Source organism: Oerskovia douganii (assembly GCF_015142735.1).
GTDB classification, from domain to species: Bacteria; Actinomycetota; Actinomycetes; order Actinomycetales; family Cellulomonadaceae; genus Oerskovia; species Oerskovia douganii.
Window position 1 is genome coordinate 1 of sequence record NZ_JACSPN010000006.1, and the last position, 57,671, is coordinate 57,671.

The 57,671-nt window shown below is 72.6% G+C and carries 51 protein-coding genes (1 of these 51 running past the window's edge); 24 read left to right on the forward strand and 27 right to left on the reverse strand.

What is annotated here, in order from left to right:
• Window positions 1–87 precede the first annotated feature (87 nt).
• On the forward strand, window positions 88–2,010 hold the full coding sequence (locus tag H9623_RS06245) for a helicase HerA-like domain-containing protein (protein ID WP_193719210.1): 1,923 nt from the start codon (window positions 88–90) through the stop codon (window positions 2,008–2,010).
• A gap of 77 nt (window positions 2,011–2,087) precedes the next feature.
• Here the strand turns inward: H9623_RS06245 and H9623_RS06250 are convergent, their stop codons facing one another.
• The 11 genes from H9623_RS06250 to H9623_RS06300 all read right to left on the reverse strand — a co-directional run bounded on the left by H9623_RS06250 (window position 2,088) and on the right by H9623_RS06300 (window position 16,439).
• Window positions 2,088–2,999 carry an endonuclease domain-containing protein gene (locus H9623_RS06250; protein WP_193719211.1) on the reverse strand — a complete coding sequence of 304 codons (912 nt, stop codon included), beginning with the start codon at window positions 2,997–2,999 and terminating at the stop codon, window positions 2,088–2,090.
• A 136-nt stretch (window positions 3,000–3,135) separates the two neighbouring features.
• Window positions 3,136–6,093, reverse strand: coding sequence for a leucine--tRNA ligase (gene leuS, locus H9623_RS06255; protein ID WP_407671852.1), 2,958 nt, complete (start codon window positions 6,091–6,093; stop codon window positions 3,136–3,138).
• Between the two features lie 150 nt (window positions 6,094–6,243).
• Window positions 6,244–6,945: a vitamin K epoxide reductase family protein gene (locus H9623_RS06260; protein ID WP_193719212.1), complete on the reverse strand. Its 702-nt coding sequence runs from the start codon at window positions 6,943–6,945 to the stop codon at window positions 6,244–6,246.
• Between the two features lie 214 nt (window positions 6,946–7,159).
• Window positions 7,160–8,335 carry an MFS transporter gene (locus H9623_RS06265; RefSeq protein WP_227748280.1) on the reverse strand — a complete coding sequence of 392 codons (1,176 nt, stop codon included), beginning with the start codon at window positions 8,333–8,335 and terminating at the stop codon, window positions 7,160–7,162.
• 213 nt (window positions 8,336–8,548) lie between these two features.
• Window positions 8,549–9,253, reverse strand: a complete 705-nt coding sequence (locus H9623_RS06270; protein WP_321575314.1) for a metal-dependent transcriptional regulator — start codon at window positions 9,251–9,253, stop codon at window positions 8,549–8,551.
• Between the two features lie 112 nt (window positions 9,254–9,365).
• Window positions 9,366–10,268 carry a metal ABC transporter permease gene (locus tag H9623_RS06275; RefSeq protein ID WP_193719214.1) on the reverse strand — a complete coding sequence of 301 codons (903 nt, stop codon included), beginning with the start codon at window positions 10,266–10,268 and terminating at the stop codon, window positions 9,366–9,368.
• Entirely contained in the window at window positions 10,265–11,137 is an 873-nt protein-coding gene (locus H9623_RS06280; protein ID WP_193719215.1) for a metal ABC transporter ATP-binding protein, read from the reverse strand. The genes H9623_RS06275 and H9623_RS06280 overlap by 4 nt, the downstream gene beginning before the upstream one ends.
• A complete protein-coding gene (locus tag H9623_RS06285) occupies window positions 11,134–12,099 on the reverse strand; it encodes a metal ABC transporter substrate-binding protein (protein WP_193719216.1) in 966 nt (321 codons plus the stop codon). Before H9623_RS06285 ends, H9623_RS06280 begins: the two co-directional genes overlap by 4 nt.
• Before the next feature lie 71 nt (window positions 12,100–12,170).
• Window positions 12,171–12,884 carry a YceI family protein gene (locus tag H9623_RS06290; RefSeq protein WP_193719217.1) on the reverse strand — a complete coding sequence of 238 codons (714 nt, stop codon included), beginning with the start codon at window positions 12,882–12,884 and terminating at the stop codon, window positions 12,171–12,173.
• A gap of 85 nt (window positions 12,885–12,969) precedes the next feature.
• Window positions 12,970–14,883 carry a metallophosphoesterase family protein gene (locus H9623_RS06295; protein ID WP_227748271.1) on the reverse strand — a complete coding sequence of 638 codons (1,914 nt, stop codon included), beginning with the start codon at window positions 14,881–14,883 and terminating at the stop codon, window positions 12,970–12,972.
• A gap of 68 nt (window positions 14,884–14,951) precedes the next feature.
• Window positions 14,952–16,439, reverse strand: coding sequence for an MFS transporter (locus H9623_RS06300; protein WP_227748282.1), 1,488 nt, complete (start codon window positions 16,437–16,439; stop codon window positions 14,952–14,954).
• Between the two features lie 196 nt (window positions 16,440–16,635).
• Between H9623_RS06300 and H9623_RS19970 the strand changes: the two genes are divergently transcribed.
• A complete protein-coding gene (locus H9623_RS19970) occupies window positions 16,636–17,205 on the forward strand; it encodes a TetR/AcrR family transcriptional regulator (RefSeq protein ID WP_193719218.1) in 570 nt (189 codons plus the stop codon).
• 339 nt (window positions 17,206–17,544) lie between these two features.
• On the opposite strand, the gene H9623_RS06310 is transcribed toward H9623_RS19970, so the two are convergent.
• Entirely contained in the window at window positions 17,545–18,177 is a 633-nt protein-coding gene (locus H9623_RS06310) for an SGNH/GDSL hydrolase family protein (RefSeq protein WP_321575315.1), read from the reverse strand.
• Window positions 18,174–18,983 carry a FadR/GntR family transcriptional regulator gene (locus tag H9623_RS06315; RefSeq protein ID WP_193719219.1) on the reverse strand — a complete coding sequence of 270 codons (810 nt, stop codon included), beginning with the start codon at window positions 18,981–18,983 and terminating at the stop codon, window positions 18,174–18,176. The genes H9623_RS06310 and H9623_RS06315 overlap by 4 nt, the downstream gene beginning before the upstream one ends.
• Before the next feature lie 94 nt (window positions 18,984–19,077).
• Between H9623_RS06315 and H9623_RS06320 the strand changes: the two genes are divergently transcribed.
• From H9623_RS06320 to H9623_RS06355, 8 genes are all read left to right on the forward strand, one after another.
• Window positions 19,078–20,703 (forward strand): ABC transporter substrate-binding protein, encoded by a 1,626-nt coding sequence (locus tag H9623_RS06320; protein ID WP_227748272.1) that lies wholly within the window; start codon window positions 19,078–19,080, stop codon window positions 20,701–20,703.
• 73 nt (window positions 20,704–20,776) lie between these two features.
• Entirely contained in the window at window positions 20,777–21,730 is a 954-nt protein-coding gene (locus H9623_RS06325) for an ABC transporter permease (protein WP_193719221.1), read from the forward strand.
• A 1-nt stretch (window position 21,731) separates the two neighbouring features.
• On the forward strand, window positions 21,732–23,855 hold the full coding sequence (locus H9623_RS06330) for a dipeptide/oligopeptide/nickel ABC transporter permease/ATP-binding protein (protein WP_193719222.1): 2,124 nt from the start codon (window positions 21,732–21,734) through the stop codon (window positions 23,853–23,855).
• A complete protein-coding gene (locus H9623_RS06335) occupies window positions 23,852–24,646 on the forward strand; it encodes an ATP-binding cassette domain-containing protein (protein WP_193719223.1) in 795 nt (264 codons plus the stop codon). Before H9623_RS06330 ends, H9623_RS06335 begins: the two co-directional genes overlap by 4 nt.
• A 71-nt stretch (window positions 24,647–24,717) precedes the next feature.
• Window positions 24,718–25,641 carry a dihydrodipicolinate synthase family protein gene (locus H9623_RS06340; RefSeq protein ID WP_193719224.1) on the forward strand — a complete coding sequence of 308 codons (924 nt, stop codon included), beginning with the start codon at window positions 24,718–24,720 and terminating at the stop codon, window positions 25,639–25,641.
• Window positions 25,638–26,696 (forward strand): ROK family protein, encoded by a 1,059-nt coding sequence (locus H9623_RS06345; RefSeq protein ID WP_321575316.1) that lies wholly within the window; start codon window positions 25,638–25,640, stop codon window positions 26,694–26,696. The genes H9623_RS06340 and H9623_RS06345 overlap by 4 nt, the downstream gene beginning before the upstream one ends.
• 53 nt (window positions 26,697–26,749) lie before the next feature.
• Window positions 26,750–27,481 carry an N-acetylmannosamine-6-phosphate 2-epimerase gene (locus H9623_RS06350; RefSeq protein ID WP_193719225.1) on the forward strand — a complete coding sequence of 244 codons (732 nt, stop codon included), beginning with the start codon at window positions 26,750–26,752 and terminating at the stop codon, window positions 27,479–27,481.
• Between the two features lie 305 nt (window positions 27,482–27,786).
• Window positions 27,787–30,324, forward strand: a complete 2,538-nt coding sequence (locus H9623_RS06355; protein WP_193719226.1) for a sialidase family protein — start codon at window positions 27,787–27,789, stop codon at window positions 30,322–30,324.
• Between the two features lie 114 nt (window positions 30,325–30,438).
• Here H9623_RS06355 and H9623_RS06360 read toward each other — a convergent pair whose 3' ends face one another.
• The 4 genes from H9623_RS06360 to ku all read right to left on the reverse strand — a co-directional run bounded on the left by H9623_RS06360 (window position 30,439) and on the right by ku (window position 32,895).
• Entirely contained in the window at window positions 30,439–30,780 is a 342-nt protein-coding gene (locus tag H9623_RS06360; RefSeq protein WP_193719227.1) for a YciI family protein, read from the reverse strand.
• Between the two features lie 27 nt (window positions 30,781–30,807).
• Window positions 30,808–31,272, reverse strand: coding sequence for a VOC family protein (locus H9623_RS06365; protein ID WP_193719228.1), 465 nt, complete (start codon window positions 31,270–31,272; stop codon window positions 30,808–30,810).
• 120 nt (window positions 31,273–31,392) lie between these two features.
• Complete coding sequence (locus tag H9623_RS06370; RefSeq protein ID WP_193719229.1) at window positions 31,393–31,890, reverse strand: heme-degrading domain-containing protein; 498 nt, start codon at window positions 31,888–31,890, stop codon at window positions 31,393–31,395.
• Between the two features lie 27 nt (window positions 31,891–31,917).
• Window positions 31,918–32,895 carry a non-homologous end joining protein Ku gene (ku, locus tag H9623_RS06375; protein ID WP_193719230.1) on the reverse strand — a complete coding sequence of 326 codons (978 nt, stop codon included), beginning with the start codon at window positions 32,893–32,895 and terminating at the stop codon, window positions 31,918–31,920.
• A 101-nt stretch (window positions 32,896–32,996) separates the two neighbouring features.
• Here ku and H9623_RS06380 point away from each other — a divergent pair, with 101 nt between their 5' ends.
• Complete coding sequence (locus tag H9623_RS06380) at window positions 32,997–33,299, forward strand: DUF1905 domain-containing protein (protein WP_193719231.1); 303 nt, start codon at window positions 32,997–32,999, stop codon at window positions 33,297–33,299.
• Here H9623_RS06380 and H9623_RS06385 read toward each other — a convergent pair.
• Complete coding sequence (locus H9623_RS06385) at window positions 33,296–34,051, reverse strand: GTP pyrophosphokinase (RefSeq protein ID WP_193719232.1); 756 nt, start codon at window positions 34,049–34,051, stop codon at window positions 33,296–33,298. The two genes, H9623_RS06380 and H9623_RS06385, sit on opposite strands and share 4 nt — an antisense overlap.
• A gap of 271 nt (window positions 34,052–34,322) precedes the next feature.
• On the opposite strand from H9623_RS06385, the gene H9623_RS06390 reads away from it, so the two are divergent.
• Window positions 34,323–34,925 carry a TetR/AcrR family transcriptional regulator gene (locus tag H9623_RS06390; protein ID WP_193719233.1) on the forward strand — a complete coding sequence of 201 codons (603 nt, stop codon included), beginning with the start codon at window positions 34,323–34,325 and terminating at the stop codon, window positions 34,923–34,925.
• Between the two features lie 113 nt (window positions 34,926–35,038).
• A complete protein-coding gene (locus H9623_RS06395) occupies window positions 35,039–35,992 on the forward strand; it encodes a DUF5692 family protein (RefSeq protein WP_193719234.1) in 954 nt (317 codons plus the stop codon).
• Window positions 35,993–36,067: 75 nt separating this feature from the next.
• Here the strand turns inward: H9623_RS06395 and H9623_RS06400 are convergent, their stop codons facing one another.
• Window positions 36,068–37,777 (reverse strand): MDR family MFS transporter, encoded by a 1,710-nt coding sequence (locus H9623_RS06400; RefSeq protein ID WP_193719235.1) that lies wholly within the window; start codon window positions 37,775–37,777, stop codon window positions 36,068–36,070.
• Window positions 37,774–38,415, reverse strand: coding sequence for a TetR/AcrR family transcriptional regulator (locus H9623_RS19355; RefSeq protein WP_227748274.1), 642 nt, complete (start codon window positions 38,413–38,415; stop codon window positions 37,774–37,776). The genes H9623_RS06400 and H9623_RS19355 overlap by 4 nt, the downstream gene beginning before the upstream one ends.
• Window positions 38,416–38,516: 101 nt before the next feature.
• Here H9623_RS19355 and H9623_RS06410 point away from each other — a divergent pair, with 101 nt between their 5' ends.
• Complete coding sequence (locus tag H9623_RS06410) at window positions 38,517–41,099, forward strand: ATP-dependent DNA ligase (protein ID WP_193719236.1); 2,583 nt, start codon at window positions 38,517–38,519, stop codon at window positions 41,097–41,099.
• Window positions 41,100–41,103: 4 nt separating this feature from the next.
• Here H9623_RS06410 and H9623_RS06415 read toward each other — a convergent pair whose 3' ends face one another.
• Window positions 41,104–41,760, reverse strand: a complete 657-nt coding sequence (locus H9623_RS06415) for a GntR family transcriptional regulator (RefSeq protein WP_193719237.1) — start codon at window positions 41,758–41,760, stop codon at window positions 41,104–41,106.
• Between the two features lie 118 nt (window positions 41,761–41,878).
• On the opposite strand from H9623_RS06415, the gene H9623_RS06420 reads away from it, so the two are divergent.
• The 6 genes from H9623_RS06420 (at window position 41,879) to H9623_RS06445 (ending at window position 47,499) form a co-directional block, all read left to right on the forward strand.
• On the forward strand, window positions 41,879–43,117 hold the full coding sequence (locus H9623_RS06420) for an amidohydrolase (protein WP_193719238.1): 1,239 nt from the start codon (window positions 41,879–41,881) through the stop codon (window positions 43,115–43,117).
• Window positions 43,118–43,217: 100 nt separating this feature from the next.
• Window positions 43,218–43,625 carry a VOC family protein gene (locus H9623_RS06425; protein WP_193719239.1) on the forward strand — a complete coding sequence of 136 codons (408 nt, stop codon included), beginning with the start codon at window positions 43,218–43,220 and terminating at the stop codon, window positions 43,623–43,625.
• 67 nt (window positions 43,626–43,692) lie between these two features.
• Window positions 43,693–44,616 (forward strand): NADP-dependent oxidoreductase, encoded by a 924-nt coding sequence (locus H9623_RS06430; protein WP_193719240.1) that lies wholly within the window; start codon window positions 43,693–43,695, stop codon window positions 44,614–44,616.
• Window positions 44,617–44,707: 91 nt separating this feature from the next.
• A complete protein-coding gene (locus H9623_RS06435) occupies window positions 44,708–45,280 on the forward strand; it encodes a hypothetical protein (RefSeq protein ID WP_193719241.1) in 573 nt (190 codons plus the stop codon).
• 106 nt (window positions 45,281–45,386) lie between these two features.
• Entirely contained in the window at window positions 45,387–46,217 is an 831-nt protein-coding gene (locus H9623_RS06440) for a helix-turn-helix domain-containing protein (protein ID WP_193719242.1), read from the forward strand.
• Window positions 46,218–46,371: 154 nt separating this feature from the next.
• Entirely contained in the window at window positions 46,372–47,499 is a 1,128-nt protein-coding gene (locus H9623_RS06445) for an aminopeptidase P family protein (protein ID WP_193719243.1), read from the forward strand.
• An 11-nt stretch (window positions 47,500–47,510) separates the two neighbouring features.
• Here the strand turns inward: H9623_RS06445 and H9623_RS06450 are convergent, their stop codons facing one another.
• The 4 genes from H9623_RS06450 to bioB form a co-directional block, all read right to left on the reverse strand.
• Complete coding sequence (locus tag H9623_RS06450; RefSeq protein WP_193719244.1) at window positions 47,511–48,899, reverse strand: MFS transporter; 1,389 nt, start codon at window positions 48,897–48,899, stop codon at window positions 47,511–47,513.
• Window positions 48,896–49,501, reverse strand: coding sequence for a pyridoxamine 5'-phosphate oxidase family protein (locus H9623_RS06455; protein ID WP_193719245.1), 606 nt, complete (start codon window positions 49,499–49,501; stop codon window positions 48,896–48,898). The genes H9623_RS06450 and H9623_RS06455 overlap by 4 nt, the downstream gene beginning before the upstream one ends.
• A 70-nt stretch (window positions 49,502–49,571) precedes the next feature.
• Complete coding sequence (locus H9623_RS06460; protein ID WP_193719246.1) at window positions 49,572–49,994, reverse strand: hypothetical protein; 423 nt, start codon at window positions 49,992–49,994, stop codon at window positions 49,572–49,574.
• Window positions 49,995–50,072: 78 nt separating this feature from the next.
• The gene (bioB, locus tag H9623_RS06465; RefSeq protein WP_227748290.1) at window positions 50,073–51,182 is read right to left on the reverse strand and encodes a biotin synthase BioB; all 1,110 of its coding nucleotides are present in this window, start codon (window positions 51,180–51,182) and stop codon (window positions 50,073–50,075) included.
• A gap of 235 nt (window positions 51,183–51,417) precedes the next feature.
• Here bioB and H9623_RS06470 point away from each other — a divergent pair, with 235 nt between their 5' ends.
• The 3 genes from H9623_RS06470 to H9623_RS06480 are packed head-to-tail and all read left to right on the forward strand — an operon-like array spanning window position 51,418 to window position 53,596.
• On the forward strand, window positions 51,418–52,005 hold the full coding sequence (locus H9623_RS06470) for a TetR/AcrR family transcriptional regulator (protein WP_193719248.1): 588 nt from the start codon (window positions 51,418–51,420) through the stop codon (window positions 52,003–52,005).
• Window positions 52,002–52,736, forward strand: a complete 735-nt coding sequence (locus H9623_RS06475) for a pyridoxine/pyridoxamine 5'-phosphate oxidase (RefSeq protein WP_193719249.1) — start codon at window positions 52,002–52,004, stop codon at window positions 52,734–52,736. The genes H9623_RS06470 and H9623_RS06475 overlap by 4 nt, the downstream gene beginning before the upstream one ends.
• 17 nt (window positions 52,737–52,753) lie before the next feature.
• Window positions 52,754–53,596, forward strand: coding sequence for a maleylpyruvate isomerase family mycothiol-dependent enzyme (locus H9623_RS06480; protein WP_193719250.1), 843 nt, complete (start codon window positions 52,754–52,756; stop codon window positions 53,594–53,596).
• A 7-nt stretch (window positions 53,597–53,603) separates the two neighbouring features.
• Here H9623_RS06480 and nirD read toward each other — a convergent pair whose 3' ends face one another.
• The gene (gene nirD, locus H9623_RS06485) at window positions 53,604–53,942 is read right to left on the reverse strand and encodes a nitrite reductase small subunit NirD (RefSeq protein WP_193719251.1); all 339 of its coding nucleotides are present in this window, start codon (window positions 53,940–53,942) and stop codon (window positions 53,604–53,606) included.
• The gene (gene nirB / locus H9623_RS06490) at window positions 53,939–56,512 is read right to left on the reverse strand and encodes a nitrite reductase large subunit NirB (RefSeq protein ID WP_193719252.1); all 2,574 of its coding nucleotides are present in this window, start codon (window positions 56,510–56,512) and stop codon (window positions 53,939–53,941) included. Before nirB ends, nirD begins: the two co-directional genes overlap by 4 nt.
• A gap of 236 nt (window positions 56,513–56,748) precedes the next feature.
• On the opposite strand from nirB, the gene H9623_RS06495 reads away from it, so the two are divergent.
• Window positions 56,749–57,671, forward strand: the 5' portion of a protein-coding gene (locus H9623_RS06495) for a malate:quinone oxidoreductase (protein WP_193719253.1). Its footprint extends 583 nt past the window's final position; only the first 923 of its 1,506 coding nucleotides appear in the window; it begins with the start codon at window positions 56,749–56,751; its stop codon lies beyond the right edge, outside the window.

Genomic DNA, 57,671 nt, shown 5'->3' on the forward strand with positions numbered 1-57,671 from the left:
TGGAACGACCCCACCTCGGCATCGGCGGCCTACGACCCATCGACCGAATCAACAACGCAACGGGTCAGTACACCTAGGATCCGAGACATGCCCGACGACGCAGCCCCGTCCCCCGCAGAGCTCGCCGCCCTGAAGGCCGCCGCCGCACAGGCAGCCGCCGAGGCGGCCGAGGCGAAGGCCGCCGCGGCACAGGCCGCGCTCGAGGCGGCCGAGGCCGCAGCGGTCGGCACCGCCGGAACCGTCGACACCTCCCCCGCACCGGAGCCCCCCGTGCGTGACGCACCCGCAGACGCTCCGCCGTCGGGCGTGCCCAGCCCGGTCGACGGCCCACCCGAGGCCGCACCGCCGACGCAGGCTCCGCCGTCGGGCGTCCTGGACGGTTACGCCGCCGAGGTCGCCGCGGGCTACGCCTACCAGGGCGGGACGCTCGCGCTCGGGGCGCTGCTCGAAGCCACCGGGAGCGGTGACCCCGTGCCCCGTGCCGACGTCCAGGTCGGGTTCTCGCTCGCGATGCTCAACCGGCACGGGCTCGTCGCCGGGGCCACCGGGACGGGCAAGACCAAGACCCTGCAGGGCATGGCCGAAGGGCTGTCCGACGCCGGGGTGCCGACGTTCGTCGCGGACGTCAAGGGCGACCTGTCGGGGCTCGCGGTGCCCGGGGTGAGCGGCGAGAAGATCCTGGACCGGACCGCGAGCATCGGGCAGGACTGGGAGCCGACCACCTACCCGGTCGAGTTCTACTCGCTCGGCGGGCTCGGCAAGGGCATCCCGATCCGGACGACCGTGAGCGACTTCGGGCCCCTGCTCCTCTCCAAGGTGCTGGGGCTCAACGACACGCAGGAGTCGAGCCTGGGCCTGATCTTCCACTGGGCCGACACGCAGGGCCTCGCGCTGCTCGACCTCAAGGACCTGCAGGCGACCATCGCCTACCTCACCTCGGACGACGGCAAGGCCGAGCTCAAGGGCATCGGCGGGCTCTCCGCGGCCACGGCCGGGGTCGTCCTGCGCGAGATCGTGACGCTCCAGGCCCAGGGCGCGGACGTGTTCTTCGGGGAGCCCGCGTTCGACACGACCGAGCTGCTGCGCGTCGCGGCCGACGGGCGCGGCACCGTCTCGGCGCTCGAGCTGCCTGCCGTCCAGGACCGGCCCGCGCTGTTCTCGACCTTCCTCATGTGGCTGCTCGCCGACCTGTACCAGGACCTGCCCGAGGTCGGCGACCTCGACAAGCCCAAGCTCGTGTTCTTCTTCGACGAGGCGCACCTGCTGTTCACGGGCGCGTCCAAGGAGTTCGTGGCGCAGGTCGTGCAGACCGTGCGGCTCATCCGGTCCAAGGGCGTGGGCGTGTTCTTCGTGACGCAGAGCCCCCAGGACGTCCCGCGCGACGTCCTGGCCCAGCTCGGCAACCGGGTCCAGCACGCGCTGCGCGCCTTCACGCCCGACGACGCCGCGGCGCTGCGAGCAGCCGTGCGGACCTTCCCCACATCGCCCTACGACCTGGAGCAGCTGCTGCAGTCGCTCGGGACGGGCGAGGCCGTCGTCACGGTGCTGACCGAGAAGGGTGCCCCGACGCCGGTCGCGTGGACACGGGTGCGCGCACCCCGGTCCTCGATGGAGCCCGCGCCCGAGGCCGTGATCGACGGGATCGTGGCGGGCTCCCCGCTCGCCGCCCGGTACGCCGTCGCGGTCGACAACGAGTCGGCGTACGAGCTGCTCACGGCACGCATCGCCGCACAGCAGGCCGCGGCCGAGCAGGCCGAGCTCGCCGAGCAGCTCGCCAAGGAGCAGGAGGCCGCCCGGAAGGAGGCCGACCGCGCGGCGAAGAAGGAGTCCGCCGAGCTCGAGAAGATGCGCGCCAAGCTCGAACGGGACGCGGCGCGCTCCGGGGGCGGGTCCCGGACGGCGCCCCGGAAGTCGACCGCGTCGTCGGGGCTCGACAAGTTCCTGGGGTCGATGGCGACGCAGCTCGGCCGGGAGATCACGCGGACGGTGTTCGGGACGCGGAGGCGGTAGGACGCAGACTTCCCGGCTGCCGTCGAGTGCGTGATTCGGCTGCGACTCGCCGGGCGTGTCGCAGCCGAATCATGCACTCAACGAGCCAGGGCCGCCCGCACCCGTCGGATCAGGCGCCCGGGGTGTCGCATCACGTCGTCGGCCGTGACGGTGATGATCAACCAGCCCGCCTCCTCCAGCCGCTGCCGGCGCTCGACGTCACGTCGCCAGGTCCCCGGATCGGTGCGGTGGACGTCCCCGTCGTACTCGATCGCGATCCGGAGCGCCGGGTAGGACATGTCCGGGAGCGCGAGGAAGGATCCTGCCCGGTCCAGGGCGGGCACGTTGACCTCAGGGCGTGGCAGCCCTGCGTCGACGAGGATCATCCGGGTCCGCGACTCCATCGAGGAGTCCGTCCCGGCGACGACGTGACCGATCGCCGCCCGTGCCGCGGCAAGCCCTCTCATCCTGTGGGTGCTCTCGAGGAGCCCGCGCAGCTCGACGATCGAGGCCGCAGGCCCCTTCCGGCGTGTCATGGCGTCTCCGAGGACGACCAGCTCGTTCACGCTCAGCCCGTGCGAGAGGTGCAGCCACGTCTGCGCCGGAGTGGTGACCGGTATCCCGTGCCACGTCGTGACGGCGAGAGCAGGTTGCGTGCAGGTGTGAGCCACCAGGTCCTCACGCTGCGGCCGCAGCTCTCGGCGCGGCACGACGACGTGCAGCCGCTCTCCCGGTCCACCACCCGGCCCGGCGATCGACCGGTCCACCCGCCAGGGCACCTCGATCCCGAGCAGCCGCAGCGCCGTGACGTGGCTGAACGCCGCGGCGGCCGGCAGGATCTCGAGCGCGGCCCGGCACCGAGCGGCGATGCCGTCGATGCTGCCTACCGGCACGCGGACGCCGCGGGTCGGGGCCTCCCACCAGGGCCTGCTGAGGTCGTGGCGTGTCAGTCCGTGGCTCGCGGCGTCCCGTGAGCGGAGCACGACGGCCGGCACCTGAGGGTTCGACATGACGCCACGATGCCGCCTCCCGCGCGCCCACGGGTGAGTCCTGCGGTCATCTGTGGACAACCAGCCGTCGAGTGCGTGATTCGGCTGCGACTCGCCGGGCGTGTCGCAGCCGAATCATGCACTCGAGCGAGCAACGTCAGGCCGGGACCACGTTCACCAGCTTGGGCGCCCGCACGATCACCGTGCGGATCCCCCGCCCGTCGAGCGTGCGCTGCACGTTCGCGTCGGCCAGGGCCAGCTCGCGCAGCGCGTCCTCGCCGATCGAGGGCGAGACCTCGAGCCGGCTGCGGACCTTGCCCTGGACCTGCACGACGCACGTGACGGTGTCCTCGACCAGGTACTCGTCGAGCGCGACCGGGAAGGGCTCGTGAGCCAGCGACCGCGGGTGTCCCAGGCGCGACCACAGCTCTTCCGCGATGTGCGGGGCGATGGGCGCGACCATGAGGATCAGGGGCTCGACCGCCTCGCGCGGCACACGGTCCAGGCCCGTGAGGTGGTTGTTGAGCGTGATGAGCTTGGCGATCGCCGTGTTGGAGCGCATGTGCTCGAGCTCGACGCGCACCTCCGCGATGGTCCGGTGGACCAGGCGCAGGGTCGCGACGTCGGCGGGCTCGTCCGAGACGGTCGTCTCACCGGTGCTCTCGCTGACGACGTTGCGCCACAGCCGCTGGAGGAAGCGCTGCGAGCCGACGACGGCACGCGTCTCCCAGGGGCGCGACAGGTCGAGCGGTCCCATGGACATCTCGTACACGCGGAACGTGTCGGCGCCGTAGGCCTCGTACATGTCGTCGGGCGTCACGACGTTCTTGAGCGACTTGCCCATCTTCCCGTACTCACGGGTCACGGGCTTGCCCTGCCAGGTGTAGACCGTCTCGCCGTCGGGTCCCTGGTGCTCCTCGACCTCGTCGGCCGGGACGGGCTGCTCGCGCTCGTCGCGGAACGCGTAGGCCTGCACGTACCCCTGGTTGAAGAGCTTGTGGAAGGGCTCGGTGCTGGTCACGTGCCCCAGGTCCAGGAGCACCTTGTGCCAGAACCGCGCGTAGAGCAGGTGCAGCACGGCGTGCTCGACGCCGCCCACGTACAGGTCGACGCCGCCCGCGGGGCCGGCCGTGGCGTTGTGCCCGGGGCCGGTCCAGTACTTCTCGAGCTCCGGGGCTGCCATGTGCTCGGTGTCCGCGGGGTCGAGGTAGCGCAGGTAGTACCAGCAGGACCCGGCCCAGTTGGGCATGGTGTTGGTGTCGCGGCGGTAGGTCTTGGGGCCGTCGCCCAGGTCGAGCGTGACGTTGACCCAGTCCTCGTTGCGGCCGAGCGGGGGCTCGGGCGAGGAGTCGGCGTCGTCCGGCTCGTAGGTGCGCGGCGAGTAGTCGGGGACCTCGGGGAGGTTGACGGGCAGCATCGAGTCCGGCAGCGCGATGGGCTGGTCGTTCTCGTCGTAGACGATGGGGAACGGCTCGCCCCAGTAGCGCTGGCGGCTGAAGAGCCAGTCGCGCAGGCGGTAGGTGACCGTGCCGGTGCCGATGCCCTTGGCCTCGAGCCACTCGATCATGGCGCGCTTGGCGTCGGGCACGCTCAGGCCGTCGAGCGAGATCTCGTCGTTGGACGAGTTGATGATCCGGCCGTCGCCGGTCCAGGCGCCCTCGTGGTCGTCGGGGGCCGCGACGGTGCGGATCACGGGCAGCTCGAAGGCCTCGGCGAACGCGTGGTCGCGCTCGTCGCCGCCGGGGACGGCCATGATGGCGCCCGTGCCGTAGCCCATGAGGACGTAGTCGGCGGTGAACACCGGGATGAGGGTGCCGTTGACGGGGTTCACGGCGAGGTGGCCCGTGAAGACGCCGGTCTTCTTGCCCGCGTCGGCCTGGCGCTCGACCGCGGTCTTGGCAGCGGCCTCCTTGCGGTACGCCGCGACGGCGTCGATCGGGGTCGCGTGCCCGCCGGTCCAGGCGTCGCGCGTGCCGTCGGGCCACTCGGCCGGGACCTCGTCGAGCAGGGGGTGCTCGGGCGAGACGACCAGGAACGTCGCACCGAACAGGGTGTCCGGGCGCGTCGTGAAGACCTCGACGTCCTGGCTGGCCGCGGCACCGATGCCCTCGATCGCGAAGCGCACGTTCGCGCCCTCGCTGCGACCGATCCAGTTGCGCTGCATCGACTTGACCTTCTCCGGCCAGTCGATGAGGTCCAGGTCGTCGGCCAGGCGGTCGGCGTACGCGGTGATGCGCATGTTCCACTGGCGCAGGCTGCGCTGGAACACGGGGAAGTTGCCGCGCTCGGAGCGGCCGTCCGAGGTGACCTCCTCGTTGGCGAGCACGGTGCCCAGGCCGGGGGCCCAGTTCACGGGCGACTCGGACACGTAGGCCAGGCGCTGGGGGTCGATCACGGCGCGCTGCGCGACGCGGTCGAGGTCCTCCCAGCGCGTGCCCTCGGGGTGGCCGGGGACGGCCCGCGTGCCCGCGGCGTACTCGGCCTCGAGCTCGGTGATGGGGCGCGCGCGGCCCGTGCCGCCGTCGGGGCGCACGGCGTCCTCGTCGTACCAGGCCTCGAAGATCTGCAGGAAGATCCACTGGGTCCAGCGGATGTACTCGGGGTCGATCGTCGCGAACGAGCGGCGCGGGTCGTGGCCCAGGCCCAGACGGCGCAGCTGACGGCGCATGTTGGCGATGTTCGCCTCGGTCGTCACGCGGGGGTGCTGGCCCGTCTGGACGGCGTACTGCTCGGCGGGCAGCCCGAACGCGTCGTAGCCGAGCGCGTGCAGGACGTTGTCGCCGCACATGCGGCGGAAGCGCCCGACGACGTCGGTCGCGATGTACCCGAGCGGGTGGCCCACGTGCAGCCCCGCGCCCGAGGGGTACGGGAACATGTCCATGATGAAGTACGGCGAGCGGCCGTCGGCGTGCCGGCCGTCACCGTCGGTGAGGTGACCCGAGGGGTTGGCCGCCCAGAAGGTGCCCCGCTCCTCCCACGTGTCCTGCCACTTGAGCTCGATGTCCTGCGCGAGGGCGGGCGTGTAGCGGTGGGAGGTCGTCTCGAGCGAGGCCGCGGGGGCGTCGGGCACGGACTCGGCGGGGTTCTCGGGGGCGGGGTTCTCAGGCGTGCTCACCCCGCGAGTTTACCGTTCGGCGCGGCGTCGCCGGGCAGGCGCGTGCCCGGCTGGACGGCCGCGTTCCTCCCCGGCCCGACGGCGCCGCCCACCGGCGCCGGGAGGGTCGCCGCCCGCACCGGTCGTGCGGGGCGGCAGGACCCCCGCGGGTCAGACCGTCTGGAGGTACTCGACGATCGTGGGGCCCATCTCGAGGAAGACCCAGGCGACGAGGAGCACGTACAGGACCGCGAGCAGCGTGCCCTTGTTGTCGACGACGAGTCGTCGCAGCCCCTCGGGGGCCGGGAGGTACCTCTCCTGGACCGCGTGCACGAGCTGGTACCAGAAGATCGGCAGCATCGCGGCCCACACGACCATGCAGAACGGGCAGAGCACGACGAGCACGTAGAGGCTCGTCCACACGAGGAACAGGATGAGTCCCATGGCGACCGTCGTGACGGCCAGCATCGTGAGCCAGAACCATCGCGGCAGACGGGCGCCGGTCAGGAGCACGACGCCGACGGTCATGACCACGGGGAAGGCGGCGACGCCCAGGAACGGGTTGGGGAACCCGAGGATCGCGCCCTGCCAGGACGCCATCGCGGGGCCGCAGTCGAGGAACGGGTTGAGCGTGCAGGCCGCGACGCGGTCCGGGTCGATGAGCTTGAGGTAGCGCTCGATCGCGAGCCAGCCGGCGCCGACCAGCCCGACGGCGCCCGCGACGAGGAGCACCCACCCGAGGGTCCGGGACGTGAGGTTCTTGGCGTCGGCGTCGGGCAGCACCGGGGCGTGGCGGGCGTCGCTGACGCCGGTGTCGGCCGTGGTGCCCGGGGTGCGCCCGGTGCGGGAAGGACGGGTGGGGCTCTCGCTCACGAACCGCTCCTGAAGGTCTGCGCGTGCACTTCCGGCACACAGGTGCGCCCACGGTACCGGCGATGTCTGAGGCTTGCCTGAAAACGCCCGTACGTACCCGCGCACGACGCCCGGGCGAGGGGCGCCGTCGGGCCGCACGCTGGACCTGCGCGCCGACCGCGCGCCCCGGGGCCGCTCGGACCACGGCCCACCTCGGGGCGAGCGGGCGACGGGCTCAGTGGGCGCGAACAGGCTCCGGTGCGGGCGCGTCGTCGCGGACGTGCGCCACACGCTTGCGCCCGAACAGCACGATGATGACGAGGCCCGCGAGCGTGAGCGCGAGGCCCGTCCAGGCGAGGTCGAGGTAGCCCCAGCCCGCGGCGATGACGAGCCCGCCGAGGAACGCGCCGTTGGCGTTGCCGACGTTGAGCGCCGAGTGGCACAGCGCCGCCCCGAGCGACGGCGCGCCCGGTGAGAGGTCCATGAGCCGGGTCTGGAGGGCCAGGCCGAGGATCTGCGAGGTCACGCCCAGCAGGAACAGGGACGCGACGGCCGGGACGGGGCTCTGGCCCGTGAGCGCGAACGCCACGAGGGCCGCGGCCGTCGAGCCGAAGCCGATCCACACGGTCCGCAGGACGTCCTTGTCGGCGAGGCGCCCGCCGACGATCGTCCCGAGCGTCATGCCGAGGCCGAAGACCGCGAGGACGACGGGCACGACGCCCTCGGAGAGGCCCGTGACCCCGGTCATGGTGGGTGCGACGTAGGAGTAGACGGCGAACATGCCGCCGAACCCGACCGCGCCTCCCACGAAGCTGATCCACAGCGGGCCGTTCTTCAGCGCCGCGACCTCCTGGCTCACGCTCGACCCGGTGTCGCCCGCGCCCGCGGGGACCCAGCGCAGCAGGGCGGCGAGCGTGACGGCGCCCAGGACGCCGATGAGCACGAACGCCGCACGCCAGCCGAGCTGCTGCCCCGCGAACGTCGACAGCGGGACGCCCACGACGTTGGCCACCGTGAGCCCGGTCATCATCATGGCCACGGCGTGCCCGCGGCGGCCGGGTCCCGCGACGGCCGCGCCGACCGCTGCCCCGACCCCGAAGAAGGCGCCGTGCGGCAGGCCCGCGAGGAAGCGCCCGGCGATGAGCCACTCGATGCTGGGAGCCGCGGCCGAGAGCACGTTGCCGAGCGTGTAGGCGAGCATGAGCGCGACGAGGAGCCGCTTGCGCGAGACTCGCGCGGCGAGCACCGTCAGCAGCGGCGCCCCGACGACGACGCCGACCGCGTAGGCCGTGATGGCGTGCCCCGTGACGGGGATGCTCGCGTCGAGCGCGGCCGCGATGTCGGGCAGCAGTCCCATGGTCGCGAACTCGGTCGTGCCGATCGTGAAGCCGCCCACGGCGAGCGCGAGCAGCGCGAGGCGGCCGGTCCGCTGCGCGTCCGGTCGGCCGTCGCAGCCGGTCCCCCGGCGGCCCCGCGGGGCGGACGCGTCGGTGCGGGTGTCGGTCGTCCCGGGCAGGCCGGTGCTGTCGACGGTCAAGGCGCCCCCTTCGAGGGTGAGGAGTTGTCGAATCGATTCGAGCGCATCGCCGACGTCGTCGGCAGCAGGTGCGGGAAGACCGCCAGTCTAGACCGGCGTCGGGTCCTCGACGAGCGCCTGCGGTACGACCCACACGCGCGAGGCCGCAGGCAGCCCCAGGAGGACCGGGCTCTCGTCGCTCCCCCACGTGATGGCCATGGTGCCCGCGTACTCGCGCCGCTCGTGCACCCGGACCTCGGCGTCGAGGCCCAGCCCCAGCTCGGCGAGGTAGCGCAGCACGTCCGGGTCCGCGTCCGAGATCCGCGCGACCACCGCGCACGCCCCCGCGTCGAGCTCCGAGAGCCGGATCGCCGCCGGGCGCGGGACGTGGCCAGAGGCCGTCGGGATCGGGTCGCCGTGCGGGTCACGCGTCGGGTGGCCCAGGAGCGCGTCGATGCGGTCGAGCATGAGGTCCGAGACCGCGTGCTCCAGGATCTCCGCCTCGTCGTGCACCTCGTCCCACGAGTACCCCAGCTCCGAGACCAGGTACGTCTCGAGGATGCGGTGCCGCCGGACCATCGCGACCGCGTGCGACCGCCCCAGGTCCGTGAGCTCGATCGCACCGTAGCGCGCGTGCACCAGGAGCCCCTGCGACGACAGGCGGCGCACGGTCTCCGAGACGGTCGAGGCCCCCACGCCGAGCCGGTCCGCGAGGAGCTTGGTGGTCACCGGCTCGTCGGACCACTCCTGCGCCGACCACACCACCTTGAGGTAGTCCTGGGCGACGGAGGTCAGGTCGAGGGGATGGTCCACGGCGCTCACTCTATTTCACGGGCCCCGCCCGGCCCCGGAGGGACCGAGGTGCGGACCGGCGTCCGAGCGGCGCGCACCGCACCGCTCGCCCCGTCCGCCTCGCCGGCCCGGGTCACCCCGCGACGAGGTCCGCGGGCGCTCGCTCCGCCGTCGGGCCCGCGACCTGTCCGACGCGCGGGCGGCGCGCCAGGTGCACGACGTACGCGACCGCGAACACCACGCCCTGCGCCACGACGATCGTCGCGGCGCTCGCCGTGTCCAGGTAGTAGCTCGCGTAGATCCCGACGACGGCGCACCCCACCGCGACGACCGGCGCGACCACGAGCATGCGGGACATGCGGTCGACCAGGAGGTAGGCCGTCGCGCCCGGCGTGATGACCAGGGCCACCACGAGCACGACCCCGACCGCCTGGAGCGCGACCACCACGGTCAGCGCGAGAGAGCCCAGGAGCAGCGCGGACAGCCGGCGCGGCGAGATCCCGACGGCGTGCGCGTGCACGGGGTCGAACGCGAACAGCGTCAGGTCGCGCCGCTTGAGCACGAGCACCACGGTCGTCAGCGCGCCGAGCACCACGACCTGCCACAGGTCCGCGTCCGTGATGCCGAGCATGTTGCCGAACAGGATGTGCCCCAGGTCGATCTGGCTCGGCGTGACCGAGATGAGCACGATCCCGACCGCGAAGAGGGTCGTGAAGACCACGCCGATCGCCGCGTCCTCCTTGAGCCGGCTCGTGTCCCGGACCGTCCCGATCAGCGCGACCGCCCCGATCCCGAACACGAGCGCCCCCAGCGCGAACGGCACGCCCACGATGTAGGACAGCACGACCCCGGGCAGGACCGCGTGCGAGACCGCGTCCCCGAGCAGCGACCAGCCGATCATGATGAGCCAGCAGCTCAGGAGCGCGCACACGACGCTCGCGACGACCGCGACGAGCAGCGCCCGCTGCACGAACTCGTACTCGAGGGGCGCGGCGAGCCACGCGCCCGCGGCGGCGAGCAGGTCGAACGGGTTCATCGGGTGGCTCCCTCGGTCGTGGCGGAGCCGTGCGGCGTCCGGGCTGCTCCTGCGCCGTCCTCGCCCCGGCTCGCGGCGAGCGGGTCGATCCCGAACGTGCGGGCGAGGTTCTCGGGGCGCAGCACCACGTCGGGCGGCCCGGTCAGGATGACGCGGCGCTGGAGCAGGATCGCGTCGTCGACCAGGTCCGGCAGGGACGTGAGGTCGTGCGTCGAGACCAGGACGGCGCAGCCCGATGCCGCGAGCCCTCGCAGGACCGCGGTGATCTGCGCCTCGGAGACCTTGTCGACCCCCGCGAACGGCTCGTCGAGGAGCAGCAGCCGGGCGCCCTGCGCGATGGCGCGCGCGACGAAGACCCGCTTGCGCTGCCCGCCGGACAGCCGGCCGATCTGGCGGTGCGCGAGATCCGCGAGCCCCACCCGGTCCAGGGCGTCCGCCACGGCACGGCGGTCCTGGGCACGGACACGACGCGTGGGCCCCATGCCGCCGTAGCGCCCCATGGTCACGACGTCGCGCACGTCGACCGGGAACGCCCAGTCCACGTCCTCGGACTGCGGGACGTACCCCACGAGCCCGTCCTTGCGGGCGGCGTCCGCGTCCCGGCCGTAGACGCGCACGTCTCCGGTCCACGTCACGCCCGTGCCGCGCGTCATGCCCATGACGGACCGGAACAGCGTCGACTTCCCCGAGCCGTTGGCTCCGATCAGCCCCGTCACGGTGCCCGGGGCGAGCGTCAGGGCGACGTCCTCGAGCGCGAGCACCTCGCGGTAGCGGACCGTGAGCCCGGAGACGTGGAGCGCGGGTGCCGCGACCGCCGCAGCCGGGGTGCCGGCCGCAGGCGCGCCCGGGACCGCGCGACCGCCGCTCACGGCTCGCCCCGCAGGCCCGCGCTGATGACGCGGGCGTCGTGGGCGAGCAGGTCGAGGTAGGTGGGGACGTCGCCGTCGGGCCGCGAGAGCGAGTCGACGTAGAGCGTGCCCGCGTACGTCGCACCCGTCTCCGCGGCGACCTGGCGCTGCGCGGAGTCCGAGACGGTCGTCTCGCAGAACACCGCGCGCACGTCGTTGTCGCGGACGTGGTCGATGACGCGGGCGACCTGCTGGGGCGTGCCCTGCTGGTCGGCGTTGACGGGCCACAGGAACTTCTCGTCGAGGCCGACGTCCCGGGCCAGGTAGGAGAACGCCCCCTCGCACGTCACGAGGACGCGCGACCCGGCCGGGACCTGGTCGACCTCCGCCGCGAGCTCGCGCCCCACGGCCTCGATCCGCTCGGCGTAGCCGGCGGCGTTCGCACGGTAGTCCGCGGCGTGGGCCGGGTCCGCCTCCGCGAAGGCCTCGCCGATGTTGCGGGCGTAGATCGCACCGTTGACGGGAGACATCCAGGCGTGCGGGTTGGGCCGTCCGTCGTACGCGCCTGAGCCGATCTCGATCACGTCGACGCCGTCGGAGACCGTGACGTGCGGGGCGTCGAGCCGCGCGACGAAGGGCTCGAACCACTTCTCGAGCCCGAGCCCGTTGTCGAGCACCAGGTCCGCGCTCGCGGCGCGGCGCAGGTCGGCGGGCGTGGGCTCGTAGCCGTGGATCTCGGCGCCGACCTTGGTGAGCGAGGAGACCTCGACGTGCTCTCCCCCGACCTCGCGGGCCATGTCGGCCAGGACGGTGAAGGTCGTCAGGACCTCCAGGCGCCCGACGGCGGCGCTCACCTCGGCGACGCCACCCGCCGGGGGCGCGGGGTCGCCCTGGGCGGCGTCGACCGCGCAGCCCGTCAGGAGGAGGAGGGCGGCGCCCGCGAGGAGTCCTTTGACCCCTGCACGAAGTCGAAAGTTCGGCATACCGAACTTTAGCGCGCCGAGTGTCGCCGGGTCGAGTCCACCCACCGTGCCGTACCCGCGGCCCGCGGGCCTCAGGGTGAGGGGGTCAGGACCTGCGGTCCCCGCGCCAGCTCGAGCAGCATCTCGACCGTCCCGGTCGGTTCGACCGTGACGAACGGCAGCTCCGGCACGCTCACGCCGTAGTCGGCGAACGTCACCGGGATCGCACCGCTCACCTGGACCCCGTCACCGGACCGCCGGGCCTCGAGCGCCACGGTCACGGGCTCCGTGACGTCCCGGATCGTGAGCGTGCCGCGCGCCTCGACCGTCAGGGGCTCGTCCCCCTCGATCCCGGAGAGGTCGACCGGCGTCGTGAGGACGAACACCGCGTTGGGGTAGACGTCGGTCTCGAGCAGACGCCGGAACGCATCGTCACGCACCACGCTGTCGCTCGCGATGGACCCCGTCCCCACCGTGACCTCGGCCCGGGCGAGCTCCCCGTCCTCGACCACGAGCGAGCCCCCGACCTCCTCCGTGCGTCCGACGACCGTCCCCTTCTCCCCGCTCAGGACCTCGTCGACCCGGTACCCCGCCTGGGACCCCGCGCCGACGATCCACGCACCGTCCGGGTCGAAGGGCCCCGGGGCCGGGGACTGCGACGGAGCGGCGCTCTCGCCGGGGGTCTGCAGGCCCAACGGTGGCGGCGCGTTCCCGACCGAGATGCGCGCCACGAGGTACGGCCCGGCGAGCACGATCACCAGCGCCGCGACGACCGCGACGAGGATCCACCGGGCGCCTCTGCTCATGCCCCGTATTCTGCCGTGCCGCACGACCTCCCCCGGACCCTCGGGGTCCGGTTCACCCGCTCCGTCGGGTTCGCTCACGAGTCCCTCACCCCTCCCCTGCGGCCGCCGGCCCGACCCCGACCGGGGTGGCCCCGGCCGCACCGGCCGGAGCCGGACCGGCAGGCTCGTCCGCGCCCCCGTCACCGGCACCCTCCGGAGCGCCCTCCGGGACCGTCGTGGTCTCCGGCAGGACCGTGCCGTCGGGGACCGTCGTGCCGTCGGGCAGGACCTCCTCGTCGACGGGCACGGGGAACGGCTCGCGCGCCGAGACCTGGGCCGAGCCGTCCGGGAAGACCTGCACGAGCTGCCAGTCCACGAACTCCCGGTACACCGGGTCGAACCGCAGGACGGTCATCTCCGCGACGCCCCGGAGCGGCCCCACGGTGGGTTCGCCCGTCTCCGCGCCGGCGGTGCTCCCGTTCACGTAGCGGATGCCGAGCCCGAACTGCGCCGGACCGCTCCGGCGGTGGTTGTGGCCCGATACCTGGACGGGCACGCACCCGGACTCGAGGGCCTCGTTCCCGGCCCGCGGCGTGTGGACCAGGAGCAGGTCGACCCCGTCCTGCGCGTCGCACGCGGTCTGCGCGAGCCGCTCGGCCTGCTCGGAGGGCGTCTCGGGGCGAGCCGTCTTGGAACCGGCCCCGATCCTCGTCTCGAGCGCGTCCCGGTCGCCGAGGATGCGGACGCCGTCGACCTCGACCACGTCGCCGTCGAGGATCTTGACGCCTCGCCTGCGCTCCTGCGCCGAGGTCTCGACGCTGTCGTGGTTCCCGTCCGCGACGACCATCGTGGCGCCGTCGGGCACCGCGGAGATGAACGAGTTGACGCAGAACTGCTCGACGCTCGTCCCGTTCATCGTGGTGTCGCCCGCGTTGAGGACGATGTCCGCGCCGGAGCGCAGGCCCGCGGTCCGGATGAGCGGTGTCATGCCGGTGTTGCAGTGCAGGTCGGAGATCACCAGCATCGTGACGAGATCGTCCTCGGGCGTCGCCGTCGGCTCCTCGGTGGGGCTCGCGCCGTCCCGGGCGTCGCCCGCCTCCGTGTCCGGCGACGCCGTCGCCCCGGCGGGGCCCTCGGGACCTGCCGTCCCGTCGAGGGGCGCACCCGTCGCGCCGGTCGGGTCCTGCGTGCCGGCCCCGTCCGTGCCGTTCCCGGCGTCATCGGCGGCGTCGAGCTCGGCGGCGGCGGCCGCCTCGAGCGCGTCCCGCTCGTCCCACGCGGCCTCGAGCGCGTCGTCGGCCGCCGCGTAGAACGCCTCGTTGTCCTTGTAGGCGGTCATGAGCATGCCGCCGTAGGTGTCCACGACGCCCGCGAGCCGACCCGTGATCCTGGCCCCCTCGAGAGCGGTGCCGGCGAACACCGCGGAGGCCGGGCGGGAGCTCGTGTCCTCGGGCTCCTCGCCGGACGCCGAGACCACGCCGAAGACGAGCGAGACCACGACGACGCCCGCGGTGATCTCCCAGGTCCGCGGAGCGAGCGCCGCGGAGAGCTCGGCGCGTCGACCGCGGCCCAGCAGGAGGTAGAGCGCCGCGCCGCCCGCCGCGACCACGAGGATCGCGAGCCCCGTGCGTCGCAGCGCGTCGACGACGAGGGCACGCGCGACCTGGTCGATCGTGTCCTGCGGACCGCTGAAGAACTGGAGGTAGCCCTGGAGGTCCTGGGTGAGCGCGGCGATCGTGGTGGCCTGGTCGAACGCCGTGAGGTCCGCGGGGATCTCCTCGACCGTGATCCTGGCGCCGAGCCCGGCGGGCAGCGGCGAGTCGATCTCGAGCGTGCCGAGCGGACCCAGGTCGACCACGACGAGGCTGTCGTTCGTCACCTCGTAGCGAGCCTCGTGGGGGCCGAGGCTCAGGTCCGCGGTCGCGGTGGTGACGCCGAAGACGAGGCAGGGGATGAGGAGGGCGAGCCCGACCAGCGTGCGTCGGACCCAGCGGGGCGGGGTGTGACGGGGGCGATTCATCACCTCTCACCCTTCCTGATCCATCACCCGGATGCCAGCGGGCTCGCTCGCCGGCATCCGGGTGAATGTCACGAACGTGCCGTGCGCAGCGCGACGAGCGCGATCCCGGTCGCCACGAGCATGAGCGCGAACCCGATCCACGACGTGGTCCCGACCCCGCTGCCGAAGGCCTCGTGAGCCGAGGCGAGCAGCGCCTGCGCCTGGTCGGCGGGCAGGGTCTGCGCGACCTGGGTCGCTCCGCCGAGGGTCTCGGCGGCCGCCGTGGCGTCCGCCGCCGCCACGCCGTCGGGCACGACGACGTTGCGGTGGTACGACGCCGTGAGGATGCTCCCGAGGACAGCCGTGCCGAGCACGGCGCCGACCTCGTACGCGGTCTCCGAGATGGCCGAGGCGGCTCCCGCCTTGTCGGCCGGCACCGCGGACACGATCAGGTCGTTCGACACCGTCTCGGCGGCACCGATCCCGATCGCGAGGATCACGAACGCCCCGACGAGGCCCATGAGGGTGCTCGCGCCCGCGCTCAGGGCGACGGCCGCGTACCCCGCGGCGGCGAACAGGAGCGCACCGGCGACGACGAGCGCGGGACGGACGCGGCGGACCACCCGGACCACGAGGAGCCCTGCGACGATCATCGCGACGAGCCCCGGCAGGAGCGCATAGCCGGCCTCCATGGGGCTCAGGCCCAGCACGAGCTGGACGTCCTGCGACACGAAGAACAGGAAACCGACGAGGGAGAACACGGACAGCAGGTTGATGACGACCGCGCCCGAGAACTCTCCGCGCCGGAACAGGCGCACGTCGATCATGGGGTCGGGACGCCCGAGCTGGCGGCGCACGAACGCCCACCCGGCGACCAGGCCGAGGGCGAGGGCGCCGACCGCGAGCACGCTCGGGCCGGACTTCGCGAGGGTCTTGATGCCGAGCACGATCGGGGCCATGGTCGCCATGGAGAGCACGATCGAGACGACGTCGACCCGGCCCGGGTTCGCGTCCTTCGACTCGGGCACGAAGATCGGCGCGAGCACCAGGAGCAGCACGAGCACCGGGACGGCGAGCAGGAAGACCGAGCCCCACCACGAGTGCTCGAGCAGGAACCCGCCCGCGATGGGTCCGATCGCGTTGCCGGCCGCGAAGCCGGCCGCCCACACGGCGATCGCGAGCCGCCGCTCCTCGCGGTCGGTGAAGATGTTGCGCAGCAGCGAGAGCGTCGGGGGCATGATCATGGCGCCGAAGAACCCGAGCCCGGCCCGCGAGGCCACGAGGGCCTCGGCGCTCGGCGCGTAGGCGGCGACGACCGAGACGGCGGCGAACCCGACCGCGCCGGTCAGGAGCAGCCTGCGGCGACCGATGCGGTCGGCGAACGAGCCCATCGAGACGAGCAGGCCCGCGAGCACGAGCGGGTAGACGTCGATCATCCACAGCAGCTGGGTGCCGGTGGGTCGCAGCGCCTCGGAGATCTGGGGCAGCGCGAAGGTGAGCACCGTGTTGTCGATCGAGACGAGCAGCACGGGAAGCATGAGCACGGCGAGCGCGACCCAGCGGCGGTTGCGGGTCAGGGGCGAACCGGGGGTGCTGGTCGCGACGCCCTGCGAGGCGCCCGGGGTGCCGTGGGGGTCCCGGGGCGTCCGGAGGTCCTGGACGAGAGTCACGGGAGTGTCCTTTCACGTACGAGGACGGCTGGGGCGACGCTGTGGCGTCGGACTTCCAACCGTCCAGACGGTATAGTAACCGTCCGGACGGTACACTTTCAAGATGCCGCCGCCCCCTGCTGCCCGCGCCAAGGTCCTCGAGGCGTTCGCCACGCTGCTCGTGACCCAGGGCGAACGTGCCGCCACGCTCGACGCGGTCGCCGCCGAGGCCGGGGTCTCCAAGGGAGGCCTGCTCTACCACTTCGGCTCCAAGGCAGCCCTCGCCGAGGGGCTCATGGAGCTCCTGCGCGAGCTGACCGCCGCCGACGTCGAGGCCATGCGCACGGCCCCCGCAGGCCCGGTCGACTACTTCATCCGGACCTCGGCCGACTCCGACAGCGGCTTCGAGCTCGTCTACGTCGCCGTCTCCCGGCTCGCCCAGGGCAGCTACCCGCAGGCCCGCGCCGCGCTCGACGACGCCCACGACGCATGGTCCGGAGCCGTGCTCGAGGTCGTCGGCGACCCGGTCCTGACGCGCGCGATCATGCTCATCGGCGACGGTCTCTACGCCCAGGCGAGCGACCACATCGCGAGCGGCTCCTCGCCCTCCGCGACAGAGGCGGACCGAGCGGGCTCGATCGACGACCTCCTCGACCTGATCGACGAGATGGTCGCGCTCCGCACCCACGGCTGACGCCACGGGCGGGCGCCCCGGGCTCGACCTGCGCGGCGCCGTCGGGCGTCCGCACCCAGCCTGGACGTGCGGGAGGCGTCGGCCGCCCCCAGTGGCAACCGACGCCCCGTCCTCCCGCACACCTCATGCGGTCCCCCGCCCTGCACGCAGAGCAGGGAGATCCCGTACCCCACCCCGGTCCCACGGTCCGTAGCGTGGAAACCCCCGGGGCGACGCCGGTCAGGGAGTGCCCAAGGGACACCCAAGGACCAGTGTCACCCCTCGCGCCCCCGTTCGCCAGACCACGTGCCCCGGCAGTTGCGCGATGCACACCGCGCCGGAGGTCGACGCACGCCGTCCTCAGCCCAGTCGCACCGCTGCGAGCCAGGCCTCGGCGAGGAGGTCGTGCCCCGCGGGCGTGGGGTGCACGCCGTCGTACGCCCAGGCCTGCGGGCCGAGCCCGCTCGTCGCCACGGCCTGCGCGAACGGGCCGTCGGTCGCGACAAGGGCGAGCCCCTGCTCCGCAGCGAGCCGCCGCACGACCTGGATCTTGGGGTCGAGGTCCTCGCGCCACGCCCACTGCTCGGCGCGGACGGGCACCAGGAAGGGCTCGACCAGGACGATCGCGGCCTGCGGAGCCCCCGCGCGGGTACGGTCCAGCAGGTCGCGGTACCCGGCCTCGAACGCCTCGGTGCTCGTCGCGTCCTCCCGGTCGTAGCGTCGCCAGGTGTCGTTGATGCCGATCTTGATCGACACGAGGTCCGGCTCGAGGGCGAGGACGTCGTCGTCCCACCGAGCCTGCAGGTCAACGACCCGGTGACCGCTCACGCCACGGTTGAGCACCTCGACCCCGTGCCGGCCGCACACGCCCGCGACCCGGGCCGCGTACCCGTGCCCCAGCCCGAACTCCCCCTCGGCGAGCCGCCCCGCGTCCGTGATCGAGTCGCCGACCAGCACCGCGCGCGAGCCCGCCACCAGCACCGGGCGGTTCACGCCGTCCCCTCCGCGGCGCCCGCCGGACGCGCGCCGCCGCGCACCGGGGCCGCGGCCGTCCGGGAGGCCTCGACCGTCGCGGCGACCTGGTGCAGCGCGTCCTGGAGCGGGGCGTAGTGCGCGATGACCGCCTCCCGGTAGGCGTCGGCGTCCCCCGCCTCGGCCGCACGGAGCATGGCCCCGTGCGCCTTCGCGGTGAGGTCGATCTGTTCGGGGGCGGGCAGCCCCAGCTTGGGCGAGACCACCTGGTGCACGTCCCAGAAGGCCGTGCCGAGCTGGGCGACGAGGAAGTTGTCGAGGTGGGCGAGCAGGTGCGAGTGGAACTCGCGGTCCTCCTCGAAGAAGTCCTCGCCCTTCTGGGCCTTGCGCTCCATCGCGGCGACGAGGCTCTCCAGGTCGGGGTTGGAGGTGCCGGCCATCTCGGTCACGATCTGCTCGGCCATCGACAGGTCGAGCGCCTGGCGCACCTCGACGACCTCCCGCAGCGCCGAGAAGTCGTCGCCCGGGATGAGGACCCCGCGGAAGACGAGCCCCTCGACGAGCGGCTTGAGCGAGAGCTGCCCCACGTAGGTGCCGTAGCCGTGCCGCACCTCGACGATGTCGAGCGCGGCGAGCGTCCTGATCGCCTCGCGGACGTTCGACCTGCTGACGCCGAGGAGCGAGCAGAGCTCGGCCTCGGTCGGCAGCAGGTCGCCGGGCCGCAGGTGGGCTCGCAGGATGTAGTCCTTGATCTGTTCGGTAGTCGTCGGGGGACGCACCCCCTGACCTCCGAAGCCCAGATGTGACACGGGCTCGGTAGCTGTCATGCGCCTTGACCTCCTCAGAAATTGCCTCTACGGTTCAACCCTACCAGCGTCAGACATCAGACGTCCTATATCTGGAGAGTTCATGGCTACCTCGATGGCGAATAGCACGAACGCGACCGACACCTCCCGCCGGAGCTTCCTCAAGCTCGCCGGCGTGATCGGCGCCGGAGCGGTGATCGCAGGCACGATCGCCGCCTGTGGCGGACCCGCGTCCACCTCGTCCGACCCGCAGACCACCCCCGCCGGCGGCGGGGCCAAGCCCAACCTCGACGGCACGATCGAGGCGGGCATCTCCTACGCCCTCTCGACCGGCTTCGACCCCATGACGACGTCCGGCGCCGTGACCATGGCCGCCAACTGGCACGTCCTCGAGGGCCTCGTCGAGCTCGACCCGGCGGCTCGCACGCCCTACGCCGCGCTCGGCAAGGAGCTGCCCAAGAAGATCGACGAGACCACGTGGGAGGTCACGCTGCGCGACGGCGCCACCTTCCACGACGGCTCCCCCGTCACGACCGACGACGTGGTGTTCAGCTTCAACCGCGTCCTCGACCCGGCGAACGCCTCGCTCTACTCCCAGTTCCTGCCGTTCCTCGCCTCGGTCACGGCCAAGGACGACAAGACGGTCACGTTCACGCTCAACTACCCGTTCGGGCTGTTCGTCGACCGCGTCTCGGTCGTCAAGATCGTCCCGAAGGCCATCGTCGAGGCCGACCCCCAGGCCTACGACTCGCTGCCCGTCGGCTCGGGCCCCTACAAGCTCACGAGCGCGACGGTCGACGACAAGATCACGTTCGAGCGCTTCGACGCGTACAACGGCGCACGCCCGGCGCTCGCCAAGACCATGACCTGGAACCTGCTGTCCGACGCCGCGGCCCGCGTGACGGCCGTCGAGTCGGGCCGCGTCCAGGCCATCGAGGACGTGCCCTACCTCGACGCCGACCGCCTCGCGAACGCCGTCACGGTCGAGTCCGTCCAGTCGTTCGGCCTGCTGTTCATGATGTTCGACTGCTCCAAGGCGCCGTTCACGGACAAGCGCGTGCGCCAGGCGTTCTTCCACGCGCTCGACATGGACAAGATCATCAGCACGGGCCTGCTCGGCAACGCGACCGCGGCGACGAGCTTCCTGCACAAGGAGCACCCGTCCTACGTCAAGGCGAGCACGGTCTACTCGCACGACCCCGCCAAGGCCAAGAAGCTCCTCGCCGACGCGGGCGTGAGCAGCCTCGCGATCACCCTCCTGACGACCGACACGAGCTGGGTCAAGGACATCGCCCCGCTCATCAAGGAGGACCTGGACGCGGTCGGGATCGCCACGACCCTCGACATCGGCCAGTCCGGCGGGCAGTACAAGAAGGTCGACGACGGCACGCTCGACGTCATGGTCGCCCCCGGTGACCCGTCGGTCTTCGGCAACGACCCCGACCTCCTGCTGCGCTGGTGGTACTCGGGCTCGGTGTGGCCGGTCAAGCGCTACCGCTGGGCCAGCACCCCCGAGTTCGCCGAGGTCACGCGCCTGCTCGACCAGGGCGCCGCCGAGCAGGACGCGGCCAAGCAGAAGAAGACCTGGGGCGAGGTGTTCGACATCCTCTCCGACGAGGTCCCGCTGTACCCGCTGCTGCACCGCAAGCTCCCGAGCGCGTGGGAGGACTCCGCGCTCGACGGGTTCAAGCCCCTGCCCGTCACGGGCCTGTCCTTCCTGGACGTCTCCCGCACCGCCTGACGTCCGTGTCCCGGGTGGCGGTGGCGCTCCCCTGCGCGCCGCCGCCACCCACCCCGACCCCGAGGAGTACCGCGTGACCGCGCTCCTACGACTGACCGGACGACGGCTGGTCGCCCTGCCCGTCATGATCCTGGGCATCACCCTGCTCGTCTTCGTCGTCATGCAGTTCGCGCCCAGCGACCCGGCGACCAACGCCCTCGGCGAGTCCGCGACCGACGCGGCCAAGGAGGCCTACCGGGCGGCCAACGGGCTCAACGACCCGATGCTCGTGCAGTACGGCAACTTCCTGGCCGGCCTCGTGCGCGGCGACCTGGGCATGACCGTCCCGCCCAGCCAGCCCGTGAACGAGCTCATCGCGAACGCGTTCCCGCTCACGCTCCAGCTCACGTTCATGGGCCTGATCATCGCCGTGGTGCTCGCGCTCGTGCTCGGCGTGACGGCGGCGCTCTACCGCGACCGCTGGCCCGACCAGGCCATCCGCGTCCTGTCGATCGCCGGCGTCGCGACGCCGTCGTTCTGGCTCGCGATCCTCCTCATCCAGCAGTTCTCGCTGCGCCTCGACTGGTTCCCCTCGGGCGGCTACACCAACCCCGCGGACGACTTCGGGAAGTTCCTCGCCTCGATGTTCCTGCCTGCGCTCTCGCTCGCGATCCCCGTCGCCGCGTCGCTGACCCGGGTGGTCCGCACCGCGATGGTCGAGGAGCTCGACCGCGACTACGTGCGCACCGCGATCGGCTCGGGCCTGCCCCGCGGCGTGGTCGTGGGTCGCAACGTGCTGCGCAACGCCCTCATCACGCCCATCACGGTGCTCGGCCTGCGCGTCGGCTACCTCATGGGTGGCGCGGTCATCATCGAGGTCATCTTCGACCTGCCCGGCATGGGCAAGCTCATCCTCAACGGGGTCACCGCGAGCGACACCGCGCTGGTGCAGGGAGTGACGCTGACCGTCGCCCTGACCTTCGTGATCGTCAACATCCTGGTCGACCTCCTGTACCTCGTCGTCAACCCTCGAATCCGGACGGTGTGACATGCGTCGGAAGCTGACAGAACGACTGTCCCGCCCGGGTATGCGCCTCGCCGCTCTCCCCCTGGGCTCCAAGATCGCCCTCGCGTTCGTGCTCCTGGTCGCGGTCCTCGCGATCTGCGCCCCGCTCGTCGCGGCGTACGACCCGCTGCAGTCCGGCACGCCGGCCCAGCCGCCGTCGGGCGAGCACTGGTTCGGCACGGACCGCATGGGACGCGACATCTTCTCCCGCATCGTCTACGGTGCCCGCTACTCGCTCGTGATCGGCCTGGGGGCCACCGCGGTCGCCCTGGTCGCCGGTGCGATCCTCGGCTCGATCGCCGCGACGGCCCACAAGGCCGTGAGCGAGACCCTGATGCGTGTCCTCGACATCATCATGGCCTTCCCGGGCATCGCCCTGGCCGTGGTCTTCGTCGCCGTGTGGGGCAAGTCCCTGCCCGTGCTCATCTTCACGATCGCGTTCCTCTACACCCCGCAGATCGCCCGGATCGTCCGGGCCAACGTGCTGAGCCAGTTCGGCGAGGACTACGTGTCCGCCGAGAAGGTCATCGGTGCGCGGACCTCGCTGATCCTCGTCAAGCACGTGGCCCGCAACTGCATCGCCCCGATCATGGTCTTCGCGACCGTGCTGGTCGCCGACGCGATCGTGTTCGAGGCGAGCCTGTCGTTCATCGGCGCGGGCGTGCAGGACCCCGAGCCCTCGTGGGGCAACGTCATCGCGTACGGCCGCAACCTGCTGCTCAACGGCGGCTGGTGGGCCACGTTCTTCCCCGGCATGGCGATCCTGCTCACGGTCCTCTCGCTCAACGTCCTGTCCGAGGGCCTGACCGACGCGATGGTCCGCCCCGCGGCCCGCAAGCCGGCCGAGGCACGCGGCGCGGCAGCCGTCGCCGCCACGTCCGCCGCCGCCGAGGACGCCGCGCACGCCACGGACCCCCTCACGGAGCACGACGCCGACGCTCCCCTCGAGTACACGGGCGCGGCCGACCTGCGCGAGCCGCGCGTGCTCGACGAGCTGGTCGCGGACACCTCGGTGATCCCCGACCCGCAGATCGCGGTCGCGGCCGCCGCCGCCCAGCGCGAGGCGCTCGCGGTCCAGCTCGACCGCCTGCGGGTCGCCGAGCAGAACCGGACGGACCGGCTGGTCTACACGGGCGACGCCGCTCCCCTGCTCGAGGTCAAGAACCTCTCGATCCGCTTCCCGGAGCGCCACGGCGACGTGGCGGTCGTGGACGACATCAGCTTCTCGGTGCGTCCCGGCGAGACCATGGCCCTGGTCGGCGAGTCCGGCTGCGGCAAGTCGCTCACGAGCCTCGCCGTCATGGGCCTGCTGCCCTCGTCGGCGCAGGTCACGGGCGAGATCCTCCTCGACGGCGTCGACCTGCTCACCACGCCACCTGCACGCCGCAACGCTCTGCGCGGCCACGAGATGGCCATGGTCTACCAGGACGCCCTGAGCTCGCTCAACCCGTCGATGCTGATCCGCTCGCAGATGGCGCAGCTGATCAAGCGGGGCGGGACGCGCACCGCGGTCGAGCTCCTCGAGCTCGTGGGCCTCGACGCGGACCGCACGCTCAAGAGCTACCCGCACGAGCTCTCGGGCGGGCAGCGCCAGCGCGTGCTCATCGCGATGGCCCTGACGCGCGACCCGCGTCTGGTCGTGGCCGACGAGCCGACCACGGCCCTCGACGTCACGGTGCAGAAGCAGGTCGTGGACCTGCTCAACGAGCTCCGTGAGGAGCTCGGGTTCGCGATGGTCTTCGTGAGCCACGACCTGGCGCTCGTCGCCTCGCTGGCCCACCGCGTCACGGTCATGTACGCGGGCCAGGTCGTCGAGTCGGCCCCCGTGCCGAGCCTGCTCATGAACCCGCAGCACGAGTACACGCGCGGCCTGCTCGGGGCGGTCCTGTCGATCGAGTCGGGCGCGGAGCGCCTGCACCAGATCCCGGGCACGGTCCCCTCGCCGCGCGACTTCGCGACGGGCGACCGCTTCGCTCCCCGGTCCTCGCGGCCGCAGGACGCGTTCGTGCCCCGGCCCCCGCTGCGCACGCTGCCGGGGACCGACCACCGCTACGCGAGCCACACCGAGACCGACAGCGGTCTCCTGGTCCAGGAAGGTGCCCGATGAGCGACGACACTCCTGTCCTAGAGCTCAAGGACGTGCACGTGGTGCACAAGGCCCGCACGGGCAAGCTCTTCCGCCCGGACCGCGTCCACGCGGTCGCCGGGGTCGACATGGCCGTGCGGCGCGGCGAGACCATCGGGATCGTGGGTGAGTCGGGCTGCGGCAAGTCGACCCTCGCCAAGGTCATGGTGGGCCTCCAGGCCCCCACGAGCGGCGACGTCGTGTTCAACGGCCGCAGCGTCCTGCGGCGCAACGCCCGGACCCGCAAGGAGTTCGGTCGCGCGATCTCGATCGTGTTCCAGGACCCGTCGACGGCCCTCAACGGACGCATGCTGGTGCGTGACATCCTGCGCGACCCGCTCGACGTGCACGGGATCGGGTCGCCGCGCGACCGCGAGAAGCGCGTGAGCGAGCTGCTCGACCTCGTGGGTCTGCCCCAGTCGGCGCTCGACGTGCTGCCGAGCCAGGTCTCGGGCGGTCAGCGTCAGCGCGTGGCGATCGCCCGTGCGCTGGCCCTCGACCCGGACGTGATCGTCGCGGACGAGCCCACGTCGGCTCTCGACGTCTCGGTGCGTGCCCAGGTGCTGAACCTCCTGACGGACCTCAAGGCCCGCCTGAACCTCGGCCTGGTGTTCATCTCGCACGACATCCAGACCGTCCGGTACGTCTCCGACCGCATCGCGGTCATGTACTTCGGGAAGGTCGTCGAGGAGGGCACGGCCGAGGAGGTCTTCGACCGTCCCACGAACGACTACACCCGGACCCTGCTCGGCGCCGCGCCGACGCTGCTCTGACGGTCCCCCATCCACCCGGCGCCGGGCGAGGCATCCCGCCCAGCGCCACCGCACCATCCTTGGAGTCCGCTGTGCCCACCACGACCACCTTCTCCGGTGTCATCCCTCCCGTCGTCACCCCGCTCACGGCGGACGGCGAGCTCGACCGCGCGTCGTTCGAGCGCCTCATCACGAGCCAGCTCGACGCGGGCGTGCACGGCCTGTTCGTGCTCGGTTCCTCGGGCGAGGTCGCGTACCTCGACGACGCCCGCCGCTCCCAGGTCATGGAGGCCGCGGTCGAGATCACGGCCGGCCGCGTGCCCGTCATGGCGGGCGTGATCGACATCTCGACGCGCCGCGTCGAGGACCAGGTCCGCCGCGCGGCCGACGCGGGCGTGGACGCCGTCGTCGCGACCGCCCCGCTGTACATCCGCACGAACGACGACGAGATCGAGCGCCACTTCCGCGGCGTGGCCGCGGCGAGCGACCTGCCGCTGTTCGCGTACGACGTGCCCGTGTGCGTGCACTCGAAGCTCGACCTGGGCATGCTGGTCCGCCTGGGCTCCGAGGGCGTCATCGCGGGCGTCAAGGACTCGAGCGGCGACGACGTCGGCTTCCGTCGCCTCGTCGCGGCGAACCGTGCCGCCGGCAGCCCGCTGCGCCTGTTCACGGGGCACGAGGTCGTGGTGGACGGCATGCTGCTGCTCGGCGCCGACGGCGTCGTGCCCGGCCTCGGCAACGTCGACCCGGCCGGCTACGTGCGCCTGTGGGACGCGGCGCAGGCGGGCGACTGGGCCGCGGCCCGCGACGAGCAGGACCGTCTCGCGGCTCTGTTCGAGATCGTCTTCCAGCCCCGCGGCTACAGCGGCGGCGCGAGCGGCCTGGGCGCGTTCAAGACGTCGCTCCAGCTCCTCGGCGTGATCGGGTCCAACGTCATGACGACCCCGGCCCCCGCCCTGGAGGGCGAGGTCGTGGACCAGATCAAGGTGATCCTCGCGGAGGCCGGGCTGCTGTGACGAGCTCCCCGATCAGCCACCGCACCGCCGTCGGGATCGACCTGGGCGGTACCAAGATCGCCGCAGGTCTCGTCCGCGACGACGGCACGGTCCTCGCCCGGGCCGGGGTCCCCACCCCGGCCCGGGAGGGGGCGGCCGCGATCCTCGACGCGGTCGCGCGCCTGGTCGCGCTCCTCCTGCCCGACGGCGTTGCCTCGCCCGGGTCGGCCGGCTCGCCGACCGGGCTGGTCGGGGTCGGCATCGGCTCGGCCGGGGTCATCGACTCCGGCCGCGGCCGGGTCGTGGCCGCCACCGATGCCCTGACGGGCTGGGCAGGCGCCGACCTCGCGGGCGGGATCTCGTCCCGCCTCCTGGCCGCGGGCGGCCCCGCGGCGGGCCTGCCGGTGCACACCGACAACGACGTGCACGCGCACGCGCTGGGCGAGCACTGGCTGGGCGCGTGCGCGGGGACGCGGACCGCGCTCGTCGTCGCGGCGGGCACGGGCGTGGGGGCGACGCTCCTGCTCGACGGCACGCCCCAGCACGGGGCCCGGCACGTCGCCGGTCACCTGGGGCACCTGCCCGCCGCCGAGGCGGCGGGGCTGCGGTGCACGTGCTCGCGCACCGGGCACCTCGAGGCCGTCGCGTCGGGTCCGGCGCTGCACGCCCTGTACCTGCGTCTCGGTGGCGACCCGACGGTCGAGACCGCCCGGGTCGTGTGCCAGATCACCGACGTCGATCCCGTCGCCCACCAGGCGGTGGTCCTCGCGTCCACGGCCCTGGGGCGGACCGTGGGCGGCGTCGCGAACATGCTCGACCCGGAGGTCGTCGTCATCAGCGGCGGGCTCGCGGGCGCCGGGAGCCTGTGGTGGGACACCCTGAGCGAGGCGGTGGCCTCCGAGCTCATGCCCGCCCTCGACGGCCTGCCCGTCGTGGCCGCGACCCTCGGCGGCGACGCCGCCGTGCTCGGTGCCGCCCGGCTCGCGTTCCTCGCGCACGCGGGCGACGACCCGCGGGGCACGAGGGCCGCGCACGACTCGGCCGGGCTCTCGCTGCCCTACCTCGCGAGCTCGTGACCGGGGTCCCGATCCCCCGCCGACCCGCCAGCACACCCCACCCGGAGGAACTCGTGACCGACCGACCGCCGACCTCCCTCGCCGGCACCGACCCGTCCCCCGACCCGCTCGTCGCGCTGCGCGGCGGGCTGGTCGTCTCGTGCCAGGCCTACCCGGGCGAGGCCATGCGGGACCCGCGCACCATGACCCAGGTCGCGCTCGCAGCCGTCGAGGGCGGTGCGGTCGGGATCCGGGTGCAGGGCATCGAGGACATCGAGCACGTCACGCGCGCGTTCGCCGAGGCCGGCATCACGGTGCCCGTCACGGGGCTCTGGAAGGACGGGGCCGACGGCGTCTTCATCACCCCGACCCTGCGGCACGCGGTCGCGGTCGCCCGGGCGGGAGCCACGATCGTCGCGATCGACGGGACCCGGCGCCCTCGCCCCGACGGGCTGAGCCTCGCCGCGACCGTCGCCGGGCTGCGCGAGCACACGTCCGCGCTCGTCATGGCGGACTGCGGGAGCCTCGACGACGCGCTCGCTGCCCGCGACGCCGGGGTCGACGCGGTCGGGACCACGCTGTCCGGGTACACCGGAGAACGCCCCCGCACCCAGGGACCCGACCTCGAGCTGCTCGCCCAGCTCGTGGAGCGCATCGACCTGCCCGTGATCGCCGAGGGACGCGTCCACTCCCCCGCCCAGGCGCGCACCGCGCTCGACGCGGGCGCCTGGGCCGTGGTCGTCGGCACCGCGATCACCCACCCCACGACCATCACGGGGTGGTTCGTCGACGCGCTCTCGGCCTGAGCCCCGCGGGCCACGCCCGCACCGGTCGACCGGCCCACCCCACCCGATCCCCACCCGGGTCCTGCGCACCGCCGCGGAGGACCCGGGGGCACCGGGACCACGACGGTCCCGCACCTGCCCGCCCGACGCTCGCTCCGCCGTCGGGCACCTCGCACCCGGAGCACCCACAGACCGGACCCCCGCACCCGACTCGGTGCCGAGGCGGAGGTCCGCGCCGCGCCCGCCCCGCGCCGGGGCACGGCGCCGCACCCGCAGGACCGCACCGTGCACCAAGAGCTCTGACCCGACGAAGCCAGGAGTATCTGATGCCACTGCACCCATCCACCCCGACCACCCCGCCCGGCTCCCAGCCACCCGCGTGCACCCGCCGAGGGTCCCGCGCCGCGCTCGCCGCCGGGCTCTCCCTGCTCCTCGTGGTCCCGGCCGCGAGCGCCCAGGCGTTCGACCCGTTCCCGCCCGCAGCGACCGACGGTCCCGGGACCTTCTCCGAGCAGACCCTCGCGGTCGGCGGCACGGGGGGCTATGCGAACTACCGCATCCCCGCCCTGACCACCACGAACGACGGGACGATCCTCGCGTCGTACGACGGCCGCCCGTTCCACGCGGGTGACGCCCCGCAGCCCAACTCGATCCTCCAGCAGGTCAGCCGCGACAACGGCGCGACCTGGGAGCCAGCGACCGTCGTCGCGGCCGGGTACGGCACGAACTCGTCGCCCGACAAGTACGGGTTCTCCGACCCGTCCTACGTCGTGGACCGCGAGACCGGCACGATCTTCAACTTCCACGTGAAGTCGTTCGACCAGGGCTTCGGCGGGTCGGCCACGGGCATCGACCCGACCAACCGCCAGATCCTGCACGCCGCGGTCAGCGTCTCCGAGGACGGCGGCCAGACGTGGGAGGGCCGCGTCATCACCGAGGGCGCCAAGGACCCGTCGTGGGCCGGCATCTTCGCGGCCTCGGGCGAGGGCATCCAGCTGCGCTACGGCGAGCACGCCGGACGACTCGTCCAGCAGTTCACGGCCCGCACGGGCGGCACGTACAAGGCGTACAGCGTGTACTCCGACGACCACGGCGCCACGTGGCAGCACGGCGAGGCGTTCGGCACGGGCATGGACGAGAACAAGTCGGTCGAGCTCTCCGACGGACGCGTCATGATGAACTCGCGCGACTCCGCGGGCAGCAAGTACCGCAAGATCGCGTACTCGACCGACGGCGGGCACACGTACGGGCCCGTGACGCTCGACCGCCAGCTCCCCGACCCGACCAACAACGGGTCGGTCTCGCGCCTGTACCCCGACGCCCCCGAGGGCTCGGCCGAGGCGAAGATGCTGCTGTTCAGCAACTCCAACAGCACCACGGGCCGCGAGAACGTGACCGTGCGCCTCTCGTGCGACGACGGCGCGACGTGGCCGGGCTTCCGGGTCGTCAACCCGGGCTCGGGCGCCTACTCGACGCTCTCGCCCATCGGCGACGGGCGCTTCGGGCTCCTGTACGAGACGCAGGGCATGAACGCGATCTCGTTCGCGAGCTTCGACCAGGAGTGGTTGAACGCGACGTGCGCCTCGACCGTCGTGCCGGACACGACCGTCGCGACGGGCGCCACCGTGCAGGTGCCCGTCCAGGTCACCAACCAGAACCAGGCGCCGCTCGCCGCGTCGCGCCTGACGATCGACGCTCCCGTGGGCTGGAGCGCGACCACGGTCGACGTGCCCGCGATCGCTGTCGGCCAGAGCGCCACGGTCCGGGTCGCGCTCACCGCGTCCGCGACCGCCGCCGCGACGACGGCGAACAACCCCGTCCGCGTCCAGAGCGTCCTGACGACGGCCGACGGCACGCAGGCGCGCGCCTACGGCTACGTGACCGTGACGGGCGGCCCTGCGGGTCCCGTGACCTCGCTCGCGGTGTTCGGGAAGTACACGACCGACCGTGACGTGGCGGCGCAGCCGTACACCGTCGGCGAGCGCGTGCCCTACTCGTTCCGCGTCTACAACACCGGGACCACGGCCTACCGCTCGACCGCGACGGGCAACCTGACGAACCTGTCCCCGGGCTGCAACTGGAGCAGCCTGCCCGCGGGCGGCACGTACCTGTGCTCGCTCGCGTACCGCGTCGTGACGGCCGACGACCTCGCGGACGGGTTCTTCGTCCCCGAGACCCGCTGGTTCATGAACGCCACCCAGGCCACGTCGGTCCCCCTCACGGGCGACCCCGTCGACCTGGTCGACCGCCGTCCCTCGCTCGCCGTCACGGCCGGCGAGCCCACGGTCGAGGACACCGACGCGAGCGGGACCGTGAACGCGGGCGACGTCGTCGTCAACGCCCTCACGGTCCGCAACACCGGGAACGTGCGCCTCACGGGCGTCGGCGCCGCGGACGTGTGCGCCGTGCCCGCGCTCGCTCCCGGGGCCGAGGCCGCGTGCGGCACGGTGCGACGCACGCTCACCGCGGCCGACGTCGCGGCGGGCTCGCTCGCGGGCCGTTCCGTCGCGGTGGCCGCCTCCAACGGCGACCGGTCCGTGACGGGGCGGGTCGACGTCGCCGCCTTCGACGTCCCTGCGCAGCCCGCCGTGCCGGTCGCGGTCACGGCGAGCGTCCAGTGCGTGGCGGGCACGGTCCAGCTCACGGGCCGGGCCGTCAACGAGGGCGACGGGGCCGTGGACGTCACGATCCGCTCGACCGCGGGCACCAAGGCGTTCGCGGCAGTCGCCCCCGGGCGCAGCGCGTCGCAGCGGTTCGCGACCCGTTCTGCCGGGGTCGGGGCGGGAGAGGTCACGTTCGAGGTGTCGTCCGCGACGCTCGGTACGCAGACGCTGACCGCGCCGTACGACGCCCGGACCTGCTGACCGGCTGAGCCGGGCGGGCGCCGTCGGCGTCCGCCCGCGCTCGTCGGCGCCACCGACCTCGGCCCTCGTCCCCATGCCGGTGGGGACGGGGGTCGAGCCCGTGCACGGACGCCGTCAGCTCGCGGGGTCGTCCAGGAACGCGCGCACCTCCTGCGCGCACCGGCACGCGGCCGCGATCCTGGCGGCCCACCCGAGCGCCTCCTCGCGCGTCGGCACCTCCAGCACCGTCCAACCGCCGTCCAGCCCTCTCGTCCGGGGGTGGGCGCCCTCGGCGACCGTGCCGTCACCGTCCACCAGGACGGGCGGTACGCTCTCGTCGATGCCGCCGCCGAACACCCAGACGCCGGCGGCCTTCGCCTCCTCCACCACCGCGTGCGACGCGTCCGAGACGGCCCGCATCTGGTCGTCCGGCACGATCATGGCCTCGCTCGGGAACGAGATCAGGTACTTCGTCACGGTGTCCGCCTTCCCGTGGCCGGTGCCCTAGCTGCCGGCGAACGCGGCGCGCAGCGCAGGCATCTCGAGCTTGATCATCTGCATCATGGCGCCCATCATCCGCGCCACGGCCTCCTGGTCGTCGGACTGCGCGAGCTCCTCGAACTCGACGGGCACCACCTGCCACGAGAGCCCGTAACGGTCCTTGAGCCAGCCGCACTGCGACTCGGTGCCGCCGCCCGAGAGCAGGGCGTCCCAGTAGTGGTCGACCTCCGCCTCGTCCTCGCAGCGCACGATGAACGACACGGCCTCGCTGAACGGGAACAGGTGGTCGGGGCCGCCGTTGATCAGGTTGAAGGGCTGGCCCCGCAACGTGAAGTCGATGGTGACGAACGTGCCGTCGGGCATCTTCAGGGAGTCCCCGACGGTGCTGTCGGGGAACACCGAGGTGTAGAAGGCCACGGCCTCCTCGAGGCCGCCGTTGAACCACAGGCTCGGGACGATCGGTCGCATCGTTCTCCTCCTCCCGCGCGGCGCGCGGTGCGTCGCACTCTCCAGGTCCGACCGGCCGGGGCGGCCGAACTCATCGGTCCCCGCACCTCGAGAGACGGCGGCCCGGTCCGGCGGCGACCTTCACGCGGCGGTCCGCAGGAACGTCCCCAGCGCCTCGACCACGAGCAGGTGGTCGTCGCGCTGGGCCAGGCCGGACACGGTCACGACGCCGATCACCCCGACGCCCTCGACCCGCAGCGGGAACGCCCCGCCGTGGGCCGCGTACTCCTGGAGCGGCAGCTCGTGCTGCGCCGTGAACGTCGTGCCCCGGGCCTTGGCGCGCAGGCCCATGAGGTACGACGACGCACCGAACCGCTCGACCACGCGCACCTTGCGCTGGACCCAGGTGTCGTTGTCGGGTGTGGTGCCCTCGGTCGCGGCGTGGAAGACCTGCTGCGGCCCGCGGCGCACGTCGATCGTGATCGGCAGGGACCGCTCGGCCGCGAGCTCGACGAGCAGGCAGCCGAGCCGCCAGGCGTCGTCGTGCGTGAAGCGCGTGAGCACGAGGTCGCGCTCGTGCTGCTCGGCCTCGGCGACGAGGCGGGACAGGTCGGGGTTCTCGGGCTGGTCGTGGGTCATGGCGTCAGCCTGGCACGCCGCGGCACGTCACGCCGAGGCCTTCTTGCGCGTCGTCTTCTTCTTCGCGGGCTCCTTCGTCGAGGCGGGCGCCGTGGTCGAGGCGGCCTGGTCGTCCGAGGCGCGTGACGCCGTCGGGCGCTCGCTCTTCTTCCTCGTGGTGCCCGACGACGCAGCCTCCTTCGAGGGCTTCTCGCCCTTCGCGTCGCCCGACTTCTTGCCGCGCGAGCTCTCGACGCTGCGGCGCAGCGCCTCCATGAGGTCGATGACCTCGGCGCCCTCGCCGCCCTTCTCCTCCTGCTCGCCGAAGGTCTCCTCGGTGCTGAACGTGTCGCCTGCCTCGATCTTGGCCTCGATGAGCTGACGGAGCTGGGCCTGGTAGTCGTCCTGGTACTCCTCGGGCGTGAAGTCGGCCGCGAAGGACTCGACGAGCTGCGACGACATCGCGAGCTCCTTGGCGCTGACCTTCGCCGGCTCGTCGAGCGTCGGGAACGCGGCCTCGCGGACCTCGTCGGCCCACAGCAGCGTCTGCAGCACCAGCACGTCGTCGCGCACTCGCAGCGCCGCGAGCCGCGTGCGCTGGCGCAGCGCGAACTTCACGATCGCGGTGCGGTCGGTCTCCTCGAGCGTGCGGCGCAGCAGCACGTAGGCCTTGTTCGAGGAGGAGTCGGGCTCGAGGTAGTAGCTGCGGTCCAGCAGCATGGGGTCGATCTGGTCGGTGGGCACGAACTCGACGACCTCGACCTCGCGGCTGCGCTCGGCGGGCAGCGACCCCAGGTCCTCGGCCGTGAGCACGACCGTGCGCTCGCCGTCGTCGTACGCCTTGTCGATGTGCTCGTACGCCACGACCTCGCCGCAGACCTCGCACCGTCGCTGGTAGCGGATCCGGCCGCCGTCCTTGTCGTGCACCTGGTGCAGCGGCACGTCGTGGTCCTCGGTCGCCGAGTACACCTTGATCGGCACGTTGACGAGACCGAACGTGATGGCACCCTTCCAGATGGCCCTCATGTCTCCATGGTGCTCCCGGGGCCGGGGGCTGGCGAGTCGTCAGACGGGCTCGAGGCGGTGGTGCGGACCCTCCTGTGGGCGGCGCCCGGCATCATGGGCGCATGGCCGGCACCAGGTACGAGTTCGAGGCGGAGCTGTGGCGGTGGACCGCGCGCAGCGACACGTGGGTCTTCGCGGCGCTGCCCACCGACGTCAGCGACGAGATCGCGGACTCCCCGCTGCCCCCGGCGGGGTTCGGGTCCGTCAAGGTCGAGGTCACGCTCGGCGGGTCGCGCTGGACCACCTCGGTCTTCCCCGACGCCGAGCGCAGGACGTTCGTCGTGCCCGTCAAGGCCGCGGTGCGTCGCCGCGAGGCGGTCGACGTCGGCGACACCGTGCGGATCGCGGTCGAGACGCTGCTCTAGCGGGTGGTCCCCTCGTCCTGCCTGCCCCGCAGGTACGAGTCGAGCAGCTCCCACGAGGGCGCGAACGGGCTCGGGCTCTTCTCCCCCGCGGGGTGCGCGGTCGCGGTGTCACGCGAGTGCTGGAGGACCTCCTCGTGCAGCCGCTCCATCTTGGCGTCGAGCTCGGAGGCCGCGAGCGACGCCTCCCGCAGCTCGTCGATGAGACGCTCGGGCACGGCCTTGTCGTACTTGTAGTAGATCTTGTGCTCGAGGCTGGCCCAGAAGTCCATGGCGATGGTGCGGATCTGGATCTCGACGACCACGGGCTGGACCCGGTCGGACAGGAACACGGGCACCTCGACGATGAGGTGCAGGGACTTGTACCCGTTGCCCTTGGGATGGGCGATGTAGTCGCGCTCCTCGAGGACCACGACGTCACGCTGACCCGCGATCATGTCGCGGACCGTGTAGATGTCGGACACGAAGCTGCACGTGACCCGGACGCCCGCGATGTCGAAGATCTCCGCGCGCAGCGCCTCGATCGTCAGGTCCACGCCCTTGCGCCGGGCCTTCGCGAGCAGGGACTCGGGCGACTTGAGCCGCGAGGAGACGTGCTCGATGGGGTTGTACTCGTGGGCGTAGGCGAACTCGTCCCGCAGGATGGTGATCTTCGTCATCACCTCGTCCATGCCGAAGCGGTAGGTCATCATCAGCCGCGTGAAGTGCTCCCGCAGCGCTCGGAGCTCCGCCCCCACCTGGGGGTCGTCGTGCATGGGTCCTCGCTGGTCGCGCCCGTCGTCCACTGTCCCGATCCTTCGCCGTCTCGATCTCCCACGGTCGCACACCGTGGGCGCTCCGGGCGTACGCGTCCGCCGCGGCCCCCCGCGCGTCTCAGGTCGTGGCCCGGTTCTCGCGCCGGGCGGCAGGCCCAATGTCCTCGGGTCCCGGGACCAACGTCCTGACCTCGGACGGCGCTATTGACGCGGTGTCAATAGCGGTCCTAGCGTCGAGACGACAGCTCAGGAAGGGGCCACGATGACCGACGTGACGACGCGAAGGCGGCGACGTTCAGCACCCGAGGTCCGCGCCGAGGAGATCGTGCACGCGGCCCGCGAGCTGTTCGCCGAGCAGGGCATCGCCCGGACCTCGACCAAGGACGTCGCGGAGCGCGCGGGCGTTGCCCGCAGCCTCGTCTACTACTACTTCCCCGACCAGGACGCCCTCGTGGACGCCGTGCTCGAGGGCTACGTCGCGGAGTTCGTCGAGTCCGTCCGGGCCTGGGACGCCGCCCGCGAGCCGGGCAACATCGACAAGGCACTCGTCGACTGCATCGCGATGTTCCGCACCCACCTGCGGGCGGTCGCGCCGCTGCGCGACGACATGCAGCGCACCGAGAGCGCGGGCCTGTACAACCGCTTCCTCGACCAGGCCGTGCGGGCCGTCGTCGAGTGCATCGGCACGACGACGGTCGAGGCCTACGCGGCCCGGCACCGCATCCGCATCGAGAACGTCCCCGAGACGTTCTACGTCCTCGTCTACGGCCTGGTCGGGCTCGCCCGGAACACCCCCGACGTCGACGACGCGGTGCTCGTGACGATCGTGCGGCAGGTGCTGCACCTCGAGGAGGCGCGTTCCGGCACCGAGTGACGCGACGGCCCGGGTCCCGACGGTGCGCCGGGACCGGGCTCGCCCACCAGGCGCACCGTCCCCCCACCCCGGGCGGCCACCGGCCGTCCCGTCGTCCTGAGAAAGGGAGCGACGTGTTCCTCTTCGATTCCATCCCCTGGCAAGCAGCCGTCATGTGGTTCGTGGTGCTCGCTGCCCTCGTCGGCCTCAACGAGCTCGTCCGCTGGTCCAAGACCGCCGCGATCGGGATCTTCGTCGTCCTGCCGGTCCTGCTGACGATCTTCGTCTGGCCGCACACCGCGGGGGCAGGGTCCTCGACCGGCACCTGGTTCCACTGGGTCAAGGTGTACTCGGCCCTCGCCGGGTGCATCGGCTTCATGCTCATCCGCTACAACAAGCGCGTCGGGGCGATGAAGTACGCCCTGCTGTTCCCCCCGGCGATCCTCGCGCTCAACATCGCCGAGGCCGTGATCCGTGACTTCCAGGTCTACGGCATGGACGGCATGGTCGACGGCGTGTTCATGGTCGGCGGCTCGTGGAACATCATGAACGGCATCGCGGGCATCCTGAACCTGCTGACGATCTGCGGCTGGGCCGGCATCTACATCACGCGCGACCGGTTCCAGGACATGGTCTGGCCGGACATGATGTGGTTCTGGATCATCGCGTACGACCTGTGGAACTTCGCGTACGTCTACAACTGCGTGGGCGACCACGCGTTCTACGCGGGTGCCGCGCTGCTCATCAGCTGCACCATCCCGGCGTTCTTCCTGCGCAAGGGCGCCTGGCTCCAGCACCGTGCCCACACGCTCGCGTTCTGGATGATGTTCACGATGGCCGTGCCGACGTTCGTCTCGGACTCGGCCTTCGCGGTGGACTCGTCGCACGACCCCACGGCGCTGTTCGTGGTGAGCCTGGTCTCGCTGCTCGCCAACGTCGCGGTCGCGGTCTACCAGGTCAAGGTGATCGTGACCAAGCGCCGCAACCCGCTGCGCGACGAGCTGTTCACGGACCACAAGTCCTACCAGGAGCTCGCGAAGGACCGCCCGGCACCGGAGCTCACCACCGCGGGCGCCACGACCGCCTGACGGCCCCGGACACGACGAAGGGTCGCCCGACACGTTGTGTCGGGCGACCCTTTGCTCGTGTGCGGCAGGAGGGGGCTACCGCTCGGGACGCGTCCCGGCGCTCACGTCCTCCGTCTGCCCGACGGCGTCGCTCCCCTCGTCCGCGTCGGTCACCAGGAGCTGACCCTCGGCCAGGGACTCCGCGGCGATCTCGTGCTCGACCGAGGTCGCGAGCGGCTTCTCGTGGACGAAGCACAGGGCGATCGCCGCGATGATCGCGAGCGGCACCATGTAGAGGAAGAGCGGCACGAGCGCCTCGTTGTAGGACTCGATCACGAGGGCGCGCACGCCGTCGGGCAGGGACTGGACCAGGTCCGGGGTGAGCGAGCCCGTCCCGCCCGCCGACCCCGTGCCCTGGGGGAACTTCTCCGCGAGGAGCGTGGTCAGACGGGCGATGAACACGCTGCCGACCACGGCCGAACCGAGCGTCGCCCCGACCTGGCGGAAGTAGTTGTTGGCCGCGGTCGCGGTCCCGACCTCGCGCAGCGGGAACGAGTTCTGCACGATGAGCGTGAGGATCTGCATGCTCCCACCCAGACCGATGCCGATCACCGCGAGGAACACGCAGATCATGGGCGTCGCGGTGTCGGCCTCGACCGTCGAGAGCAGAGCCAGGCCCACGCCGAGGATCAGCGAACCGACGATCGGGAGGACCTTGTACCTGCCGGTGCGCGAGACCATCTGGCCCGTGACGACCGAGGTGACGAGCAGCGACCCCATCATGGGGATCATGAGCAGGCCGGCGACGGTCGCGCTGGCACCGGTCGCCATCTGCAGGTAGGTGGGCATGTAGCCGATCGCGCCGAACATCGCGATGCCCGTCGCGAGCGCCGCGATGGTCGTGACCGTGAAGTTGCGGTCGGCGAACAGGTGCAGCGGGATGATCGGCTCGTCGGCACGCTTCTCGACGAGCACGAACGCCACGGCGGCCACGACCGCCAGTGCGACGAGCCCGAGGATCGTCGCCGAGCCCCACGCGTACTGCGACCCGCCCCAGGTCCCGACCAGGACGAGCGCCGTGGTCGCCACGGCCATGAGGGCCATGCCGAGGTAGTCGTGGCGCACACGTTCGGCGCCGCGCGCCTTCTTGGGCAGGTGCAGGAGGAAGATCACGGCGAGCGCTGCGACGACGCCCAGCGGGATGTTGATCCAGAAGACCCAGCGCCAGCCGGGGCCCTCGGTGAACCAGCCGCCGAGCAGCGGTCCCGCGACCGAGGAGACCGCGAAGACCGCGCCCATGATGCCCATGTACCTGCCGCGCTCCCGCGCGGGGATGACGTCGGCGATCGCGGCCTGCGACAGGATCATGAGCCCGCCGCCGCCGAGGCCCTGGACCGTGCGCCCCACGATGAGCACGTTCATGTCGCCCGCGACGGCGCCGATCACGGATCCCACCATGAACAGCAGGATCGCGGTGAGCAGCAGGGGCTTGCGGCCCAGGACGTCGGAGACCTTGCCGTAGATCGGCATGGTGATGGTCGAGGCCAGGATGAAGGCCGTGATGACCCAGCTCATGTGCTCGACGCCGTCGAGCTCGCCCACGATCGTGGGCAGCGCGCTCGACAGCACGGTCTGGTTGAGGGACGCGAGCAGCATGGTGACCATGAGGCCCAGGAACAGCAGGACGATGCCGCGGTCCCTCGGGGACGCCGGCGGGGCGTCGGGCGCAGACGGGTGCGTGGGCGCGGCGGTGGTCGCGCCCCGGGTGGGTGCCGGAGTGCTGCCGGCTCGGGGGGTGGTGGTCATAGCGTGGCCTCGAAGACTTCTCGGAAGATGGTGATCGCTTCGCTGATGTCGGCCTCGGCGTCGGAGCCGCTCAGGGCCGTGCCAGGGTTGCGCGAGTACGCGAAGCGCATGATGGTTCCGGCGAGCATGAGGAGCGCTCGCGCGGTGTCGGGGCTGTCGGGCAGGCCCAGCGACGCGAGCTCGCTGAACCCCGTCCCGTCCTCGGCCCGGTCGGACAGCAGGTCGTTGACGAGCGACTCGACCTGGGAGACGGAGCCCATGGCGTGCTTGCGCAGCTCGGGGTGCTCGCGCACGAGCGCCTTGCGCTCGGCGAACGGGACGCCGGGGTGCAGCGTGGACCGCAGGATCGAGAGCAGGAACCGCACGACCCGCTCGAACGCGGGTCCCTCGGTCTCCGCACGGAAGGCCGCGAGCGCCTCGTCGGAGACTCGCGGGGGCACGAGCCCCAGGATCGCCTCCTCCTTGGTCGCGAAGTAGTTGAAGAACGTCCGTTGCGAGATGCCCGCCGCGGCGGCGATCTCCTCGACGGTCGCGTGGTGGAGCCCTTTCTCGCGGACCAGGGCGGCGGCCGCCTGGTGGATCGTGAGCCAGGTCTCGGCACGCTTGCGTTCGCGGAGGGACGTCGGAGCGGTCTGCATGACTGCACTGTATGCAGGACTGCAATAATTGCACAACTGCACGATTGCCGTCGGGACGACCCCGCCGAGCGCGGCAGCCCGCCCCGGACGACCATGGACCCATGGCCCCCTCGACGGCGGCGCAGACCGTGAGCGTCGACGGTCACCGCCTCAAGCTCACCAACCTGGACAAGGTCCTGTACCCCGCCACGGGGACGACCAAGGGCGAGGTCCTGGCCTACCTCGCCGCGGTCGCCGACGTCCTGCTCCCCCACGCCTCGAACAGGCCCGCGACGCGCAAGCGCTGGCCCAACGGCGTCGAGGGCTCCGTGTTCTTCCAGAAGAACCTCGACGCCGGCACCCCCACGTGGGTCCGGCGCCGCACGATCCAGCACAAGCACAGCACCAACGCCTACCCGCTCGTCAACGACCTCGCGACCCTCACGTGGCTCGGTCAGATCGCCGCCCTGGAGATCCACGTGCCGCAGTGGCAGTTCGGCCGGACGGGGGTCCAGAAGAACCCCGACCGGCTCGTCCTCGACCTCGACCCCGGCGAGGGCGCAGGCCTGCGCGAGTGCGCAGAGGTCGCCCGGCTCGCCCGCGAGGTCCTGCGCGGCATGGGCCTGAACCCCCTGCCCGTGACGAGCGGCTCCAAGGGCATCCACCTGTACGCCGCTCTCGACGGGCGCCAGACCACCGACGAGGTCAGCGCGGTCGCGCACGAGCTCGCCCGCTACCTCGAGGCCGAGCACCCCGACCTCGTCGTGAGCGACATGAAGAAGTCGCTGCGCGGCGGCAAGGTGCTCGTCGACTGGAGCCAGAACAACGGCAACAAGACCACCATCGCGCCGTACTCGCTGCGCGGCCGCACCCACCCCACGGTCGCGGCCCCGCGCACGTGGGACGAGCTCGACGACCCCGACCTCGCGCACCTCGACAAGGACCAGGTCATGGAACGCGTCGAGCGGATCGGCGACCCGCTCGCAGCGCTGACCGCGGGCCACCTGGCCTCGCTCGAACCCACGCCCGAGCGCATGGCGACGTTCGCGCGCAAGGGCGCGACGCCGTCGGGCGGCACGGGCTCGAGCAGCGGCGAGACCGGCACGGCGCCCCGGCGAGACCGCCTCGAGACCTACCGCGCCAAGCGCGACGCCTCCCGGACCCCCGAGCCCGTCCCCGAGGACGTCGCCCCCAGCAGCGAGGGCAGGTCCTTCGTCATCCAGGAGCACCACGCACGCCGCCTGCACTGGGACTTCCGCCTCGAGCACGACGGCGTGCTCGTGAGCTGGGCCCTGCCGCGCGGCGAGCCGACCGACACGAGGAAGAACCACCTCGCGGTCCAGACCGAGGACCACCCGCTCGCGTACGGCTCGTTCGAGGGGACCATCCCCGCGGGCGAGTACGGCGGCGGCGAGGTGACCATCTGGGACGCGGGCACCTACGAGCTCGAGAAGTGGCGCGACGACGAGGAGGTCATCGTCACGCTGCACGGCGAGCAGCACGGCACACGGCGCCTCGCGCTCATCCACACGGGAGGTCACGGTGCCTCCGGTACGTCGGACCGAGCCGGGGAGAACAGCTGGCTCATCCACCTCATGGCCCCGCGCGACGAGGCCCACCCCACGGGCCACGCGGCACCTCGCAGCAAGGCGCCCCGGCAGCGCCCGTCGGAGACCGACGACGAGCCCGTCGGGGTCGCGCTGCCGCGCCCCATGCTCGCGACCGCCGGGACGGTCGAGACGCTGACCGCCGAGGGCGACCCCGACGACTGGGCCTACGAGATGAAGTGGGACGGGTTCCGCGTGGTCGCGCAGGTCACGGGCCCCGCCGACGGATCGGCCGACGGGGCCTCGGTCCGCCTCGTGAGCCGCAGCGGCAAGGACATGACGCTCACCTACCCCGAGCTCCAGGACCTTGCCGCCCGTGTCCCGCACGCCGACCTGCCCGTGGTCGTCGACGGCGAGATCGTGGCGCTCGACGCGCGCGGGCGACCGAGCTTCCGCCGCCTGCAGCAGCGCGCCAACCTCACCAAGGCGGGCGACGTCGCAGCGGCGCGCGCCAAGGTCGGGGTCGAGCTCATGCTGTTCGACGTCCTGTCCGTCGGCGGGCGCTCGCTCGTCCGGCGCACGTACGACGAGCGGCGCGAGATCCTCGAGGACCTGGTCGACCAGTCCTCGACCGTGCACGTCCCGCCCGCGTTCGACGGCGACCTCGCGGAGGCCGTGGCGACGAGCAGGCAGCTCGGCCTCGAGGGCGTGGTGGCCAAGCGGCGCACGAGCACCTACACGGCCGGGCGGCGCTCGCGGAGCTGGATCAAGGTCAAGCACTCGCACACCCAGGAGGTCGTGGTGGTCGGGTGGCGTCCGGGGCACGGGGACCGGTCGCACCTGGTGGGCTCGCTGCTGCTCGCGGTGCCCGACGACGAGGGGCTGCGCTACGTGGGCCGCGTCGGGTCGGGCTTCACCGAGAAGGACCGGCGCGACCTCGTGACGCGGCTCGGCCGGATCGAGCGGGTCACGAACCCGGCCCTCGACGTGCCCGCCGCGGACGCCTCGGACGCCCGGTGGGTCACGCCGCACCTGGTCGGCGAGGTCGACTACGCCGACTGGACGAGCGCACCCGAGGGCGACGGCAGGCTGCGGCACGCGGTCTGGCGCGGCTGGCGTCCGGACAAGTCGCCCGAGGACGTGCGCCGGGAGGGGTGAGACCTCAGCCGCGCGCCGGGGTCTGCGCGCGTCGCGCACGCGCCGCGTCCCGGCTCGTGCGCAGGTGCCCGACGGCGAGCCGCGCCGCCTCCTGCCCGTCGCCCGCGCGGATCGCGGCCAGGAGCCCGCGGTGCTCGTCGACCATCTGCTGCAGGTCGTCGTGCTGCCCGAGGAGCCAGCGCAGGCGGCTCGCGGTGATCGCCCCGATCTCGTCGAGGAGCGGGCTCGCGGCCGTCGCGGCCACGAGCTCGTGGAAGTCCGCGCCCGCGCGGTGGGCTGCCGTGGCGTCCTCGTCGCGGGCGGCTCGGGCCTCACGGTCGAGCACGGCCCCGAGCCGCGCGAGGCGCTCGGGCGTCCGCCGTTCGGCCGCGAGGCGGAACGTGAGGGTCTCGATCGCCGAGCGCACCTCGATGAGGTCCTCGATCTCGTCGTCGGTGAACGTGCGCACGACGGCCCACGTGCGGGGCCGCGGGGTCACGAGGCCCTCGGCGATGAGGGTCTTGAGCGCGTCGCGGACCGGGACGCGGCTCACGCCGAGCTCGGCCGCGAGGTCACGCTCGACGAGCCGGTCCCCCGGGGCCCGCTCGCCGTCGATGATCTGCTCGCGCACGATCCGGGCGACGCGGTCGGCCTCGGGCTCGAACGGCTGGTCTGCGCTCATGCGTCCATCCTCTCGGAACCCGGAGGTCAAAATGGTATACCGTTTGTGGTCGGCGGGCTGCTCAGGGGGCGAGCCCTCCGCCGGACCGTCGAGCACCACCCGTGGAAGGAACCCCCGCATGCCCCCGATCCCCACCAGCTCCCCCGCCAACGTGACCGTGCTGCGCAACGTCCGGCCCTGGGGCGGCGAGGCCGTCGACCTCCACGTCGCCGACGGACACATCACCCGGGTGACGCCGCACCTCGCGACCGACGCGGCGGCGTCGGGCAGCACGACGCCCGCGCCGGGCGAGATCGACGGGCGCGGGTTCCTCGCCCTGCCCGGGTTCGTCAACGCCCACGCGCACGTCGACAAGAGCTGGTGGGGCAAGCCCTGGGTCAGCTACGGCGGCGAGGCCACCACGCAGGGCCGCATCGCGCACGAGCGCGAGCACCGCGACGAGCTCGGCATCCCCGGCGTCGACGTCACGGTCGCGGTCCTGCGCGAGTTCCTGCGCCACGGCACGACCGCGATCCGCACCCACGTCGACGTCGACCTGGGCCTGGGCCTGCGCGGCATCGACGTGGTCCGCGAGTCGCTGTTCGTGCTGGGCGGCGCGATCGACGCCGAGATCGTCGCGTTCCCCCAGGACGGCGTCCTGCGCCGGCCCGGAGTGCTCGAGCTGCTCGACGCCGCGGCCGCCGCGGGGGCCGAGCACATCGGCGGGCTCGACCCCGCCTCGATCGACCGCGACCCCGTGCGCCAGCTCGACGGGCTGTTCGAGATCGCCGAGCGCCGCGGCGTCGGGATCGACGTCCACCTGCACGACGGCGGCGAGCTGGGCGCGTTCCAGATCGAGCTCATGATCGACCGCACGGTCCGCGCAGGCCTCCAGGGCAAGGTCAACGTGGCGCACGGCTTCGCGGTCGGGCAGCTGCCGGCGACCCGCATGGCCGACCTCGTCGCGGCCATGGGCGAGGCCGGGATCAGCATGACGACCGTCGCCCCGATCGGCGCGACCCCGCTCCCGCTGGACCTGCTGCGCGAGCACGGCGTGCGCGTGGGCCTCGGCACCGACGGCATCCGCGACCTGTGGGCGCCCTACGGGACGGGCGACCTGCTCGCCCTTACGACGCGCCTGGCGCAGCTCGCACGCTTCCGCTACGACGAGGACCTGGTCCGTGCGGCCCGGCTCGCGACGAGCGACGCCGGGTTCTTCGTGGGGCACGACGTCCACGACCTGGTCGAGGGGGCGCGCGCGGACATCGTGCTGGTCGACGCCGAGAACACCCAGGACGCCGTGGTGCGCGCTCCCGCCCGCGCGCTCGTCGTGGCCGGTGGCCAGGTCGTCGCCCGGGACGGGGAGGTCCTGGTCTGACGCTCGCGCCGATGAGTTCCCCGGGGGCCACCGGTCTACACCGACGACACCCGTCCTCGCCCTGCGGGACACCGCGGCGACCCGTCCGAAGGAGCACGTCATGGCCGGAACCCAGATCTTCGTCAACCTGCCCGTGTCAGACCTCGAGAAGTCCAAGGCGTTCTACACGCAGCTCGGGTTCTCGATCAACGAGCAGTTCACCGACGAGAACGCGTCGTGCGTGGTCATCAGCGACACGATCTACGTGATGCTCCTGACCCACGAGTTCTTCCGCCGCTTCACGCCCAAGTCGATCGTCGACGCGCAGGACGCGACCGAGGCGATCAACGCGATCAGCGCCGAGTCCCGCACGGGCGTCGACGACCTCGCGGACCGTGCGCTCGCCGCGGGCGGCGCGCAGACCAACCCGCCGCAGGACGAGGGCTTCATGTACTCGCGCAGCTTCTCCGACCTGGACGGCCACCTGTGGGAGGTCATGTACATGGACCCGAGCACGATCGAGGGCTGACCTGCAAGGACGCGACGGGCGGCGATCGTCGGGGAATGCCCCGGCGCCGCCGCCCGTTGCCCCCTCCATGCGAGCCATCACCTACTCCCGCTACGGCGGAGCCGACGTCCTCGAGCTCAGCGAGCTCCCCACCCCCAAGGTCGGGCCGGACTCCGTCCTGGTCCGGGTCAGGGCCACGAGCGTGAACCCCGTGGACTGGAAGGTCCGCGAGGGCTACCTCGACGCGATCATGGACACCACGTTCCCCGTGGTGCCGGGCTGGGACGTCGCGGGCGTGGTCGAGCAGGTGGGCCTGGACACGCCCGAGCTCTCGGTCGGTGACGAGGTCTTCGGCTACGTCCGCAAGGACGTGGTCTCCGGCGGCACCACGGCCGAGCTCGTCGCGGCCCCGGTCCGCACGCTGGCCCGCAAGCCCTCGTCCTGGACGTGGGAGCAGGCAGCCGGCGCGCCGCTCGCCGGGCTCACGGCCCTGCAGACGATCGACCGCGCCGGGGTGACGAGCGGCCAGACCGTGCTCGTGCACGCGGCCGCGGGCGGTGTCGGGTCGATGGCCGTCCAGATCGCGGTGACGCGCGGGGCGCGCGTGATCGGCACCGCGTCCGAGCGCAACCACGAGTACCTGCGCTCCCTGGGCGCCGAGCCCGTGACCTACGGCGAGGGCCTGGCCGAGCGCGTGCGCGCCCTCGCGCCCGACGGCGTCGACGTCGTCCTCGACTACATCGGCGGCGAGGCGCTGGCCACCACGCCCGACGTCCTGCGCGAGGGCGGCACGGTCGCCTCGGTCGTCGACGCCGCAGCCCGCGACGAGCTCGGCGGGCACTACGTCTGGGTCCGCCCCGACGTCGCGGGGCTGACCGAGCTGGCCCGCCTCGCGGACGCCGGTCAGCTCACGGTCGACGTCGCCGAGGTCTACGACCTGGCCGACGCCGCGAAGGCCCACGAGGCGAGCCGGACCGGGCACGTGCGCGGCAAGGTCGTCATCACGGTCTGACCTGCCTGGCCGCGCCGTGGGTGCGGAGTTCTGGTGCGACTCGCCGGGCGTGTCGCACCAGAACTCCGCACCCGACCGAGAAGGTGTCCGGGTGAAGCACTACGAGAGCAGCGTGCCCGAGGACGAACCTGCGGTCGGACCCGACGAGGTCGATCCCCCCAGAGCGCCCCTCGACGCGAGGTCCGCGCACCGGATCGCGCTCCGCTATCGAGAATGGTCCCTCCTCGACCGAGGCGGGCGCGTTGGGCGGCTCGAGGCAGACCGCCGCCTCGACGACTACGAGGAGGTCGCCCAGCGGCTCCTGCACGACCTCGACCCCCTGCCGCTGCTCGACGCCCTGATCGCGCTCGGCGTCGAGAGCGACGACGACGGCGCTTTCCTCGACCGGGTCAGCACGGGCGCCGTCGAGGACGTCCTGCACCACCGCGCCGACCTGCACCAGCGGATCGCCGACCGGTGCCGTGCCGAACCGTCGTGGTCCGAGGCCGTCCGCGGGGCGACGATCGACCCCGAGCTCGCGGCCAGGCTGCCGTCACCGCTCCCCGGACTCTTCCCCGCCCCTCCCCCGGAAGCCGCCGGCACGGGCAGCCCGGGGCGTCGGAACGGCCGCAGGCCGTCCCTCCGGCAGGACCGCACCGGTCGGCGGGGGCGCCGCACGGTCTGAACTGTCTGCCCCTACCGCTGAGTGCGGAGCTCTTGTGCGACTCGCCGGGCGTTTCGCGCAAGAGCTCCGCACTCAGTGTGGCGCCCGGGCCGGTACCGTGAAGCCCATGCCCGCCACCGTCCCCGCCCTCGTCGCAGCCGACACCGCACGCCTGCGGACCCGCGCAGCGCGGCACGCTCGCTCGCTCCCGCTGGCCGCAGCCGGGGTCGCCACGCTCGTGATCACCGGACTGAGCCTGCTCGCAGGCGACTGGTTGTGGCTCATGGTGCTCGTGCCGCTCGCGGCGTTCCTGCTGACGTTCCTGACGGCTTTCGTGCTGCGACTGCCCACCGGAGTGGGGGTCGGGAGCGACGGGTACGGGATCGCGATCGTCCTGAGCGCCGTGATCGCCTTCCTGCTCCCCTCGATCAGCTTCTGGATCGGCGTGCCGTCCATCCTGGGGATGGGCCTGGCCGTCCTGGGGCTGCGCGCCTCGGACCGCTTCCTGTGGCTGGCGGGCATCGCGACGATGGCGGTGTCCTTCGTGCTCACCGCCACGGGTGACGCCCTGTTCGACCCGTCCGTGCCCACGGCGCTCGGCGGTCTCGCGCTCGGCCTGGGCCTCCTCGTGGCCGCGGGCCTCGCGCTCCGCGGGGAGCGGCTGACCCTCGCGTCGGGCGACGGCGCGCTGAGCATCGGCGACCCCGCGACCGACAACCTGCGTGTGCTCGCGGTGCTCGGGGACGCCGACGAGGCCGACCAGCCCGCGCTCGCCCGCCTCACGGGCGTCGAGGAGCGCAACCTCGCGGCACGCCTGCACGACCTCACCGAGGCCGGCCTGGTTCGCGCCCGGATCACCAAGAACCGGAACTGGGCACAGATCACTCGCGAAGGCCGCGAGGAGCTGCGGACCCGGCGCGAGGCGCTGCGCGGCGTCGCGGAGCACCGCAAGGCCTGAGACCGCACCGCACCCCCGGACCCGCGAGGGGCCGCGCAGCCCGACGACGACGAGGTGGGCCGACCTCGCGGGCCGCGCTCCGCCGTCGGGCACCCCGCTCCTCCGGGCACCCGCTCGTCCGGCGTACCCGCGCCGCCGGTGGCAGGCTGGCCCCATGAGGGAGTTCACCGCACAGGACTTCGCCGCGCGCATCGACCGCGCGGCCGCCCAGGCCCGCGACGCAGGGCTCGCCGGGGTGCTGGTCACCCCCGGCCCGGACATGACGTACTTCACGGGGTACACGCCCACGGCCATGACCGAGCGCATCACGCTGCTCGTGGTCCCGGCTGAGGGCGAGGCGTCGATCGTGGTGCCCGTCCTGGAACGGCCTGACCTCGACCGCGCGGTCGGCGCGGCGGCTCTGCACGTGACACCGTGGACCGACGGCGTCGACGAGTACGCGGTCACGGCCGACCTGCTCGACCCCGCCGGGCGCTACGCGATCTCCGACTCGGCGTGGGCCATGCACCTGCTGGGGCTCCAGCGCACGCTGCCGGACTCGTCGTACTCGGCCATGACGCAGGCCCTGCCCATGCTCCGCGCGGTCAAGGGACCCGACGAGATCGAGCGGCTCGCGTCCGCGGGAGCGGCGAACGACGCGACGTTCGCGGACATCGTCGAGATCCGCTTCAGCGGGCGCCGCGAGCTGGACGTCGCCGCGGACCTCGCGGGCTTCCTGCGCGACCACGGGCACTCGCAGGTCGACTTCACGGTCGTCGGCTCCGGGCCCAACGGTGCCAACCCGCACCACGAGGCGGGCGACCGGGTCATCCAGGAGGGCGACATGGTCGTGCTCGACTTCGGCGGCCTCAAGGACGGCTACGGCTCGGACATGACGCGCATGGTGCACGTCGGCGGCGACGTCACGGACCAGCAGCGCGAGGTCTTCGAGATCGTGCGCGCCGCGCAGCAGGCCGGCGTCGACGCGGTACGTCTCGGGGCGACCTGCCAGGACGTCGACCGTGCCGCCCGCGCCGTGATCACCGAGGCCGGGTACGGCGAGCAGTTCATCCACCGCACGGGCCACGGGATCGGCCTGACGACGCACGAGCCGCCGTACATGATCGAGGGCGAGGAGCAGCCGATCGTCTCCGGCATGTGCTTCTCGGTCGAGCCAGGAATCTATCTGTCGGGGAACTTCGGGGTGCGCATCGAGGACATCGTGGTCGCGTTCCCGGACGACGTGCCCGACGGCGCCCGTCGCCTCAACAACGCGCCGCACGACCTGCACGTGGTCGAGTAGGCGAGCACGCCTCAGGCGGCCGGGGCGTCGGGGACGCCCGCGGCCACGACCTGCTCGTTGCGGATGCCCGCCCAGCTCACGAGGCCGCCCGCGACGAGCAGCGCGGCCGTGACGATCAGGGCCCGGTGGAACCCGGCGACGTCGAGCACGGGTCCGATGACGATCCCCGCGCACGCGATGACCACGAGGCCCGCGATGCGGGACACCGCGTTGTTGACGGCCGACCCGATGCCCGCGTCCGCAGCCGGGATGGACCCCAGGATGGCCGCGGTCAGGGGTGCCACGGTCACCGCGAGCCCCAGGCCGAACAGCAGGATCCCGGGCAGGATCTGCGTGACGTAGCTCGCCTCGGCGGTCGTGGTGAGCATGAGCAGGTACCCGCAGCCCGCGACCAGGGGACCCACCGTCATGAACAGGCGCGGCCCGTACCGGCCCGCGAGCGCCCCGAACCGCGAGGACAGGAACAGCATGAGCAACGTGACGGGCAGCAGGGCGAGACCTGCGAGCGTCGCGCTGTAGCCGGCGACCTGCTGGACGAACAGCGTCACGGCGAACCCGCCGAACGCGAGCGCCCCGTAGATCGCGGCCGTGGCGACGTTGCCCGCGGCAAAGTTGCGCACCGAGAACAGGGACAGCGGCAGCATGGGGTCGGGGGCTCGCCGCTCCCAGCCGAGGAACGCCACGAGCGCTGCGATCCCGACGACGAGCGGCACCCACACGACCGGACTGCCCCACCCGAACCTTCCGTGCTCGATGAGCGCGAAGACGGGCCCGGCGAGCCCGACGGCCGCGAGCACCGCACCACGCACGTCGATCCGCCGTCCGGTCTCGGTGGTTCCCTCCTCCAGGCCGTGCAGGATCCACAGGGTCACGGCGACGGGCAGCAGGTTGATCCCGAACACCCAGCGCCACGACAGGGTGTCCACGAGCACACCCCCGAGCAGGGGGCCCGCGATCATCGCGGTGCCCGTCCAGGCCGTCCAGGTGCCGATCGCCTTGGCCTGCGCCGCGCCGCTGAAAGCCGAGATGATCATCGCGAGCGAGCTCGGCACGAGCAGCGCGCCCGCGACGCCCTGGAGCCCGCGCGCGACCACGAGGAAGACCCCGGTGGGTGCCAGCGCGCACAGCACCGACGTGACCGCGAACCCGAGCAGCCCCCACCACATGACGCGTCGCCGCCCGTGGACGTCGGACAGCGAACCGGCCACGAGGATGAGCGAGCCGAGCGTGATGAGGTACGCGTCGACGACCCACTGCTGGAGGGCGAGCCCTCCGAGCGCTCCCCCGGCGAGCTCGTCCGCGATCGCGGGCAGCGCGACGTTGACCACCGTCCCGTCGAGGAAGGACACGAACGAGGCGAGGATCGCGACGAGCAGCACGCGGCGTTGAGCGGGCGTCACGCCTCCACGCTAGCCCCGCCGTCGAACCTCCACCGGGTCGCGGTGTAGTCCTCGCCGCGCCCGTAGGCGTGGACCGTGACGGGGCGGACCTGGAAGACGTGGGCCTCCCCGGCGGCAGGCGGGTCGGAAGACGCGCTCTCCGAGGGCGCCTCGCTGTCCCAGAACGCCCCGTCACGCACCTCGAAGCGCCAGTCGTACTTGCACGCCCAGCGGTCGGCCAGGCGTTGGAGCACATGGTCCTCCGTGAGGCGTTCGGCGGCTCCGGCGAGCACGACGTCGAGCCCCTCGTTCATGAGGTTGGTGCCGGTGGTCAGCACGCACCAGGGGTTCTCCTCGAGGTTGCGCGCCTTGCGCTCGGTGCGGCCCGTGCAGAAGTGGAGCGCACCGTCAGCCCAGACGGTGATGAGCGGCGTGACGTGGGGGCGCCCGTCCGGGCGGACCGTGGACAGCCAGAAGATCTCGGCGGCCTGGAGCACCTTCAGGGCGTCCGCCCAGGAGGTGGGGGCCGCGCCGGGGGACGAGAAGTCCGTCATGAGCTCGCCCGCGGCGCCACCGTCGGGGGTGGGCGCCGGGTCGGGCTGCGCGATCGATGCCGTGGTCATGGAGGCCCTCCGTCTCTCGGTCGGCGCCGTCGCCGCTCCGTCCTCCTTCGACCGGCCCAGGCCCTCGAACTCATCGGTGGGGTCCGCAGATCATCACCGCCGACATCACGACGAGGACGGCGAGCGGGAAGGCCACCGACCAGGGCGGCACGACGTGCCAGACCTGCGCCAGGGCGGCAACGGTCCCCGCGGCCCCGAGCCCGGTCCCGAGGACGACGGCCGCACGGCGCACCCCCGTCCGGGCGGTCCGGAAGACAAGGTTCGCCATCGCTCCGAGCAGGCTCGCGACGAGCGCCGCGGCCGACCCCGCGAGCGCCCCGAGGAACATCGACCAGGAGGCCCAGGCGGGGTCGGTCAGCCCGAAGGCCAAGCCGGTCGCCGCCCCGATCAGCGGACCCGCCGCGAGTGACGCGACCGGTCGACGCCAGACCTCGGGCAATCCTCGGCCGGCATCGTCGACCACGGTCGGTGTCTTCGGGCCGTCGACGTTCATGGCGGCCATCCTGCACCGAGGACGCCGTGGACACGAGTCGCGGCCGCGTGCCGGTCGCTACCCGAGAGTGATGGGGTCTCACGCGTTGGGGGCGACGGACGTCCCAGGGCCGCGACGCCGGACCGTCACGCCGGTCTCGCCCGACGTGGCGCCGGCGCCGCGCGCCACGGCCGTCGTGGTGGGCTCGCCCGGGACTGCCGCGGCCCGTCCGTCACCGTCGGCCCCCTCCACCACGAACCCTCCGCCGGCGAGCAGGTCGAGGTCCGCCTGCGCGGCCTGCCCCTCGCTCGTGAGGTAGTCGCCCAGGAAGATCGAGCTCGCGATCTCCAGGGCCAGCGGCTGGAGCGAGCGCAGGTGCACCTCGCGGCCGGCCGCGAGGCGAAGCTCGGCGGTGGGGCACACGAACCGCACCATCGCGAGGATGCGCAGGCACCGCTGGGGCGTGAGGTCCCAGGTGCCCGCGAGCGGCGTGCCCTCGAACGGTACGAGGAAGTTGACGGGCACGGAGTCGGCACCCAGGGCGCGCAGCGCGAGGGCCACGTCGACCAGGTCCTCGTCGCTCTCGCCCATGCCGGCGATGAGGCCCGAGCAGGGCGAGAGGCCAGCTCCCCGCGCCCGCTCGACGGTCTCGACGCGGTCGGCGTACTCGTGCGTCGTGCAGATGTCGGCGTACGTCGCCTCGGACGTGTTGAGGTTGTGGTTGTAGGCGTCGGCGCCCGCCGCGGCCAACCGTTCGGCCTGGCCCTCGCGCAGCAGGCCGAGGCACGCGCAGACCTCGACGTCGGCATGCTCGGTCTTGATGCCGCCGACCATCGCGGTCACGCGCGTCAGGTCGCGGTCGCTCGGCCCGCGTCCGCTCGCGACCAGGCAGACACGACGCGCTCCGCCCGCGATCCCGGCCCGAGCCGCCGCGACCGCGTCCTCGGTGCTCAGCCACGAGTACTTCAGGACCTGGGCCGTCGAGCCGAGGCGCTGCGAGCAGTACGTGCAGTCCTCGGGGCACAGACCAGACTTCAGGTTGACCAGGTAGTTGAGCCGCACGCGTCGGCCGAACCACTGACGGCGGACCCGACCGGCAGCGGCCACGAGGTCGAGCAGGTCCTCGTCGGGCGTCCCCAGGACCGCCAGCGCTTGGGCGCGGGTCGCAGGCTCGCCGCGCACGCCCTGTGCGACGAGCACGTCGAACAGTGCGCGCGCGTCGTGAGCACGGTCGAGGACATCAGGTCGGGGCGTGGGCGTCTGGTTCACGACCAACGATCCTTCTCGCCGGGGCGCGCCCGCTCCCCGGCCGACCTCCACAAGGTGACCTGCTGCTCGTTGGGCGGGACCGCAGCACGTCGTCTGCTTCCTCCAAGTACCTGGCCCACGGGTTGGCGTCGACCTATCCCTCGACACCATACCTAGAGGTAGGTATGGTGTCGGCATGGACGATCCCGACCTCCCTCGCCGCGAACGCCTGCTCCGCGCGGCCCGTGACCTCTACTGGGCCCAGGGGGTCGAGGGCACGAGCCCCCGCCAGGTCCTCGAGGTGAGCGGCGTGGGGCAGGGCAGCCTGTACCACCACTTCCCCACCAAGCACGACCTCTCGCTCGCCGCGATCAGCGCGACGACGCAGGAAGCGCTGGACTCCGTCTCGGGCGAGCTCACGGACACCGACCGTCCGCCCGCGGAGCGGCTCGTGGCCTACCTCGAGCGGCCGCGCCCCGCGCTCGCCGGGTGCAAGATCGGGCGCCTGACGAGCGACCGGTCGGTCATGGCGGACGACGAGCTGCGCTCGCCCGTCCACGACTACTTCGCGGGCCTGGTCGCGCTGGTGCAGGAGGTCTTCGAGGAGACCGGCCTGCCCGACGTCGTCGCGCACGACCGCGCGTACGCGGCGGTCGCGATCGTCCAGGGCGGGTACGTGCTCGCGCGCGCCCTCGACGACCCGGCAGCGCTGAGGGCCGCGGTCGACGGGTTCGTGTCGATGCTCGATCCGGCTCTCCAGGCCGGCACCGTGGTGGCCCGATGAACGGCGGGCCGGGCAACGACGAGGGGGCTGCGCCCGGCGACGCACGGACGGTCGGACCGACCGCGGACGCGGCGGACGGACCGAGCCTCCGCGAGCGGCTGCGCGCCCTGCCGACGTTCGGCCTTGGGCTGCCCCCGCTCGACCCGAGCGAGGCTCCGCCGGAACCCGTGACGCTGTTCCTCGAGTGGATCGGTCAGGCGATCGACGCCGGGGTGCCTCTCCCCCACGCCATGACCCTGTCCACCGCGGGCTCCTCGGGCCGGGTGACGGCACGCACCGTGATCCTCAAGGACGTCGACGCGTCGGGATGGTGGTTCGCGACCGGTTCGACGAGCCCCAAGGGCCGCGACCTCGCGGAGAACCCGAACGCGGCCCTCACGTTCCTCTGGCCTGCGCTCGGGCGCCAGGTCAGGATCGTCGGGCCTGCGCTCCCCGCCGACACCTCGACGAGCGCCGCCGACTTCCTCGCCCGCTCCGACGGTTCGCGCGCCGCCGCGCTCGTGGGTCACCAGAGCGAGACCCTCACGTCACGGCAGGAGTACTGGGACACCTTCGCCGTCACGCTCGCAGCCGTGCAGGAGGACCCAGCGCTCCTGGCACCCGCCTGGACCGCATACACGCTCGCACCCACGTCGGTCGAGTTCTGGCAGGCCTCGGACGACCGCGGACAGACCCGGCTGCGCTACCGCGCGGCAGGACACCACTGGGAGAAGGGGCTGCTCTGGCCATGACAGGGACAACGCAGGACATGACATCACCGCACGCCGTCGACCCGGCACCCACGAGCCCGCTCGACGCCCCACAGGCAGCGCCCCGCGACGACCTTCCGGCGATCCGACGTGACGCGGCAGCCGCGCTGCGCGCGCTGACCGAGGCCGTCCTGGGTCTCGACGACGAGGCACTCGGGTCCCCGAGCTCGCTCGACGGATGGACCGTCGGGCACGTGCTGTCGCACGTGGCGATGGTCGGCGACGCCCTCGCCCGCCAGGCCGAGCTCGCCGCCCAGGGCGAGACCGCCGAGGTCTACGAGGGCGGGGCCGCGGGCCGCGCGGCGGGGATCGACGCCGGGGCGGGCCGTTCGCGCGACGAGCACGTCGACGCCCTCGCGGCCGCCGGCACGAGGCTCGACGCGGCCTGGGACCTGACCGACCGCACCGGCTGGGACGCACCCGTGACGTATCGCGACGGCACCGTGGCCGACGTCCTCGACTGCTGGTGGCGCGAGGTCCGCATCCACGCGACCGACCTCGGCGAGGCCGGTTCCGCGCAGGGGCTCACACCGTCCGCGACGTGGGGTCTCGGCTTCACGGACCACCTGCTCGACTTCCTCGGCCTGCGCCTGTCCGGCCCCGTGCTGGTGGTACGCCAGGAGGACGGGGTGCGCTCCGTCGTCGGACCCGAGGGGGTACGGCCCGCGGCCGACGACGCGAGCGACGACGACCTCGTCACCGTGACCGGCGCCGCGGCGGACGTCGCCGCCTGGCTCGCCGGCCGCGACCCCGTCACGACCCCGGTCGCCCGGCGCGGGGGCGCCCGCGTCGACCTGCCCACGCTCGCGCCGTGGCCGTCGGGAGTGCCCGTCCGACGCTAGACGCCGTTCAGGCCCGGACCAGGACCGTCCCGTCCTCGACCAGGACCTCGAACGTCCGCAGGTCCTCGGGCTCCTTGCCGCTCGGCTCGAGGCACCGACCCGTCGTCAGGTCCCACACCTGCTTGTACATGGGCGAGGTGATGGTCGGGGTCTCGCCGGCCGAGCCCACGATGCCGCGCGAGAGCACGTTCGCACCCGAGTACGGGTCGCGCTGCTGCACCGCGAGCACGCGGTCGTCGGCCAGGCGGAACACCGCGACCTGGACGCCGTCGACCAGCGCCGGCACCCCGCGCTCGGGGACGAGGCGCTCGACGGGGCAGACCGTGGTCCAGGACGAGACGTTCACTTGCGGACCTCCAGCGTGCGGGCGATCACCGGGTTGTTGTCGGCCGGCTCGCCGGGGCGGGCGGGGCGCACCTGGCCGCGCACCCCCGTGTAGGACAGGTCGGGGTCGTGCTGGTCGGGTGCGTTGACGAACGACACGAACCGCGACAGGCGGTCCGGGTCGTCGAGCGTCTGCGCCCACTCGTCGACGTAGGACTCGACGTGCCGAGCGACCTCGGCCTCGAGGTCGGCCGCGATGCCCAGCGAGTCCTCGACCAGGACCTTGCGCAGCTCGACGATGCCCCCCGGGAAGTCCGCGACCCACGGGGCCGTGCGCTGCAGCTTGTCGGCGGTCCGCACGTAGTACGCGAGGAACCGGTCGACGACCGCCACGAGCGTCTCGTCGTCCAGGTCCTCCGCGAGCAGCTCGGCGTGGCGGGGCGAGAAGCCCCCGTTGCCGCCCACGTACACGTTCCAGCCCTTCTCGGTCGCGATCACGCCCACGTCCTTGCCCCGCGCCTCGGCACACTCGCGGGCGCACCCCGAGACCCCGACCTTGAACTTGTGCGGCGAGCGCAGCCCCCGGTACCGCAGCTCGAGGCGCACGGCCATGCCCACCGAGTCCTGGACCCCGAACCGGCACCACGAGGAGCCGACGCACGACTTCACGGCCCGCAGTGACTTGCCGTAGGCCTGGCCGGACTCCATGCCCGCGTCGACCAGGCGGCGCCAGATCTCGGGGAGCTGGTCGATACGCGCCCCGAACAGCCCGATGCGCTGCGCACCCGTGACGCGCGTGTACAGACCGAAGTCCTGGGCGACCTGCCCGATCACGATGAGCTTCTCGGGCGTGATCTCCCCCGCCGGGACACGCGGCACCACCGAGTACGTGCCGTCCTTCTGCAGGTTCGCGAGCGCGCGGTCGTTGGTGTCCTGGAGCGCGGCCTGCTCACCGTCGAGGATGTACCCGCCCCACAGCGACGCGAGGATCGAGGCGACGACGGGCTTGCAGACCACGCAGCCGCGGCCCGTCCCGTGCGCCGCGACGATCTGCGTGAAGGTCCGCAGCCCGTCCTGGCGCACCAGGGCGAACAACTCGGCGCGCGACATCGTGAAGTGCTCGCACATCGCCCTCGACACGGAGATGCCGCTCGCCTCGAGCGTCGTGTTCACGATCTTGGTGAGGATCGGCACGCAGGACCCGCAGACGGTCCCGGCCTTGGTGCACGTCTTGACCTCGCCCAGGCTCGTGCAGCCGTGCTCCGTGACCGCCCCCCGGACCGTCCCGGCCGTGACGTTCGCGCACGAGCAGACCACGACGTCGTCGGGCAGGTCTCCCCCGAGCACGGGCGCCCCGCCCTCCGGGGCGAGGAACGCCGACGGGTCCGCACCGAGCGAACGTCCGAGGAGGGGCCGCAGCGACGAGTAGAGCGCCGCGTCACCCACGAACACGCCGCCGAGCAGCGTCCGCGCGTCGTCCGAGACGACGAGCTTGCGGTAGGTGCGGGCGACGGGGTCGGCGAACGTGACCTCGAGCGCGCCGGGCGTCAGCCCGAACACGTCCCCGAAGCTCGCCGCCTCGATGTCGACGCCCTTGAGCTTGGTCCCCTCGGGCGCCGGGGAGTACGTCGCGACACCCCCGAGCAGGCGGTCCACGACGACGTCGGCCATGGCGTTGCCGGGGGCGACCAGGCCCACGCACTGGTCCTCGAACGACGCGCACTCCCCGATGGCCCACACGGCCGGGTCGGAGGTGTGGCACGCCGCGCCCACGACGACGCCGCCGCGCTCGCCGATCGCCAGGCCCGCCTCGCGCGCCACGCGGTCACGCGGGCGGATGCCCGTCGAGAAGATCACGACGTCGGCCGGGATGCGCGAGCCGTCGGACAGGTCCATGGTCCCCACGGCGCCGTCACCCGCGGCCGAGAGTCCCGTCGCGCCGGTCGACGTGCGGACCTCGATGCCGCGGTCGGTCACGAGGACGCGCAGCGCCTCGCCGCCCGCGTCGTCGAGCTGGACGCTCATGAGGCGGTCGGCGAACTCGACGACCGTCGCGGCCGTGCCGAGGGTCTGGAGGGCGGCCGCGGCCTCGAGCCCCAGCACGCCACCCCCGACGACGACCCCGTGCAGCGGACGCCCCAGGCGTTCGGTGCGCAGCGCCACGTACTCGCGCAGACCTTCGAGGTCGGCCAGGGTCCTGTAGCTGAAGACTCCCGGCAGGTCGGTGCCCTCGGTGCGCGGCGTCCAGGCCCACGACCCCGTCGCCAGGACCAGGTGGTCGTACGCGAGGACGCGGCCGGAGCGGGTCGTGACGGTCTGCGTCTCGCGGTCGACGGCCGCGACGGCGTCGCCCGTGACGAGCTCGGTCCGCTGGTCCTCCCAGACGGACGGGTCCATCGTCAGGTCGTCCGCGGTGCGTCCGGTGAAGTACTCGGACAGGTGCACGCGGTCGTACGGGGCACGGTCCTCGTCGCCGACGACGGACACGTGCCACGCCCCCTCGGGCGAGCGTGCGATCATCTGGCTCACGAAACGGTGGGCGACCATGCCGGCGCCGACCACCACGACGCGGCCGGGGGTGGGTGTGCTCATGTGGGGGCCTCACGAGATGAGTCGGGCGAGTCGGACTGACCGGGTCGCCGGGGGCATTCGCGACCGTCGGGACCATCCTCGCCCATAGATACGAGAGATCTGGTCAAAACCCCAGATCAGCGTGTTGCGGTGACCTAGGAGGCGCCCCACCGGGACTTTGGTCCCGAAAAAATGTGACGCACGACCGTGACGGACCGCACAGCATGTGCACTCCTTCACAAGCGTAAAATCGAGCGGTGGCGACTAAGAAGACATCGGGTCAGAACACCATCGACGTAGCCCTCATCGGCGGCGGCATCATGAGTGCGACCCTCGGCGCCCTCCTGAAGCTCCTCGAGCCCACGTGGACCATCAAGGTCTTCGAGCGCCTCGACGCGGTAGCCCAGGAGTCCTCCAACCCGTGGAACAACGCTGGCACCGGCCACGCCGCGCTCTGCGAGCTGAACTACACCCCCGAGAAGGCCGACGGCACCGTCGAGATCGCCAAGGCGGTCGCGATCAACGAGCAGTTCGAGGTGTCGCGCGAGTTCTGGCACCACCTGCTCACCGGGGGCCACCTGCCCGAGCCCGCACGCTTCATCAGCCACACCCCGCACATGACCTTCGTGCGCGGCGCGGCCAACGTGGACTACCTCAAGCGCCGCTTCACGGCGCTGAGCGCCCACCCGCTGTTCAGCGAGCTCGAGTTCACCGACGACCCCGCGGTCATCGCGCAGTGGGCACCGCTGCTCGTCCTCGACCGCGACGGCGACGAGGCCGTCGCCGCGACCCGGGCGACGAGCGGCACCGACGTCGACTTCGGCGCACTCACGACGCAGCTCTTCGACTTCCTCACGGCGCACGACGTCGAGCTGAACCTCCAGCACGAGGTCAACAAGCTCAAGAAGCGCAAGGACGGCACCTGGGACGTCACCGTCAAGGACGTGTCCTGGAACGCCACGCAGGGACCGCGCACGGTCAACGCACGCTTCGTGTTCGTCGGCGCGGGCGGCGGCGCGCTGCCGCTGCTGCAGAAGGCCGGCATCAAGGAGGCCAAGGGATACGGCGGCTTCCCGATCAGCGGCGAGTTCCTGCGCACCGACAACCCGGAGCTCGTCGCCCAGCACCAGGCCAAGGTCTACGGCAAGGCCGACGTCGGCTCGCCGCCCATGTCGGTCCC

Coding starts and splice junctions, on each gene's coding strand:
- H9623_RS06285 (WP_193719216.1), bottom strand. CDS start 12,099: ATGCCGAACTTTCGACTTCGTGCAGGGGTCAAAGGACTCCTCGCGGGC.
- H9623_RS06480 (WP_193719250.1), top strand. CDS start 52,754: ATGACATCACCGCACGCCGTCGACCCGGCACCCACGAGCCCGCTCGAC.
- H9623_RS06245 (WP_193719210.1), top strand. CDS start 88: ATGCCCGACGACGCAGCCCCGTCCCCCGCAGAGCTCGCCGCCCTGAAG.
- H9623_RS06385 (WP_193719232.1), bottom strand. CDS start 34,051: ATGCACGACGACCCCCAGGTGGGGGCGGAGCTCCGAGCGCTGCGGGAG.
- ku (WP_193719230.1), bottom strand. CDS start 32,895: ATGAGGGCCATCTGGAAGGGTGCCATCACGTTCGGTCTCGTCAACGTG.
- H9623_RS06355 (WP_193719226.1), top strand. CDS start 27,787: ATGCCACTGCACCCATCCACCCCGACCACCCCGCCCGGCTCCCAGCCA.
- H9623_RS19970 (WP_193719218.1), top strand. CDS start 16,636: ATGCCGCCGCCCCCTGCTGCCCGCGCCAAGGTCCTCGAGGCGTTCGCC.
- H9623_RS06295 (WP_227748271.1), bottom strand. CDS start 14,883: ATGAATCGCCCCCGTCACACCCCGCCCCGCTGGGTCCGACGCACGCTG.
- H9623_RS06290 (WP_193719217.1), bottom strand. CDS start 12,884: ATGAGCAGAGGCGCCCGGTGGATCCTCGTCGCGGTCGTCGCGGCGCTG.
- H9623_RS06460 (WP_193719246.1), bottom strand. CDS start 49,994: ATGAACGTCGACGGCCCGAAGACACCGACCGTGGTCGACGATGCCGGC.
- H9623_RS06415 (WP_193719237.1), bottom strand. CDS start 41,760: ATGAGCGCAGACCAGCCGTTCGAGCCCGAGGCCGACCGCGTCGCCCGG.
- H9623_RS06380 (WP_193719231.1), top strand. CDS start 32,997: ATGGCCGGCACCAGGTACGAGTTCGAGGCGGAGCTGTGGCGGTGGACC.
- H9623_RS06420 (WP_193719238.1), top strand. CDS start 41,879: ATGCCCCCGATCCCCACCAGCTCCCCCGCCAACGTGACCGTGCTGCGC.
- nirB (WP_193719252.1), bottom strand. CDS start 56,512: ATGAGCACACCCACCCCCGGCCGCGTCGTGGTGGTCGGCGCCGGCATG.
- H9623_RS06315 (WP_193719219.1), bottom strand. CDS start 18,983: ATGACAGCTACCGAGCCCGTGTCACATCTGGGCTTCGGAGGTCAGGGG.
- H9623_RS06400 (WP_193719235.1), bottom strand. CDS start 37,777: ATGACCACCACCCCCCGAGCCGGCAGCACTCCGGCACCCACCCGGGGC.
- H9623_RS06335 (WP_193719223.1), top strand. CDS start 23,852: ATGAGCGACGACACTCCTGTCCTAGAGCTCAAGGACGTGCACGTGGTG.
- H9623_RS06440 (WP_193719242.1), top strand. CDS start 45,387: ATGCCCGCCACCGTCCCCGCCCTCGTCGCAGCCGACACCGCACGCCTG.
- H9623_RS06430 (WP_193719240.1), top strand. CDS start 43,693: ATGCGAGCCATCACCTACTCCCGCTACGGCGGAGCCGACGTCCTCGAG.
- H9623_RS06475 (WP_193719249.1), top strand. CDS start 52,002: ATGAACGGCGGGCCGGGCAACGACGAGGGGGCTGCGCCCGGCGACGCA.
- H9623_RS06445 (WP_193719243.1), top strand. CDS start 46,372: ATGAGGGAGTTCACCGCACAGGACTTCGCCGCGCGCATCGACCGCGCG.
- H9623_RS06330 (WP_193719222.1), top strand. CDS start 21,732: ATGCGTCGGAAGCTGACAGAACGACTGTCCCGCCCGGGTATGCGCCTC.
- H9623_RS06320 (WP_227748272.1), top strand. CDS start 19,078: ATGGCGAATAGCACGAACGCGACCGACACCTCCCGCCGGAGCTTCCTC.
- H9623_RS06455 (WP_193719245.1), bottom strand. CDS start 49,501: ATGACCACGGCATCGATCGCGCAGCCCGACCCGGCGCCCACCCCCGAC.
- H9623_RS19355 (WP_227748274.1), bottom strand. CDS start 38,415: ATGCAGACCGCTCCGACGTCCCTCCGCGAACGCAAGCGTGCCGAGACC.
- H9623_RS06250 (WP_193719211.1), bottom strand. CDS start 2,999: ATGTCGAACCCTCAGGTGCCGGCCGTCGTGCTCCGCTCACGGGACGCC.
- H9623_RS06365 (WP_193719228.1), bottom strand. CDS start 31,272: ATGCGACCGATCGTCCCGAGCCTGTGGTTCAACGGCGGCCTCGAGGAG.
- H9623_RS06425 (WP_193719239.1), top strand. CDS start 43,218: ATGGCCGGAACCCAGATCTTCGTCAACCTGCCCGTGTCAGACCTCGAG.
- H9623_RS06410 (WP_193719236.1), top strand. CDS start 38,517: ATGGCCCCCTCGACGGCGGCGCAGACCGTGAGCGTCGACGGTCACCGC.
- H9623_RS06275 (WP_193719214.1), bottom strand. CDS start 10,268: ATGAACCCGTTCGACCTGCTCGCCGCCGCGGGCGCGTGGCTCGCCGCG.
- H9623_RS06370 (WP_193719229.1), bottom strand. CDS start 31,890: ATGACCCACGACCAGCCCGAGAACCCCGACCTGTCCCGCCTCGTCGCC.
- H9623_RS06470 (WP_193719248.1), top strand. CDS start 51,418: ATGGACGATCCCGACCTCCCTCGCCGCGAACGCCTGCTCCGCGCGGCC.